Genomic DNA, 53,591 nt, shown 5'->3' with positions numbered 1-53,591 from the left:
ATCCTCGTCGGCGACGTTGTCGGCCTGCATCAGGATCACCTGATCGAGGGTCAGCGGCGCCCCGGGGAGTCGGTGGGCGAGGGCAGCGATGAGCCGCCACGCCAGGAAGGGCAGCGGTACCAGGGGGCGCGAACGCTCGAGGTGGGCGAGCAGCGTCTCGAGGATCTCGCGGTAGCTCATCACCTCGGGGCCGCCGAGCTCGAAGAGGCATCGCGGGCTCGCGTGCCGACCGGTGAGCTGGGCGATGGCCCGGGCGACGTCATGGACGTGCACCGGCTGCAGCCGGGTCATGCCGCGGCCGAACAGCGGAATCACCGGCAGCCGGGTAAGGCCCTCGAGGCCCGAGAGGAAGGCATCGTGCGGTCCGAACAGCACGCTGGGGCGCACGATGATCGCCTTGGGCATGGCGTCGAGCACCGCCGTCTCTCCCCGGGCCCGGGCCCGCACATAGGCCGAGGGCGAGTCGGGGGAGACGCCGATGCCCGAGACCTGCACCAGCCTGGCGATGTCCGCCGCCCGGGCCAGGCGGGCCAGCCGGCCGGCTCCCGCGACGTGGATCGCCTCGAAGCTTAGTTCTCGCGTCTCCACGTAGAGGCTGACGGCGTTGATCGCGGCGCTGGCACCCGCCAGCGCCGCGTTCACGCTCGCCTCGTCACGCAGGTCGGCGGTGGCGAGCTCGATGAGGTCGCCCTCTTCGGCCCAGGCGGGCAGCGCCGGATGGCGGGCGGCGATGCGCACCGCCCGGCCGGTCTCCACCAGTTCCCGAACGATGGCGTCACCGAGAAAGCCGGTGCCGCCGAAGACCGCGATCGGTTTGTCGGGCATGCAGAGTCTCCCGCCGGAGTAGCCATGTCATCGCCTGGTGCCCAGCAACGGCCCGGGCTGTCACAAGATCAGGCGTCCACGAGGATACCCTGAAGCGGTGGCCCTGCCCACCGGGCCCCGGCCGTGGAGGGCCTATCAGCGGGGCCCCGCGAAGGCGTCATGGTGGAGGTGGCTGACACGCGCCAGGCCGGACCCTCCCGGGGAGACCAAAGTCTAAAGGCATTAAGTCCGAATTTGCTCGACCCTATGTCCGACATAAACAACATAGGGTCCGACAAGGACCGCGATCTGCGAAGGCTCTCCATGTCCCAAGCACCTGATAGCTCCCGTCGCGTGACGCGACCCGACATCGCCGACTTCCTTGCCGAGGCCATCTTTGGCGGGGAATACGCGCCGGGCGAGTTCGTGCCCAAGGAGCTGGATCTCTGCGAGCGCTTCGGCGTCAGCCGCAGCACGGTGCGCAGCGCCCTCCAGACCCTGGTGGCGGCGGGGCTGCTGACCCGGATCTCGGGGCAGGGCACCCGGGTGCGCCCCCTGGAGGAGTGGCACCTGCTCGATCCGCGGGTCAGTGGCTGGATGGCGCGCTTCGCCGAGCCCAACCCGCGCATCCAGCGCGAGATCTTCGCCTTCCGGGTCGCCGTGGAGCCCTTCGTCGCCCGCCTGGCCGCCGAGAACGCCACCGCGGCGGACCTGCTGGCCATCGAGTCCGCCTATGACGGCATGATCCGGGCCCTGGAGCAGGATGACCTGCGCTGGCAGGGGCTGTCCCACGACGAGCACGACGTGGCTTTCCACGAGGCCATCTTCGCGGCGTCGCATAACCTGGTCTGGGCGCAGATCAGCCATGTGCTCAAGCCCGCCATCGCGCTGCTGGTGGAGCGCTCCAATCACAGCGCCGACGAGCTGAACGACAGCATGGAACGCCATCGCCGGGTGATGGAGGCGATTCGCCTGCGTCAGCCGGAGCAGGCCGCCGCGGCGGCGCTCACGGTGCTGGAACGCACCGGCCGGGATCTGGGCCTGGAAGGCCTGATGCCCTCCCTTTCCACCCTCGATGTCCCAACAACAAGCGATAAGGAAGCTTCATGATATTCGATACGCCTCTCAAGACCTTGACCGTCGCCGTCCTCGGCGCCATGGCCTTCAATGCCCAGGCCGCCGAGTACGAGTGGACCTTCCAGACCTCCGAGACCGCGGGGGAGCCGCAGTTCGAGATGAAGAAGGCCTGGGCGGACAACGTCGAGCAGATGTCCGACGGCAGCATCGCCATCGAGATCCTGCCGGTGGGCGCCGTGGTCCAGGCCAACCAGACCCTGCAGGCCGTCGAGTCCGGCATCCTGCAGGGCCACATGACCGACCCCAGCTACTTCACTGGGCGCGATCCGGCCTTCGGCATGATCGGCAACCTGGTCGGCGCCTGGAGCGATCCTTATGATTTCCTCGACTACATGAACAACGCCGGGGGCGAGGAGCTCTACAACAAGCTGGTCGAGCCCTATGGCCTGCACCTGATCGGTGCCGCCGCCACCGGCCTGGAGTCGCTGCCGTCCACCAAGCCGATCCGCTCGGTCGAGGACATGCAGGGCCTCAAGCTGCGTGCCCCGGAAGGCATGGTTTACAACATCTTCGAGGCGGCCGGCGCCACCCCGGTCAACCTGCCGGGCTCCGAGGTCTACACCGGCCTGGAGAAGGGCGTGATCGACGCCGCCGACTACACGGTGTTCGCCACCAACCAGGCCCAGGGGCTGCACGAGTTCGCGCCCTATCCGCTGTATCCCGGCTTCCACTCCCTGCCGATGGTCTCGGTCTCCCTGAACAAGGAGATCTGGGACGGCCTGCCGGCGGATCTTCAGGCGATCCTCGAGACCTCCGTGGACGACCTGGCCTACGAGATGGTCGCCGAGCTCAAGACTCGCGACCTGGAGGCCGTGCGTGAAGCGCGCCAGGACCCGGACATCGAGATCATCGACCTGCCGGCGGAGGAGCGCACCAAGTTCCGCAACATCGCCAAGAAAGAGTGGGAGACCTGGTCCGAGAAGAACGAGATCACCGCCGAGTTCTACGAGTCGGTGGTGGCCTACCTGGAAAACCACAACCTGCTGTAAGCCTCCCGGCCGGCGGACTCCGCCGGCCGGCTGTCACGCCCCGGGCCATCCGCGCGGATGGCCCACCCCTTTCGTTGAGGAAGTCTCATGACTCGAGAGTCTCGTCGCCCGGAGGGCGGCTCGGCCTCTGACGAGGTTGCCCCCGCCGACCCGGTGCGTAATGCCTTCGATCGCGGCGTCATGGCCTGTGGCCGCCTGGCGGCCTGGCTGGTGTTCGTCGCCATGGTCATCAGTGTCTTCGAGGTCATCATGCGCTACGCCTTCGGCTCGCCGACCTCCTGGGTCCACGAGAGCGTGGTCATGCTGGTGGCGGTGAGCTTCGCCCTGGGTGGCCCCGCGGCCCTGGCCTGCAACAGGCATATCCGGGTGCGGGTGCTCTACGACAGCGTCGGGCCCAAGGCCAAGCTGTGGCTCGACCGCTTCAATGACCTGGTGACCTTCCTGTTCTGCCTGGGGATGACCTACGCGGCCACGGTGATGTTCTGGGACGCCTCCCACAATCCGCTGGGCGAGTGGCAGCTGGAGCGCTCCGGCACCGCCTGGAACCCGCCCATCCCGGCCCTGGTGAAGGGCATGATCCTGGTGGCCCTGGCGATCATGTGCGTGCAGGCGCTGCTGCACCTGGGGCAGTCGCTGCGCGGCAAGCCGGCCCCCGACCCCGATGACATGGAGGGCACCGCCTGATGGATATCGCCAACGGAACCCTGCTGCTGGTGGGGCTGATCTTCGCGCTGCTGGTCACCGGCCTGCCGCTGGCCTTCATCACCGGCCTGGTGGCGCTCGCCTTCACTTTCGGCTGGTTCGGCCCCGACGCCCTGCCGCTGGTCACCAGCCGGGTCTACGGCTTCGTCACCGAGTACTCGCTGGTGGCGGTGCCGATGTTCGTGCTGATGGCCTCGCTGCTCGACCGCTCGGGGATCGCCAAGGACCTGTTCAACGCCATGCGCGTGTTCGCCGGCCGGCTGCCCGGCGGCGTGGCGGTGCAGACCATCGTGGTGGCCTTCTTCCTGGCTGCGCTGTCGGGAATCATCGGCGGCGAGATCGTGCTGCTGGGCATCCTGGCGCTGCCGCAGATGCTGCGCCTGGGCTACGACAAGCACCTGTCGATCGGCGTGGTCTGCGCCGGCGGGGCGCTCGGCACCATGATGCCGCCGTCCATCGTGCTGATCATCTACGGCCTGATCGCCTCAGAGTCGATTGCCGACCTGTTCACCGCAGCGATCACCCCGGCGGTGATCCTGATGCTCTCCTACATCGGCTACGTGCTGGTGCGCTGCCTGAAGAACCCCGAGATGGGCCCGCCGATGACCGACGCCGACCGCGAGGAAGGCTTCGCCAACCGCGGCCAGGCCCTCAAGGCGATCATCGTCCCGGGGCTGATCGCGGTACTGGTGCTGGGCTCGATCTACGGCGGCGTGGCCTCGGTCACCGAGGCGGCGGCGATGGGCGTGTTCGGCGTGCTGCTGGCGGTGGTCGCGCGTGGCGAGTTCTCGCTGAAGACCATGCACGAGAGCCTCGGCCAGACGCTGGTCACCTGCGGCATGATCATCTGGATCGGCATCGGCGCGGCGGCGCTGGTCGGGGTCTACAACCTGATGGGCGGCAACCGCTTCATCTCGGGCATGATCATGGGCCTCGACGTGGCGCCCATCGTGATCATCCTGGTGATGATGGCGATCCTGCTGGTGCTGGGCATGTTCCTCGACTGGATCGGCGTGGCGATGCTGACCCTACCGATCTTCGTGCCGATCGTCGAGCAGCTGGGCTACAGCCCGATCTGGTTCGGCATCCTGTTCGCCGTGAACATGCAGGTGTCCTTCCTGTCGCCGCCCTTCGGCCCGGCGGCCTTCTACCTCAAGGGGGTGGCCCCGCCGAGCGTCAGCCTCAAGGACATCTTCGTTGCCGTGCTGCCGTTCATTGCCCTGCAGCTCTGCGTGCTCTTCACGCTGCTGTTCTGGCCCGACCTGGCCATGTGGCTGGTGTGATCTCGCGCCGGCTGCGCCCGGCGCGTCTCCCTAGATTCCCGAGAGGTTCACCGTGAAGATTACCCGATTGAAGACCTGGCAGGTGCCTCCCCGGTGGCTGTTCCTCAAGATCGAGACCGACGAGGGCGCCTACGGCTGGGGCGAGCCTGTCATCGAGGGTCGAGCGGCTACCGTCGAGGCGGCGGTTCATGAGTTCGCCGATTACCTGGTTGGCCAGGACCCGCACCGCATCGAGCACCTGTGGAATACCCTCTACCGGGCCGGCTTCTACCGCGGGGGGCCCATCCTGATGAGCGCCATCGCCGGCATCGATCAGGCGCTGTGGGACCTCAAGGGGCGCGACCTGGGGGTGCCCGTCCACCAGCTGCTGGGGGGGAGGGTCCGCGACCGGATGCGCATGTATGCCTGGACCGGCGGTGACCGTCCTCAGGATGTAGGGGCTGGCGCCAGGGCGCTGGTCGACAAGGGATTTACGGCCTTCAAGATGAACGGCACCCCGGAGCTGGCGATCGTCGACTCCCATCGCAAGGTCGACGAGGCCGTGGCCCGGGTGGCCGAGGCTCGTGACGCCGTGGGGCCGGACGTGGGTATCGGCATCGACTTTCACGGCCGGGTCCATCGGCCCATGGCCAAGGCGTTGCTTCGCGAGCTGGAGTCCTTCCATCCGATGTTCGTCGAGGAGCCGGTAGCACCGGAACACCTGCCCAGCCTCAAGCACATCGCCGGCGGCCTGGGCTATCCGCTCGCCACCGGCGAGCGCCTGCATACCCGGTTCGAATTCCGGGACCTGCTGGCCGACGGCATGGTAGATATCGTCCAGCCTGACCTGTCGCACTGCGGCGGCATCAGTGAGGGGCTGAAGATCGCATCGCTGGCCTCCTGTCATGACGTCGCGCTGGCGCCGCACTGTCCGCTGGGCCCCCTGACCCTGGCCGCTTCCCTGCACCTGGATGCGGTGAGCCACAATGCCTTCATCCAGGAGCAGAGCATGGGGATCCACTACAACCGCGACAACGACGTACTCGACTATCTGGTGGACACGTCGGCACTGGCCATCGAGGACGGCTTCTGCGGGATTCCCGAGGGGCCGGGGCTGGGAGTCGAGATCGACGAGGCCTTCGTTGAGGAGCGCGCCAGGGTCGGCCACCGTTGGCGCAACCCGGTGTGGACCCACGAAGACGGCTCGATTGCCGAATGGTGACCCCATGAACGAACATCAACGCGAGGTCCTCGACGAGGCCCTGGCCACCCGGCCGCTGGTGGCCATCCTGCGCGGTATCACCCCCGGTGAGGTGGAGTCCGTGGTCGACGCCCTGGTGGCGGCGGGCTTCAGGCTGATCGAGATTCCACTCAACTCCCCCGATCCCTGGACGAGCATCGCACGGTCGGTGGCGCGCTGCCCGGCGGATGTTCTGGTGGGAGCCGGCACGGTGCTCGAGTCTACGGATGCCGGTCGCCTGGCCGCCTTGGGCGCGCCGCTGATGGTCACTCCCAACAGCGACCCGGAGGTGGTCGCCGCCGGGGTGGCGCAGGACCTCGCCCCGCTGATCGGCTGCATGACGCCCAGCGAGGCACTGAGCGCGGCCCGTGCCGGGGCGCGTGCCCTCAAGCTGTTCCCGGCGGCTCGGCTAGGCACCGGCTACTGGCAGGACATTCGCACCATCCTGCCGCCAGGGCTGCCGGTGCTCGCCGTGGGCGGCATCGAACGTGCCAACATGGCCGAGTGGCATGCCGCAGGCATCGGCGGTTTCGGCTTCGGCGGCAACCTCTACAAGCCGGGGCGTTCAGCGGACGAGGTAGGACGCATCGCTCGGGATCTCGTGGCCGAGTGGCAGTGCCTGCAGGAAGGAGACATATCATGAGTGCCCACCCCCTGATTGCCGTGGACTGGGGGACCAGCAACTTCCGCGCCTTCTTGGTGGACCGCGTCAGCGGCGAGTGTCTGGACAGCCGCCGTTCGGAGGTCGGCCTGCGAGCCCTGAGTGCGGGGGAATTTCCCCACTACTGCGCCTCCCAGGTGAAGGACTGGCGGGATGGTGGCCGGGTGCCGGTCTACCTCTCGGGGATGGTCGGCTCGGGCCGCGGGTGGTGTGAGGCGCCCCAGCTTCAGGTACCAGCCGGGCTCGATGACCTCGTGACCCGGCTGATGCCGGCGCCGGGGCTGGCTTCGGCGTGGATCGTGCCGGGGCTCAAGACGGTGAGCGAGGCCCATGTCGACGTGATGCGCGGCGAGGAGATCCAGGCCCTCGGTGCCATGGCGCACCAGGGCCTCGCTGATGGCATCTGCTGCCTGCCGGGCACTCACAGCAAGTGGGCGCGCCTCTCGGCCGGTCGCCTGGTCGACTTCACTACCGCCATGACCGGCGAGCTCTATCATGCGGTGCGTTTCCACACGCTCGTCGGCGAGCCCGCGCGTGACAGCGGGGAAATCGACGAGGCTGGCTTTCGCCAGGGGCTGGAGGCTGCCCGCCATCCTGCCGGTGTGCTGCATGCCCTTTTCGAGGCCCGCAGTCGCCATCTATATGGCGGACTCGAGGGTGCGTCGGTCGCCGGTTTCATCTCCGGGGTACTGATCGGCAGCGAGATCCTCGCCCAGGCCTCCCTGTGGCGCCGCCAGGAGGTGACACTGGTCGGTTCGGCGACCATGAATGCCTGGTATCGGATCGCTCTCGAAGAGCAGGGTGTCACGGTCGTCGAGGTGAAAAGTGATGCAGCGACCTTGTCGGGAATCAAGGCGCTTGCCGATCGGCATGAGGCGATGAATCCCGCCTAGAATTTAGGTGCCTTTTTCACGATAAGTGACGAGCCTTGCGAGTATGAAGAAAGCGGCGCTAAGGCGCCGCTTTCTTCATGCTCATGGTCGGATGTTCCGGTCATGACGATCGTAGGTTAGTCGCGAAAGTCTCGACGATTTCCCTCGGTGTCGAACGGATGTTGCAGTGAAAGGCCTCCGTCTCGTCGGGGACCTCGAGGGTCGCCAGCTGATTGTCGAGCATGTGCGCACCGGCGAAGAAGTGATCATCCCGCGCATCGAGTCGCTCGAGCAAGAGTCTGCGGCTGCCATGGAGATAGAGGATGTCCAGGTCGGGCGCCCCCTGGCGGAGGAGGTCTCGGTAATGCCGCTTGAGGGCCGAGCAGCCGATGACCAGCGATCGACCCTCGCTCCGATAGCGACGATAGAGGTGGCTGAGGGTTTGCAGCCAGGCGGCACGGTCGTCATCATTGAGCGGCTCGCCGCGGGCCATCTTGGCGATATTGTCGGCGCTATGATGATCGTCGGCATCGATGAAGGTGGCGTCGATGGCCGCGGCAACTTGGCGTCCTATGTGAGACTTTCCCGAGCCGGAGACCCCCATGACGAGGATGCTTTTCGTGGAAATGTTCATGAGAGGATCTTCTTTATTTTAACGTCCATTGGATGGACATGATTCTAGCATTTTCTTGCCGAGGGAAAGAGGTTGTTTGGAAAAATTTACGCCTGTTGGGCCTGGCCGGGAGGCAGAATGGCGCCCGCCGGTCGGGTCCCGTAAAGGTGGCGGGGATGCTCAGTAGCGGGGTGAGTCATCGTCGGGCGGATTATCCGCCGACGAGCGGCCGATCGCGCGCTTTACCAAGTGAAACACCAGCCAGTGCAGGGCGGCCAGTACCGCCAGCGCCGCGCCGATCAGCAGCATGAAGGACGTCGTCATCGTGTCGGCCTCGAGGGGGATCAACGACATGCTACCGAGGCGGGGCGTCGCTGGAAAGATCGGTCATGGATCAAATGAGAATGATTGGCATTATTGTGCGAATGGCGGCGAACGTGCCGCGATCCTGTCGGTTCTGGCGCATCCCTGGCGGCGGGGCTTCACATCAAATTCATACAGGACTAAACTGGTCCCCAATCGAACATGAGGGGGTCGAACCCCGGGGAGTCAGGCCTTGCTGAAGCTTTCCAGACTGACCGACTACGCGGCGGTGGTGATGGCGCAGATCGCCCGGCACCCCGAGCAGCCCCATGCCGCGGCAGAGCTCGCCGAGGCGGTCCAGCTGCCGCATCCCACGGTCAGCAAGACGCTGAAGATGCTGGTGCGCGCCGGGCTGCTGGAGTCGCGACGCGGCGCCCAGGGCGGCTACTCGCTGGCGCGTCCGGCCTCCCGGATCACCGCCAGCGACATCATCTCGGCCATCGAGGGGCCCGTGGCCATGACCGAGTGCAGCCAGGCCGGCGGCGACTGTGACCTGGCCGCCACCTGCGGGGTCGCCGACAACTGGCAGCGCGTCTCGCTGGCCATTCGCACCCTGCTCGACAGCGTCACCCTGGCCCACCTGGCCGACACCAATCCGATCAAGCTGCCGGTGCAGCTGCCCATTCAGAGCGTGAGTCTGGCCGCCGAGGCCTGACGCACTCGAGTATTTCACTACCCGAGGCGAGCCAGCGCTCGCCGACCCAACCGCCCGGGAGGGGAGACATCATGGCAAGTCAGGAAATGGAACAGCTTGTCCGTCGCGAATACAAGGAAGGTTTCGTGACCGACATCGAGAGCGACACGGTACCGCCCGGCCTGGATGAGAGCACCATCGCCTTCATCTCGAACAAGAAGGGCGAGCCGGAGTGGATGCTGGAGTGGCGGCTCAAGGCCTACCACCAGTGGCTCAAGATGACGCCGCCCTCCTGGGCCCACCTCGACTACCCGCCCATCGACTACCAGGCGATCTCCTACTACAGCGCGCCCAAGCGCGAGGAGGACAAGCCCCAGAGCCTCGACGAGGTCGACCCCAAGCTGCTCGAGACCTACGAGAAGCTCGGCATCCCGCTGCACGAGCGGGCGGCCCTGGCAGGCGTCGCGGTGGACGCGGTCTTCGACTCCGTGTCGGTGACCACCACCTTCAAGGAGAAGCTCCACGAGGCGGGCGTCATCTTCTGCTCCATCTCCGAGGCGATCCGCGACTACCCGGAGCTGATTCGTCAGTACCTCGGCAGCGTGGTGCCCCAGGGCGACAACTACTTCGCGGCGCTCAACTCGGCGGTCTTCACCGACGGCTCCTTCGTCTTCGTGCCGGAAGGCGTGACCTGCCCGATGGAGCTCTCCACCTACTTCCGCATCAACGCCGCCAACACCGGCCAGTTCGAGCGCACCCTGATCGTCTGCGAGAGCCGCGCCCAGGTCTCCTACCTGGAGGGCTGTACCGCGCCCCAGCGCGACGAGAACCAGCTGCACGCTGCGGTGGTCGAGCTGGTGGCCCTGGAAGACGCCTACATCAAGTACTCCACGGTGCAGAACTGGTACCCGGGCGACGAGGATGGCAAGGGCGGCATCTACAACTTCGTCACCAAGCGCGGCGACTGCCGCGGCGACCGTTCGAGGATCAGCTGGACCCAGGTCGAGACCGGCTCGGCCATCACCTGGAAGTACCCCTCCTGCGTGCTGCGCGGTAAGGACAGCATCGGCGAGTTCTACTCCGTGGCGGTGACCAACGGCCGCCAGCAGGCCGACACCGGCACCAAGATGATCCACATCGGCGAGGGCACCCGCTCGAGCATCATCTCCAAGGGCATCTCGGCCGGGCGCAGCAACCAGTCCTATCGCGGCCTGGTGAAGGTGGGCCCGCGGGCCAAGGGCGCGCGCAACTTCACCCAGTGTGACTCGCTGCTGATCGGCGATCAGTGCGGCGCCCACACGTTCCCCTACCAGGAGATCGGCAACAGCACCGCCACGGTGGAGCACGAGGCCACCACCTCCAAGATCGGCGAGGACCAGCTCTTCTACTGCCAGAGCCGCGGCATCTCCGAGGAGGACGCGGTCAGCATGATCGTCAACGGCTTCTGCAAGGACGTCTTCCAGGAGCTGCCGATGGAGTTCGCCGTGGAGGCCGAGGCGCTGCTGAACGTTACCCTGGAAGGCGCCGTCGGCTGAGGAAGCGGCGGCACATCGCCTGCACGTTTCTCCGGATTCGCGAAAAGGTCAATACATTCAAGGAGTCGCGCCGGCGGCTCACCACGAATCAAAGGTAGTCAACATGCTCGAAGTCAAGGATCTGCACGTCACGGTCGAGGGTTCCGAGATCCTCAAGGGCCTCAGCCTGACCATCAACGCCGGTGAAGTCCACGCCATCATGGGCCCCAACGGGGCCGGCAAGTCGACCCTCTCGGCGGTGATCGCCGGCAAGGACGGCTACGAGGTGACGAAAGGCTCGATCACCTTCGAGGGCCAGGACGTGCTGGAGATGGAGATCGAGGAGCGCGCCCGTGCCGGCCTGCTGCTGGGCTTCCAATACCCGGTCGAGATCCCGGGGGTGAAGAACATCTACCTGCTCAAGGCGGCGCTCAACGCCAAGCGCGAGGCCGAGGGGCTGGGCGAGATCCCGGCGCCGGAGTTCATGAAGCTGATCAAGGAGAAGGTGGCCTCCATGAAGATGGACACCAGCTTCCTGCAGCGGGCCGTCAACGAGGGCTTCTCCGGCGGCGAGAAGAAGCGTAACGAGATCCTGCAGATGCTGGTCCTCGAGCCGCGCCTTGCCATGCTCGACGAGATCGACTCCGGCCTCGACATCGATGCCATGAAGGTGGTGGCCGAGGGCGTCAACTCCCTGCGCGCCGAGGACCGGGCCATCCTGCTGGTGACCCACTACCAGCGCCTGCTCGACTACATCGTGCCGGATCGGGTCCACGTGCTGGTCGACGGCCGCATCGTCAAGAGCGGCGATGCCGCGCTCGCCCTCGAGCTCGAGAGCCGTGGCTATGACTGGGTGCAGGAGGAGTCCGCCGCATGAGTGAAGACGTGAAGACCTTCCTCGACCGCCTGGCCGAGCGCAATGCCGAGCGCGGGTCGGAACCCACCTGGATCGCCGCGCGGCGCCAGGCGGGCGCCGCGCGCTTCGAGGCCATGGGCTTTCCCCATCGCCGGGTCGAGGCGTGGAAGTACACCGACGTGCGCGCCATCGCCCGGGGCGACTTCGCCCTGGCCGCCGATGCCGAATTCTCGCCCGCCAGCGCGGCGGCGCTGACGCTGCCGATCGAGGCGCACCGCCTGACCTTCGTCGACGGCGTCTTCGCCCCGGCCCTGTCGCGGCTCGACGAGCTGCCCGGCGGCGTGCAGCTGCTGCCGCTGTCGGCGGCCCTCGAGGAGAACCACGAGGCCGTGGGCGGGCCGCTGGGCCGGCTGACCGGCGTCGAGTTCTCTGCCTTCGCCGCCCTCAATACCGCCTTCATGGAGGAGGGTGCGGTGCTGCGGCTCGCGCCGGGTACCGTGGTCGATAAGCCCATCGTGCTGCAGTTCCTCTCCCGCTCCGGCGAGCAGGCGGTGATGAGCCATCCGCGCATCCTGATCCAGATGGCCGGGCGCAGCGAGGCCACGGTGATCGAGCACCACGTGGGTGAGGAGGGTGCCGCCAACTTCACCAACCTGGTCGAGGAGATCATCCTCGAGCGCGGCGCGATCCTCACCCACTACAAGCTGCAGGAGGCCTCGCTCAAGGACCTGCACGTGGCCAGCCTCCACGTCGAGCAGGCCCGCGACAGCCGCTACACCTCTTTCAACCTGAACCTGGGGGGTGGACTGGTGCGCAACGACCTGGTGGCCGAGCTCAACGGCCAGGGGGCCGAGGCCAACCTCTACGGCCTCTTCTACGGCCAGGGACGCCAGCACGTCGACAACCACACCCTGGTCAATCACAACGCGCCGCGCACCTTCTCCAACGAGAACTACAAGGGCATCCTCGACGACCGCGCCCATGGCGTGTTCAACGGCAAGGTGATGGTCAAGCGCGACAGCCAGCAGATCGAGGGCTACCAGAGCAACGCCAACCTGCTGCTCTCCGACCGCGCCGAGATCGACACCAAGCCCGAGCTCGAGATCTACGCCGACGACGTCAAGTGCTCCCATGGCAGCACCACCGGCCAGCTCGACGAGGAGGCGGTGTTCGCCCTGCGTACCCGCGGCATCGACGAGCAGACCGCCCGTGGCCTGCTGACCCTGGCCTTCGCCGGCGAGGTGATGGAGCAGGTGGATCTCGACGCCGTGGCCGAGCGGGTCGAGCTGGCCGTCGCCGGCAAGCTGCCCGAGCGTTTCCACCTGGCCGGCCTGGTGGAAGCCGCCGTGGCCCTGAACGAGGAATAAGCGATGGCCGATTTCAGCGACCTGACGCTGGACGTGGCGAAGCTGCGACGCGACTTCCCGATCCTCGATCGGGAGGTCCACGGCAAGCCGCTCGTCTATCTGGACAACGCCGCCACCAGCCAGACGCCGCGCCAGGTGATCGAGGTGTTCGACGACTACTACGGTCGTTACAACGCCAACATCCATCGTGGCCTGCATACCCTGGCCGACGAGGCCACCGCGGCCTTCGAGGGCACGCGAGAGACGGTACGCGCCTTCCTGAACGCCGCGGACCGCCGCGAGATCGTCTTCACCCGCGGCACCACCGAGGCGATCAACCTGGTGGTGAACAGCTGGGGGCGGGCCAACCTGAAGGCCGGCGACGAGGTGCTGATCTCGCGCCTGGAGCACCACTCCAACATCGTGCCCTGGCAGCTGCTGGCTGGCGAGCTCGGCATCACGATCAAGGTGATTCCGGTCGACGAGCGCGGCGCGCTGGACCTCGTGGCCTATCGCGATCTCTTCACCGAGCGCACCCGCCTGGTCGCGGTGAACCATATTTCCAACGCCTTCGGCACCGTCAACCCGGTGGCCGAGATGGCTCGCGTGGCCCATGAGCACGGCGCCCGCATCCTGATCGACGGCGCCCAGGCTGCCCCCCATCAGGCCATCGACGTCCAGGCCATCGACGCCGACTTCTACGCCTTCTCCGGCCACAAGGTCTATGGGCCGACCGGCGTCGGCGTGCTCTATGGCAAGGCCGAGCTGCTCGAGGCGATGCCGCCCTGGCAGGGCGGCGGCGAGATGATCAAGACGGTCTCCTTCGAGGCGCCGACCACCTTCGCCGACATTCCGCACAAGTTCGAGGCCGGCACGCCGGCCATCGCCGAGGTGATCGCCCTGGGGCGGGCCCTCAAGTGGGTCGGTGACATCGGCCTCGATCTGATCGGCGCCTGGGAGGCGCGGCTGCTCGAGCACGCCACCGAGGGCGTGGCCGGCATCGAGGGCCTGCGTATCCTGGGCACCGCGCCCGACAAGGCCGGCGTGCTCTCCTTCGTGGTCGACGGGGCCCACTCCCAGGACATCGGACTGTTGATCGATCAGCTCGGCGTGGCGATCCGCACTGGCCATCATTGCGCCCAGCCGCTGCTGTCGTGGTTCGGCGTGGACGCGACCTGCCGTGCCTCCTTCGCCGCCTACAACACGCCCGAGGAGATCGACGTCTTCGTCGAGGGGCTCGACCGCGTCGTCGGCATGCTGCGCTGAGGCCTATCAAGGAGCGACATGAGCGATATCGAGCAGATAGCCACCCTGCACAAGGGGCAGGAGTTGCCCCTGCAGCGTGACGTGGCGGCGATCTCCATTCCCTTCGGCAAGACCGTGACCCTGCCCGAGGACAGCATCGTCAGCGTGATGCAGGCCAAGGGCAGCACGGTCAGCGTGGGCCATGAGGGGCGCCTCTACCTGATCGAGGGCGCCAACCTGGACGCCCTGGGCCTCCCGGCGCTGCCGCGCCCGACGCTGTCCGAGGCGGCCAGCGAGGAGGAGATCGAGCAGTTCGTGTGGGACCAGCTGCGCACCTGCTTCGACCCCGAGATCCCGGTCAACATCGTCGACCTGGGCCTGGTCTACGGCTGTCGCATCGAGCGGCTGATCACCGGCGAGCGTATCGTCACCATCCGCATGACCCTGACCGCTCCGGGCTGCGGCATGGGCGACGTGATCGCCGCCGATGCGCGCAACAAGATCCTCGGCGCCCCGCAGATCAGCAAGGTGCACACCGAGATCGTGTTCGATCCCCCCTGGAGTCGTGAGATGATGAGCGACGAAGCGAAGCTGGAACTGGGCATGTTCTAGCGGTTGCGCCGGGGAGATCCATGCGCCTGCCATTCTGGACGGTCTGCAAGGGAGTACTGATGACGCTGGGCGCGCTCGCGCTCCTGGCGGTACTCCTCTTCGTGCTGGCCAACGTCTATGTGCTGGGCCGCACCGTGGGGCGCATCGAGCCGGTCTCCGCCCAGTGCGCCAGCGAGCCGGTCGGGATCGTCTTCGGTACCTCCCACTGGACGCGCAGCGGCAGCCGTAACCCGCACTTCGAGGGGCGCATGGAGGCCGCCGCCCGGTTGATCCACCAGGGGCGGGTCGATCACCTGCTGATCTCGGGCGACAACAGCACCCGCTACTACAACGAGCCCGTCACCATGTGGCGCGACCTGCGCGGTCGTGACGTGCGCGACGTGGACATGACCCTGGACTATGCCGGCTTCAGCACTTTCGACACCCTGGCGCGGGCGCGGGACGTGTTCGGGGTGAAGCGCGCGCTGCTGATCACCCAGGACTGGCATCTGCCGCGGGCACTGTTCATCGGTGAGGCGCTGGGCCTGGAGGTGCGCGGCTGTGCGGCGCCGGAGCGCGCGGTATCCGGCCTCTGGCGGCTCAAGCTGCGCGAGTGGGTGGCGCGAGTGGCCACCCTGGGGGATCTCTACGTGTGGGGGCGCGAGCCGCACTTCCTGGGGCCGCTCGAGCCGTTGGACATCATGCCGGACGAGCGCGAGCGCCTGCTGCTGCCGCCGGGGATGTTCAGCGTTTCTGGCGCTGCTTCTGCAGGCGATACAGTTCCCGAATCAGCGCCCGGCAGCCCTTCCAGCACTCCTCGATGACCGGCTCGAGCGGCTCGGGCAGGGGGTGGGTGAAGAGCGTGGAGAGGGCCTGCATCAGCACCCGCTCCTGTTCGAGCAGTTCACCGATCACCACCAGACTCTCGTTGCCGACGAAGCTCTTCAGGCGGCTCCACAGCCACATGTAGTCGTCGCGCTCGACATCGGCGTCGCGGGGCAGCAGGTTGAGGTGCTTGCGCGACAGCTCCTGCAGCTTCTGCATCGATCGGCTGCGCGCCTCGTAGTGGGGCTTCAGGCTATCGCGCAGCGCCGGATGCAGGCGCTCGAGATTGTCCTGGAAATAATCGATGCTGTCGGCCATCGCCTCGAGGGCACTGTCCATCGCCACCTGGCGATTGTCGAGAAACATGAGCGGTCACCTCCTCCGGTGACGCAGATTGTGGGGCTGTCGCCTTGTATTTGCCACCCCCGCGGATCAATAAATCGCGGGTTCGCCCTTAGCCTTTGGGCGCAGGCCATCTCCCACGCCCGTCATCCCCGAGTCCTCAGCCCTTGGGGCGCGGCGGCACCTTGCGGCGCGGGGCCGCGTTGCGCTCCAGGTGCTCGATGACCAGCGAGGCGATGTCCTTGCCGGTGGCCGTCTCGATGCCCTGCAGGCCCGGCGAGGAGTTGACCTCCATGATCACCGGGCCATGGTTGGAGCGCAGCAGATCGACGCCGGCCACCCTGAGCCCCATCGCCTTGGCCGCGCGGATGGCCGTGGAGCGCTCCTCGGGCGTGATACGGATGGTGCTGGCGCTGCCGCCGCGGTGCAGGTTGGAGCGGAACTCGCCCTCAGCGGCCTGGCGCTTCATCGAGGCCACCACCTTGTCGCCGATCACGAAGCAGCGAATGTCGGCGCCCTTCGCCTCCTTGATGTACTCCTGCACCATGATGTTGGCCTTCATGCCCATGAAGGCCTGGATCACGCTCTCGGCGGCCTGGTTGGTCTCGGCCAGCACCACGCCGATGCCCTGGGTGCCCTCCAGCAGCTTGATGACCAGCGGTGCGCCCCTGACCATGGTGATCAGGTCGGGGATGTCGTCCGGGGAGTGGGCGAAGCCGGTGATCGGCAGCCCCAGCCCCTTGCGCGAGAGCAGCTGGAGCGAACGCAGCTTGTCCCGGGAGCGCGTGATCGAGACGTTGTCGTTGAGCACGTAGGTGCCCATCATCTCGAACTGTCGCAGCACCGCGCAGCCATAGAAGGTGATCGAGGAGCCGATGCGCGGGATCACCGCGTCGAACGGCTCGAGCTCCTCGCCCTTGTAGTGGATCGAGGGATGGTGCGAGGCGATGCTCATGTAGCAGCGCAGGGTGTCGACCACGCGCGCGCTGTGGCCGCGCTGCTCGGCGGCCTCGATCAGGCGCCGCGTGGAGTAGAGGTTACGATTGCGGGACAGCAGCGCGATATGCATTCAGCGGGACTCCGGGTCGGGACGGGGCGGTGTAGGACGGGGGCTCAGGGCTCGCCGTGAAGGAAGGCGACGCCGGGTGCCACCAGCAGGCGACGCAGCGCGCGTCGGCCCAGCAGCATGGGGTGGCGCATGTCGCGGCGGTCGGTCAGGCTGAGCTCCACCGGAAAGGAGAGGGTGCCCAGCTGCATGGTGGTCCGGATCACGTAGCGCCATTCGGCCTGGCCGTTGGAGCTGGTCACCCGGCGACGATCGTGCAGGTGCATGCGATGCACGTGGGCTGGCGTGCCGGGACCGCCGCTACGCGTGGTGAAGCCGACCCAAAGATGACCATCCTCTTCGTAGGACTCGATATCCTCGGCGTGCAGCGCCGACGTCCGGGCGCCGGTGTCGGCCTTGGCGCACAGCGTCAGGTGCAGCTCCGGCAGCATCACCATCTCGCGGCGACCGATCACCGCCTTGGGCGTATAGGGCAGTTCTTTCATCGTCTCGCTCCCAAGTCTCTACGCTCAGCGTGACAGGTCTGCCAGGCGTCGGCCAATGGCGGATTCCGCCTCGGCCTCGCGCAGCGTCATCAGCAGTGGCAGGCGCAGCCGCGGGATCAGGGCCAGGTCGCGGGCCACGGCCATGAAGTCGGTGCCGGGGGCCTCGGCCAGGCGGGTGAGAAAGCGCGGCAGACGCTCGGCGTCCTCCAGGTGGTGCCAGCCGCGTCCGGCCATGGCGGCCAGCAGGTCGGGGCCGCAGGCATCCGGATCGTCGAGCAGGGCATCGAACCAGGCGCCGGCCTGTTCCGTCGAGGCGCCGCCCATGGCGCGTACGCAGGCGCAGAAGGTCTCGATGTCGCCGCTGGCGCCGGCGACCTCGCCTCGCCGACGCAGCGCCCGGGCGAGAGCCTCGTCGATGGCCACGTGTTCCAGGCAGTAGCAGAGCGAGGTCAGCACCTCGCCGGGCAGGGCATCGAGGTGGTCGGCGACGGCCTGGCTCGTGGTGGCGTCCAGGCGCACCGCGACATCGGCCAGGCCCTGCAGCCCCAGGCCGCGCCAGTCGATCGCCTGCTGCCCGGTCAGGTAGGCCTCGGCGGGCTCCAGATGCTCGCTGGCCGGCCGTCCGGCATCGAGGCTGGCCCGCGCGTGCAGCACGGCCCGGAAGGGCAGCGAGGGCGTGAAGGCCAGGGGATTGTCCTTCATCAGGTTGTCGATCCGCTCGCCTTCCTCGCGGCCCAGGCCCTGCACGCTGCGGCCCAGGGTCTCCAGCAGGCGCTGCACGAAGGCGTCGCGCGGGGCCGGATTCAGGTGCCCCTGCTCGTCCAGCGGCAGGGCCAGGAACCAGATCAGCGGGTCGTCCATCTCGCCCAGGCGGAAGACCATGGCCAGGCGCGCGGCGCCCTGCCATGGCGCCGGCCAGGCCAGCTCGCCGGCCTCGAAGGCAGCCAGGGTGTCGAGCGGGCAGGGCTCGATACGCCGCCCCAGGTGATAGAGCCGCACCTCGGCACCGCTGCGCTGGAAGAAGTCGTGAAGGCTGTTGATCGCTTGCATGCTGTCTCCGGGTCACGAACCGTGCACTCTACCGCGGCGCCGTGGTGCTGTCAGCCATCCGGGGCGTTGCATCGCCTGCGTCGCGCTGGTCATTTACTGATCAGTCGACGCCAAGGCGCATGAGGCCTGGCCAGGGGACACCTTTCCAGTGTTTATCCACAGGGCCGTTCAGGATATCTGTGCATTGTGCACAAGACTCTCGTGGGTCGCCTCGTGCACGGTGGACAACCCGCCGGGGTGGCCAGCGACGGGGGCGAACGGGGATAATGGCGGCAAACGTACCGGAGGGAGTGACCATGACCGTTCACGACGAACTCGCTGCCGCCCTGCGCGAGCTCGAGGCCACCATGAAGGCCGCCAGCCTGTGGCGCATGGAGCGTCCCGACACGCACGCCTTCGACAGCGTGCAGCCGTTCTGCATCGATACCATGACGCTACCCCAGTGGCTGCGCTTCGTCTTCATCGTGCGCCTGGAGGTGCTGGTCGAGACGCGCTCGCCGATGCCGGCGCAGTGCGACGTGGCCCCGGCGGTGGAGGCCTGGCTGAAACAGGAGGGCGCGCGCCCGAGCGATCGGCTGCTGATGTGCCGCGTGGTCGAGGAGATCGATCGCCTGGTCACCGAGAACTGAGGCCGCTCGATGCCGTTCTATTTCGCCTATGGCAGCAACATGAATGCCGCCCGGGTCGCCGCCCGGATCGGGCGTACCCGCCGGGCCCTGGCCGGGGTGCTGCATGATCATGCCCTGCGTTTCGACAAGGCCTCGAGGGTGGCGGGCATCGCCCATGCCAACGTGGCGGCGTCGGCCGGCGAGCGGGTGGAGGGCGCGCTGTTCGAACTCGCGCACCCCGAGCAGATCCGCGACATGGACCCCTTCGAGGGCTACCCCCACGAGTATGGCCGTCAGCGCCTGCCGATCGCGACCCACGAAGGCACGATCGAGGCCTGGGTCTACATCGCCGCGCCGGGCACCACCGCCGCGGCCCTGCGCCCCGCCTGGGAGTACCTCGAGCATCTGCTGGCCGGCGAGCCCTTCCTGACGCCCGACTACCATGCCCGCCTCGCCGCGGTGGAGGCGGTGGCCGGCCTTGATGCGTCGACCCTGGCCGCCCTCGGGCTCTCGCGCGACACCCCGCGCTAGCGCCTTGCCACGGCCAGGCGCACCGAGCCCAGACGCAACAAGGCCCGCCAGTTGGCGGGCCTTGTCGTGTCAAGCGGGGCGATCAGAAGCGGTAGCTGACGCCGGCCATCACCACGACCGGGTCGATCTCGACTTCGCCGATGTCGTTGCCATCGAGGCTGGCGTCGGTGTCGATGTCCAGGTACCAGGCGGCGGCGTTGAGGGCCCAGTTGTCGTCGATCAGCAGGTCGACGCCCACCTGGCCGGCCGCGCCCCAGGAGTCATCCAGCTCCAGGTCGGCGCCGCCATCAATCTCTTCATCGGAGAACATGGTGTAGTTGATGCCGATGCCGGCGTAGGGCTGTACGCGGGCGTCGGTGCCACCCAGCGGGTAGTACTGCACGGTCAGGGTCGGCGGCAGGTGATCGGTGGAGCCGGTAAGAGCCCCGTCGGCGATGCTGAAGTCATGGTCGAAGGGCTCGGCGGCCAGCAGCTCGACGCCCAGCTTGTCGGTGAAACGGTAGCCCAGGGTAAAGGCGAAGGCGCTGTCGTCTTCGACGTCGATTTTCAGGTCGGCGTCGGTGAGCTCACCATTATCGCTCTTGGGCTCGACCTTGGCGACGCCCACGCGGGTGAAGAAGTCCCCGGCGCCATAGGCGAAGGCCTGGGTGCTGGTGGTGAAGGCGGCGGCGGCAATGCCGGCCACGAGCAGGGAGGGAAGGGCGTTCTTGCGCATGGGTCATCTCCTGATGGACGAGAGGGCGGCGGCCTTGCCGCGTCGGATCCTGACAACAGTTTATCGGCGTCGTTTCCCAAGAATATTGATCCAGCGCAAGGGTAGGGCGTCACGGCGCTGAAGGTAAAGACGTGGCGATATCGTGCCTGGGCCCAACGCTGCCTGATAAGGTGCGATATGTCGCGCCTGGTGTGGGTCAGAAGCGGAAGGTGGCGCCACCGCCGAGGGTCATCGGGTCGATATCGGCCTCTCCGATCGCCGTGCCCCCGACGCTGACGTCGGCATCGACCTTAGCGAACCGAGCGAAGGCGCCGATCAGCAGGTAGCGCGTGATCGTCATGTCGATACCGTCCTGGCCGGCCAGTCCATAGGAGGCGTCGACGTCCAGCCCTTCGAGCTCTTCCTCGGAGATGTGGGTGTAGTTGAGGCCGGCGCCCATGAAGGGCTGCAGCCGTGAACCCCTGCCGCCCATCGGATAGTAGTTGACCATCAGGTTGACGGGCAGGCGCTCCACGCCGCCGGTGGCGCTACCGAGGATCGCGGTGCTGAGCCGATGCTCGATGGGCTCGGTGCCGTTGAGTTCGACGCCCAGCCTGTCGCTGAACAGGTACCCTTCGCCGTAGGCCATGCCGCGTTCATCGGCGACCTCCAGTTCCCCGACCACGTCGAGCGAGCCGTTATCGCCCCTGACCTCGGCCTTGGCGATCCCGCCACGCACGAAGAGGTCGACGGACTGGTAGGCCATGGCCCCCTGAGCGGTGGTCAGGCCGGCCGTGGCGAGGGCGGCCATGACGATCAGATGCTTGGGTTTCATGGAAGGGGTCCCTCGTGTCATCAATCGATCGGAGAGCGATAGGTGTGATTCATGAGCGTAGCGAAAGCATGTTGTTCAAGGCTTGTAGCATTTTTCTATGGTGTAGATAGCCAGGCTGGCGATTTCTTGGCGACATGGTGTGCCCGTTATAGTGCCTGGCTATATTTCTTGTACAACTTTTTGACTTTTCCCTTCACGGCGCCTCGAAAGCATGCCGAAATTCGGCTTCACTCAAGGTGGACGTTGCCACCGGAGCCGCTCATGGCTGGCCGAATTCGCTTTACCACCGATGTTACCGGGCGCCACTTCGGTCGCCTCGACCGTCCGCTGCTGGCGCTCCTGCTGGCGGCGGGCGTGGCGGTCTGGCTGTTGCTGCGCCCCGAACTCTTCCTTGCGGTACCGATGGCGTGGCGCCTGCCGCTGCTCCTGCTTGGCGCCTGGGGGCTGGGGACGGCCTTCGTGCGGCCGCTGGCCCTCGAGATGGGGGAGGGCCTGCTCTGGCGCCTGTCGGGGATGGCGTTCAGTCGCTGGGCCCTGTGGGGGTTCGCGGGCGTGGTCGTGTGGCTCGAGGTGGGAGGCTGATCCCGAGACGCAAAAAAGCCGCCCGAAGGCGGCTTTTTGTCCCTTGGCCTGTCTTACCAACGAAAAGGGCTCCCACAGGAGCCCTTTCACTGTCTCAAGCGACAGGCCTTGCTGGTTAACGCGTGATTTCCCGATATTCACCGGCGTCGGCGGTCACACTGCTCACCACCATGATGGCGATGAAGGCCGCGATGAAGCCGGGAATGATCTCGTACACGCCGGGACCGCCCATGAACGAGGCATTCCAGCCCAGGTTGATCCAGAGCATCACGGTGAGGGCCCCGACGATCATGCCGGCCAGGGCGCCGGCACCGTTGGTGCGCGGCCACATCAGCGAGAGGATGATCAGCGGGCCGAACGCCGAGCCGAACCCTGCCCAGGCGTTACTGACCAGCCCCAGCACCTTGGAGTTGGGATCCGAGGCGATGACGGCGGCCACCAGGCCGACCAGCACGACACACAGCCGGCCGATGGCGACGACCTCCTTCTCTTTCGCTTCCTTGCGCAGGAAGAGGCGGTAGAAGTCCTCGGTCAGGGAGGAGGACGACACCAGCAGCTGGCTGGAGATGGTGCTCATGATCGCGGCCAGCAGCGCCGCATAGAGGAAGCCGGTGACCAGCGGGTGGAACAGCAGGTCCGCGAGGATGATGAAGATCGTTTCCGGATCTTCCACGTTCATGCCATTGCGCACGGCATAGGCCCGGCCGAAGATGCCCAGCGAGACCGCGCCGATCAGGGAGATGAGCATCCAGCTCATGCCGATGTTGCGGGCAATGGGGACGTCCTTCTGGGAGCGGATGGCCATGAAGCGCACGATGATGTGCGGTTGGCCGAAGTAGCCAAGCCCCCAGGTCACCGCCGACAGCCAGCCGATGATGGTCAGCCCTTCCGTCCAGGAGAGCAGCGTGGGATCGACCTCGTTCAGGGTCTGGGACGCCTGGCCGAAGCCGCCTCCGCCCTCACCGAAGAGCACCACCGCCGGCATGATCACCAGCGCCAGCATCATGATGCAGCCCTGCACGAAGTCCGTCATGCTCACGGCCAGGAAACCACCGACCACCGTATAGGCCAGCACCACGACCAGGGTGATGGCCACGCCGGCGGCGTAGTCGCTCATGCCGCCGATGTTGATGACGCCGGCAAACGCGCTTTCGAACAGCTTGCCGCCTGCCACCAGGCCCGAGGCGGTATACACCGCGAAGAAGACCACGATCACGATGGCGGACACCGTTCTCAGCGGAATGGCCTGAGTCGGGAAGCGATTCCCCAGGAATTCCGGGATGGTGATCGCATCGTTATAGTGAAGCGTCTGCTCGCGAAGACGAGGTGCCACGAGCGTCCAGTTGAAGAACGCCCCCACCAGCAGGCCGATGCCGATCCAGGCCGATCCCAAGCCGGATACGAACATGGCGCCGGGCAGGCCCAGCAGCAACCAGCCGCTCATGTCCGAGGCGCCGGCCGACAGGGCGGCGACCTGGGGACTGAGGGCTCGGCCGCCCAGCATGTAATCCTCGGACGTGGACGTGGACTTGCGCATGGCATAAAAGCCGATGGCGATCATGAGCGCAAAGTAGGCAAATAGACTGATCCACACGCCAATAGCCATAAGAACTTCTCCAAATTATTGGGTCGGATGTAGCGCCGACAAGTTGTTAGTGCGCCTTCAGGCCGTCGCGTCGATAGCGAGCATCGCGATCGGACAGGGCGCGGAGATGAAGCCAGTAGCGGCATTGCTTTCGATCATCAGGGGTTCCTTCCGTCTTGTTGTGATGACGAGCGGGGATCACTCGTCGCCTAGCGCCAGCAGTGACGCGTTGCCACCCAGGGCGGCCGTGTTTTCCGTCACGGTCTTCTCGGTGGCGAAACGCAGCAGGTAGTGCGGCCCGCCGGCCTTGGGACCGGTACCCGAGAGCCCTTGTCCGCCGAAGGGCTGAACGCCCACGACCGCACCGATGATATTACGGTTGATGTAGACGTTGCCGGCACGGATCTTCTGCGCGATCTCGTCGGCGAAGGTCTGGTTGCGGCTGTGCACGCCGAAGGTCAGACCATACCCCCGGCCATTGATGGAGTCGATCACCCGATCGATCTCGCTGGCACGGTAGCGCACGATGTGCAGGATGGGCCCGAACTGCTCGCGCTCCAGGGCCTCGATGCCATCGATCTCGAACGCCACCGGCGCGACGAAGGTGCCGTTGGCAGTATGGGTCGGGTCGAGTCGGGTTTCGGCGACCAGGCGGCCCTCGCCCTTGAGCGTCTCGATGTGCTTCATCAGGCCCCGACGCGCGTCCTCGTCGATCACCGGGCCCACATCGGTGCCCAGGTGGCGCGGGTCGCCCACGTGCAGCTCGTCCATGGCGCCCTTGAGGATCTCGATGACGCGGTCGGCCACGTCGTCCTGGACGTAGAGCACGCGCAGGGCGGAGCAGCGCTGGCCGGCGCTCTGGAAGGCCGACTGGATGACGTCGGCCACGACCTGCTCGGGCAGGGCGGTGGAGTCGACGATCATGGCGTTCATGCCGCCGGTCTCGGCGATCAGCGTCGGCAGGGGGGCGCCTTCGCGGGCCGCCAGGGCGCGGTTGATGATCTGGGCGGTATCGGTGCCGCCGGTGAAGACCACGCCGGTGATGCGCGAATCGCCGCTCAGCACGCTGCCCACGGTGGGGCCGTCGCCGGGCAGCAGCTGCACGACGTCGCGGGGCATGCCGGCTTCGTAGAGCAGTTCGATGATGCGGTTGGCGGCCAGCGAGGTCTGCTCGGCGGGCTTGGCCAGCACCGGGTTGCCGGCGACGGCAGCAGCCACCACCTGTCCGCAGAAGATCGCGATCGGGAAGTTCCAGGGGCTGATCGCCGCGAATACGCCCTTGCCGCCCATCATCAGCTCGTTGGACTCACCGGTGGGCCCCGGCAGGCGGGTCACGCTGCCGAAGAGCTCCTCGGCGCGCACCGCATAGTAGCGGCAGAAGTCCACCGCCTCGCGGATCTCGTCGACCCCGTCGGTCAGCAGCTTGCCGCCCTCGCGGGAGCAGAGCGTCATCAGCTCGGCGAGGTTCTCCTCCATCAGGTCGCCCAGGCGGCTGATGATGGCGGCGCGTTCGGCCACCGGCGTGGCATCCCAGCGCGGGAAGGCCGCCCAGGCGGCGTCGACGGCCTTGGCGGCCTGATCCCTGGAGGTCCACTGCACGGTGCCGACCCGGACTCGACGGTCGAAGGGGCAGAGCACGTCGTGGCGAGCGCCTTCGTCCTCGGCGACCTCGAAGGCCAGCAGCGGCCGGGCGTGATATTCCCGCTCCATGAAGGTGGCCATCTCGTCCATCAGCGGCCGGTACTGGCTGTTGATGTTCAGGTTGACGCCCCGGGAGTTTCGCCGCGCCGGGCCATAGATGTCCTTGGGCAGCGGGATCCGGTTATTGGCATAGGTCGGGTACTGCTTGAGCGTCTCGACCGGATGCACGCACAGTGACTCGACCGGCACGCGCGGGTCGACCAGCTGGTGCACGAAGGAGGAGTTGGCGCCGTTCTCGAGCAGGCGGCGCACCAGGTAGGGCAGCAGGTCCTTGTGGGCACCCACCGGCGCATAGATGCGGCAGTAGGTGCCCTTCGGCGCGCGCTTGAGGGCGGCGTCATAGAGGGCCTCGCCCATGCCGTGCAGGCGCTGGAACTCGAAGGGACGCCTGGCTGCGTTGGCGAGCTCGAGGATGGTGCTGATGGTGTGCGCGTTATGCGTCGCGAACTGCGGGAAGATGCGCCCGCGGGTGTTGTCCGAGAGCAGGAAGGTCACGCACGCCAGGTAGGCGACGTCGGTATTGGCCTTGCGGGTGAAGACCGGGTAGCCGTCGGCGCCGATCTGCTGGGACTCCTTGATCTCGGTGTCCCAGTAGGCGCCCTTGACCAGGCGCATGGGGATCTCGTCGCCCTGGCGATCGGCCAGGCGGTTGAGGTAGTGCAGCACCGGCAGGGCGCGCTTGGCGTAGGCCTGCACGACCAGGCCGAAGTGCCCCCAGCCGCGGCAGGTATCGCTCTCGTAGACCGCGCGGAAGACCTCCAGCGACAGCTCCAGGCGATCGACCTCCTCGGCATCGATGGTCATGGCGACGTCGCGCTCGCGGGCCATGGCGGCCAGCTCGCGGACGGTGCCGACCAGCTCCTCGAGGACCTGCTCGCGGCGGCCGAACTCGTAGCGCGGATGCAGGGCCGAGAGCTTGATGGAGATCGACGGCGAAGGCGTGTTGGTCGAGAGGGCCTTGCTGGTCTTGCCGACGCTCTCGATGGCCGCGGCATAGGACTCGAAATAGCGCTTGGCATCCGCGCGGGTGCGGGCGGCTTCGCCGAGCATGTCGTAGGAGTAGGTGTAGCCCTTGTCGAACAGCGGCTTGGAGCGCTTGAGGGCCTCCTCGATATCGCGACCCAGCACGAACTGCTTGCCCATGATCTTCATCGCCTCGTACATGGCACGACGGATCACCGGCTCTCCCATGCGGTTAACGAGCTTGTTGATGAAGTGGGCGGGCTTGCCTTCCTTGGGCTTGTCCAGGTTGATGACGCGGCCGGTCATCAGCAGGCCCCAGGTCGAGGCGTTGACGAACCATGACTCGCTCTGGCCCAGGTGGGACTTCCAGTCCGACGGGCCCAGCTTGTCCTCGATCAGGGCATCGGCGGTGGCCTTGTCGGGGATGCGCAGCATGGCCTCGGCCAGGCACATCAGCATCAGGCCCTCGTGGGTGTCCAGGCTGTATTGCTGCAGCAGCTCGTCGATGGAGTCCACGGCGGTATCCATCTCGCGGACTTCCCGCACCAGCTCGGCCGCCTGGTGGGCGGTGCGCTTGAAATCGGCCTCGTCGGCGGACAGCAGGTCGACCAGCTCGCGAACGAACGCTTCCTCGTCGATCGCATAGTGATCACTGATGCGCGCGAAGAGGGTGTCGAGGTCCTGCTGCCAGGTCTCACCTGCCAGCATGTTGTTGGCGTTTAGCATCTAACTCCCCAGAGTGTAAGCCGTCGTCAGAGGGCGATGCCCGGCCGCCGCAGAGCTGTCGCGGGCGGCGCGGGAGATGCGTTGAGGGTAGGAGCGCGCGTGCCGTCCTGCTTGGCGAATTCTCGGAAGTATTTAACGGTTTCACGGTTTATCGCCGTGAAACGGTTGAAATTTCTACTTTCGTCTAAGGCTCTTGGCCGCGGCGCCGCGCACCGATGAGGTGGCTGGGGAGCCCAGCTGGCCGCGAGGGTCGCGACGCAACTGGCTGGGCGGCCGTCCGAAGGCCTGCCGGCAGGCCCGTGACAGGGCGCTCTGGCTGGTGAAGCCGGTGCGTGCGGCGATCTCCGACAGCGGCAGCCGGCTTTGCTGCACCAGCTGGCGGGCGCTTTCCAGTCGACGGCGCATCACGTACTGCCAGGGCGAGACCCCGGTGCTCTGGCGGAAGCGCTCGCTGAAGTGCGCCTCACTGAGGCAGGCCTGGGCGGCCAGGTCGGCTACGCGCAGCCGCTCGCCCAGGTGATGATCGATGAAGCGATCGAGGGCCACCAGGTCGAGTCGGCGCGCGGGCGTGGCCGGCTCGTTGGCCAGCCGTGCATGCAGGGAGCCCAGCAGGGTGCCGGCCAGTCGCTCGCCGTGCAGGGGGTCCAGGCGGCCCTCGGGTGCCAGCAGGTTCAACTCCTGAAGCAGGAAATCCAGGTAGTGGCGCAGGGCGGCATCGAGGGAGAAGAAGCGCGGCGCGTCGAACAGCTGGATCAGGTCGCGCTGGTGGCCCGTCACGGCGAAGGCGTCGTGGGGCAGGTCGAGAATCAGCTGGCGGTTGTCGCCGTTGCCGGCGTAGAAGTGCAGGTGGTTGGCCGGCACGATGCAGCCGGAAAAGGCCGAGATGGAACCGCCCAGCCCCTCGATCTCGAATTCCGCCTCGCCACGCAGGCCGATCACGATCTGATGGAAGTCGTGGGCATGGTGGTGGATCGCGGTGTCGAGGGGGATCTGACGGATGGCACTGGTCATGAAAGGCCTCCGGCTGGGCATGTCAGCGGCATGACAGCACAGTATACCAGCTGAGGCTTCAACGCTTGGCGTCAATCCTCGCGGCGGCGCAGGGCGGTGTGGGCCGCCAGGTGGTCACGCAGTGCCGCCAGTTCCTCCTGCCCCTCGTCGTCGAGCAGCGGCTTGCCGCGCGCCATGCGCGAAGGCCGCCCATGTTCGTCCATCAGTCGCTGGGCCCGGCGGCGAATCCCCTCCAGATAGTCGTCGTGGCGGATCGGGTAGCCGATGATGGTGTTCCACTCGGTCTCGCTGACGGTGCTCTCGAGGGCCTTGTCGAACAGCGTCATCAGCTGTTCGGGTTCCGTGCGATAGCGGGGAGTGCCGGAGAGCATCATCAGCGCGATCATGGCGCCGAAGATGACCAGGCAGACGGTGAGGACCAGCAGGAAAATGGTCATGGTGCGCGGCTCCGTGCAATCGAGCTGGTACCGATCGCTCAGCGACGGGTGCGGCGGATCCGGGAAACGGATGAAATCGAAAGCTGAGGCGGCACGCCGGGGCGTGGAGCGGGTGAAGGGAATCGAACCCTCGTCTTAAGCTTGGGAAGCTTCTGCTCTACCATTGAGCTACACCCGCGAAGGGATTTGGATAGTAAAACCAAGTGGTTAGCCTTTGCAAGCGAGCCGCGGGCTTTTTTGTCCGATCCGCGCTAAGTGGCTGTTCCGCGGTGCCTTGCGGGGGGCGGCACGAAGGGGCGGGGCGGCCGAGGGGATATTTTTTTGCGCGGTGACGAACTTTTCTCTTCACCGCTGTCAGAAGGTGCATAGGCAACAACGCGATAGCAGTCGCTAACACTGTTGCCTTGGCTTGCACTATCGATCTTTGCCGCCCCATGTCTCATGGGGCGGCTTTTCTTTGTGGGCGTTGCCTGGGTAGGAGAGCCGCGGGCCCTGTCGGGATTTGGCGTCGGGATTCGGCATGGCCCGTCGCGTGGCGGTGCGCGCCAACAGCCTCGCCACCCGGCGCGGGGGCCGAGTGGCGAGGGCGGGTCTTGCGTCCTGTCGTCGAGGGTCAGGAGTGGCGCATGCGGATCAGCGCGCTCAGCACGTCGCGGCGGGTGACGATCCCCACCAGCCGACCCTGCTCGACCACCGGATAGACCTTGGGCTTGGCGCCCAGCATCTCCTGGGCCAGGTCGGTGATGCTCTTGGTGGGCGACACCGACAGCACCTCGTTGCGCATCATCTCACGCACCAGCGGCGGCTCGTCGCCGAGGTAGGAGCTCTCCAGCACCTTGCCCATCACGTCCTGCTCGGAGATGAAGCCGATCAGGTGGTCCCGCTCGTCGACCACGGGCACGCCGGGCAGGCGGTGCAGCGCGAGGCCCTCGGCCAGGGTGGCTACCGAGGCCTGGCCGGTGACCCGGTAGCAGTCGCGGGACATGATCTCACGCACGATGGTGGGGGCCTTGTTGGGCATGGCATAGCTCCTTGTGCCGGGCAATGATGACCGGGGCGACGCCGCGACTTTCAAAGTGACGGCCAAGGCGGCTCGCGGCGCGTCCTCGTCTCGCCTCCAGCATAGTCGACACCCCCCACGCGCGGCGAAGGGGGCCTGTTAACGCTGGCGGCGTGCGTCGCCGCGTCCGGCGCTCGATCAGGAACCCGACAACGCTTGCCGGCTCCAATATGGCACACTCACGCACACCAGCCGTCGGTGTCGCCGGCGGTGACCGACCGAGGGAGTCGCATCATGGATGCTCGGGAGTACATGGCCCGCAAGGGGCTGGATGCGGGGCGTGACCAGGAGCGCCCCAACACCCTGGAGGAGAAGGCCTGGTCGCGTGCCATCGAGGCGGGGGAGCAACCTCCTCGCGCCGGCACGCCCTTCGACTGGGAAGACTGGGAGCGCTATCACGACACCCTGGCCGAGGGCGCGGAGTCGCTGGAGCAGAAGATCGATCACGAGGCCCACCGTCGCGCCCTCGAGCATGAGGCGAGTTCGAGCGTCGGGCACTTCACGCCGGCCGCCGGGGAGCGCGTCAAGGTCGACGAGGGGCGAGCGACCGCGTCGCCGGGCGAGGATCAGGCGTCGGGCGAGGCTCTTGACCAGGCGGCGCCCGAGGCGCAGTCCCTGCCGCCCACCGCCGGATCCAGGGTGGCCCTCTACGCCCTGGCCGTGCTGCTGCCGCCGCTGGCCGTGGGGCTCGCGGGAGGCGGGGCGATGCGGGTGGTGCTCAGCCTGGCGCTGACCCTGCTCGGCTGGTTGCCCGGGGTGGTCTACGCGCTCTGGTGGCTGCGTCGACCGTCGCCCTGACGGGGCGGGGCGACGGGGCCTTGGTTCTGCGGCCGGGCTGGGTATAATCGCCGTCAACCATTCATCCTCCGGGAGTTTACCTTGGGCCTTCTCGTCGGCGTCACCGTCCTCTGGGCATTCTCGTTCTCGCTGATCGGCGTCTACCTGGCCGGTCAGGTGGACAGCTACTTCTCCGTGCTGATGCGCATCGGCCTGGCGACGCTGGTCTTCCTGCCGTTCCTGCGCCCCGCGCGGCTGCGTGGCGGGCAACGCCTGGCCCTCATGGGGCTGGGGGCGGTGCAGCTCGGCGTGATGTACATCTTCTTCTATCAGTCCTTCCTGCTGCTCTCCGTGCCGGAGGTGCTGCTCTTCACCATCTTCACGCCTCTCTATATCGCGCTGCTCGACGACGCCCTGTTCGGCCGCTTCACCCCCTTCTATCTGCTGACCGCGTCGCTGGCGGTGCTGGGGGCGGCGGTGATCCGCTACCAGGGGCTCGACAGCGGCTTCTGGTCCGGCTTCTTGGTCGTCCAGGGGGCCAACCTCTGCTTCGCCCTGGGTCAGGTGGGCTATCGCCGGCTGTCGGCGGGCCTGCCGGACTCGCTGCCCCGCCACAGCGTCTTCGCCTGGTTCTACCTCGGCGCCCTGGCGGTGGCCGTGCCGGCCTTCGCGCTGCTGGGCAACGCCGCGGGCCTGCCCACCACCGCGATGCAGTGGGGCGTGCTGCTGTGGCTGGGCCTGGCGGCCTCGGGGCTCGGCTATTTCCTGTGGAACCTCGGAGCCACCCGCGTCGATGCCGGGGCGCTCGCGGTCATGAACAACCTGCTGATCCCGGCGGGGCTGCTGGTCAACCTGCTGATCTGGAATCGCGATGCCGACCTCATACGCCTGGGCGTGGGCGGGGCGATCATCGTCGGCTCGCTGTGGCTCAACGAGTGGTGGCTGAAGCGCCGGCGCCTGAGCGCCGCCTGAGGGCGTTTGCTCGCCTCACGGCCAATCGCCATAATGGCCGGCCGCGAAGCGAGAGGCCCGTGCATGACAACCTTTAAGAACATCGGTCTGATCGGTCGTCTGGGCAGCGCCAAGGTGGTCGATACCCTCAAGCGGCTGATCCGCTTTCTCGAAGACGGCGGCTATCACGTCATCATCGAGGACCGGACCGCCACGGTGCTGCTCGACCATGGCCATCCCGAGGCCAGCCGTCGGCTGCTGGGGGAGCTCTGCGACCTGGTGATCGTGGTCGGCGGCGACGGCAGCTTGCTGGGCGCCGCGCGTACTCTCTGCCACAGCGGCACCCTGGTGCTGGGCGTCAATCGCGGTCGACTGGGCTTTCTCACCGATATCTCCCCGGACGAGCTGGAGGCGCGGGTCGGCGAGGTCCTCGCGGGCCGCTTTGAACTCGAGGAGCGCTTCCTGCTGGATGCCGAGCTCTACCGCGACGGGGTGCAGGTCGGCAACGGCGATGCCCTGAACGAGGTAGTGCTGCACCCGGGCAAGGCGGTGCGCATGATCGAGTTCGAGCTGTTCATCGACGGCCAGTTCGTCTACAGCCAGCGCAGCGATGGCCTGATCATCGCCACGCCCACCGGCTCCACGGCCTACGCGCTCTCCGGTGGCGGGCCGATCATGCACCCCAAGCTCGACGTCATCACGCTGGTGCCGATGTTCCCGCATACCCTGTCGAGTCGCCCCATCGTCATCGATGCCGCCAGCGAGATCCGCATCCATATCGGCGAGACCAACCAGACCTATCCACACATCAGCTGCGACGGCCAGACGCGGGCGGTGGCCAAGCCCGACGACGTGCTGGTGATCCGCCGCAAGCCGCGTCGGGTCCAGCTGGTCCATCCGCTGGGCCACAACTTCTTCGAGGTCCTGCGCAGCAAGCTGGGCTGGAGCAATCGCCTGGGCGACTGAGGTGAGCATGCAAGGCACTCTCGAACCGACTCCCTCGAGCCACCGGACTCACCCGGGCGCCCTCGAAGGCTACGACCTGATCGGTGACGTTCACGGCTGCGGGGCGACCCTCGGCGCGCTGCTCGAGCGCCTGGGCTACCATCAGCGCGGCGGGGTCTATCGTCATCCTCGCCGCAAGGTGATCTTCCTTGGCGACCTGATCGACCGCGGCCCGCGGATCCGCCTGGCCGTCACCATCGCCCGGCGCATGGTCGAGGCGGGAGAGGCGCATATCGTCATGGGCAACCATGAGCTCAACGCCCTGGCCTACTGCCACCGCGCGCCGCCTGGCATGGGGCGGGACTGGCTCCGCGAGCACACGCCGCGTCACAACCGCATCATCAAGGAGACCCTGGAGCAGTATCGCGACCATCCCCAGGAGTGGGAGGAGGCGCTGGCCTGGTTCATGGACATTCCGCTGTTCCTCGAGCTCGACGGCCTGCGGGTGGTGCACGCCTGCTGGGACCCGGCGCTGATCGACGACCTGCGCCGCGACCATCCGGACGGGCGCATCGACGAGGAGTTCCTGGCCGCCTCGGTGGTGCCCGGGACCCGGGAGTTCCGGATCCTCGATCGCCTGACCCGCGGCACCCACGTGCCGCTGCCCGAGGGCGTGGCGATCCACTCGGGGGACGGCTTCACCCGGCGCAGCTTCCGCGCCCACTTCTGGGCGCACCATCCGCGCACCTGGGGCGACGTGGTGTTCCAGCCCGACAACCTGCCGGGCGACCTGGAGCGGCGTGCCCTCACCGAGGAGGAGTGCGCGCGGCTCAGCTACTATGGTCCCGAGCAGCCGCCGCTGTTCATCGGCCACTACTGGTGCGAGGGGATCCCGGCCCTGCCGGCGGGCAATATCGCCTGCCTGGACTACAGCGCCGTCAAGTTCGGTCGCCTGGTGGCCTACCGCTGGAGCGGCGAGGCGCGGCTCGATGCCAACCACTTCGTGTGGATCCGCGTGCCCCGGGAGGAGGAGGCCCGGCCGCAGCCCTGGGAGATCGATTTCGATTGATACAATTTGTTACGCGAAAAGCGCGTCATCGGGATGAACTCTTGTTGACCGACGCCATCAGAGTAAGTGTTCCCTTGAATGATCCCTTGCTCTTGTCCGGCGGCCCCCTCCGCCGGACTTTTTCTTTGCATGGCCGGCCGGCGCCGTCACGGCCGACATGGACACGGCTCAAGCGACCCATGCGTGAGAGAGCCGCGCTTGCAACAGCCCCACTGGAGAGACCATGCACCGGGTAATCCTGCTGCCCCACGATGTCGATACCCGCGCGCTGCGACAGGCGCTGTGGGCCCACCGTATCGGGCATCGGATCACCGAGGAGGGCGAGGGGCAGGTGCTGTGGCTGGTCGACCCCGCGCAGCACGAGGCGATGCTCTCCCTGCTTGAGCGCTGGCGGCGGGGCGAGCCGCTGATGCCCGACGCGCCGAGGGCCGGGGCTATTCCGGCGAGTCAGTGGCTGGCGCCGTTCCGGCGGGTGCCGGTGACCTCGCTTACCCTGGCGCTCTGCCTCGCGGTCTTCGCCCTGATGAGCCTGCTCGATGATCGCGTGGTCGCGGCGTTGACCATCGTGCCGGTGATCGTGGTCAAGGGCGGGCTGGCCTTCGGCGGGCTCGGCGAGGCCCTCGCGTCGGGGCAGGTCTGGCGGCTGCTGTCGCCGGCCTTCCTGCACTTCGGCTGGATGCACCTGATCTTCAACATGCTCTGGCTCTGGTACTTCGGCCGCCAGGTGGAGGCGCTGCAGGGCAGCCGGCGCATGCTGATGCTGCTGCTGGTCGCCGGCATCGGCGCCAACCTGGCCCAGTACGCCGCCGGCACCGTGCTGTTCGGCGGCATGTCCGGCGTCGACTTCGCGCTGCTGGGCTACGTCTGGCTGATGTCGCGCCGCGCGCCGCGCAGCGGCTTCTTCGTGCCCCAGATGCTGGTGGTCTTCATGCTCGGCTGGCTGGTCTTCGCCATGACCGACATGGCGGCCATGGTGGGGTTCGGCAACGTGGCCAACGAGGCGCACCTCGGCGGGCTGGTCGTGGGGCTGGCGCTGGGCTGGTATCATTCCGGCCGTGCCCGCCGCCCATCCTGAGGTCCCATCCCTGAGAGAACCCGTCATGAGCGAAATGTCCTTCGATCGCATGATCCAGCAGATGACCCCGTCCATCTACGAGAGCCTCAAGCAGGCCGTCTCGCTGCGCAAGTGGCCCGATGGCCGGATGCTGACCGCCGAGCAGACCGAGCTCTGCCTGGAGGCGGTGATGCGCTACGAGGTGGAGAACCGGGTGCCCGAGGAGCAGCGGGTCGGCTACCTGCAGCGCCGCACCTGCGGCAGCGCCAGCAGCGGCGCCGACGTGCCCCCCGAACTGGCCGGCCTGGCCCGGGACGTCGGCAGTGACTGAGTCGATCGACGCAACTCAGGTGCACCAAGGCTGCCTGACCAAGATGGCCATCGAGCCCGGCTCGCCGGCGCGCTACGTGCTGCGCGCCGGCGAGGCCCGCCTCGACCTCAACGCCTGCCTCGGCAAGCCGCTGAGCCTGGAGTGGACCGGCGCCATCGCCTGTACACACTGCGGCCGAGCCACCAGGAAGAGCTTCGCCCAGGGGCACTGCTACCCCTGCTTCAAGAAGCTCGCCCAGTGCGACACCTGCATCATGAAGCCGGAGCTCTGCCACTTTTTCGAGGGCACCTGCCGCGAGCCGGACTGGGCCGAGCGCCACTGCTTCCAGCCCCACGTGGTCTACCTGGCCAACGCCTCGGGGCTCAAGGTCGGCATCACCCGGGCCAGCCAGATGCCGACGCGCTGGCTCGACCAGGGCGCGGTGCAGGCCCTGCCGATCCTCGAGGTCGATACCCGTCAGCAGTCGGGCTTCGTCGAGGTGCTGTTCAAGGAGCAGGTCTCGGATCGCACCAACTGGCGGGCCATGCTCAAGGGCACCACCGAGCCGCTCGATCTCGCCGCCGAGCGCGATCGCCTGCTGGAGCGCCTGGGCAGCGGCCTCGATAACCTGCGCGAACGCTTCGGCGCCGACGCCATTCGCGTCCTCGACGAGGCGCCGTTGAGCTTCGACTATCCGGTGCTCGAGTTCCCCACCAAGGTGGTCTCCCACAACCTCGACAAGCACCCGCGCGTCGACGGCACCCTGCTGGGGATCAAGGGGCAATACCTGATACTGGACAGCGGCGTGATCAACCTGCGCAAGTTCACCGGCTATGAGGTGCGGGTCTCCGCCTGAGCCCTGGGCTATCCTGCGGGCAGCGAATCACTGCGCCACAGGAGGAGAGCCCGATGAGCGAGATGCGCGCCATGCGGCTGCACGCCGCCGGCCAGCCGCTTCGACTGGAGCGCCTGCCGCTGCCCGAGCCGGGCCCCGGCGAGGTGCGGGTCAGGGTGCTGGCCTGCGGAGTCTGTCGCACCGACCTCCACGTGCTCGACGGCGAACTCAGCGAGCCTCGTCTGCCGCTGATCCCCGGGCACGAGATCGTCGGCGAGGTGGCGGCGCGCGGGGAGGGCGTGACCGACCTGGCCATCGGGCAGCGGGTCGGCGTGCCCTGGCTGGGCTGGACCTGCGGCGAGTGCGATCCCTGCCGCGCCGGTCGCGAGAACCTCTGCGAACGGGCCGAATTCACCGGCTACACCCGCGACGGCGGCTATGCGGAGTACTGCGTGGCCGACGCCCGCTACTGCTTTCCCCTGCCGGCCGAGGATGCCCAGGCCGCCGCGCCGCTGCTCTGCGCCGGGCTGATCGGCTATCGCACCTGGCGGCTGGCCGGGGGCGAGACGAACCGACGCCTCGGCCTCTACGGCTTCGGCGCCGCGGCGCATATCCTCGCCCAGCTCGCCGTGGCCCGGGGGCAGGCGGTCTATGCCTTCACCCGGCCCGGCGATACCCAGGCCCAGGCGTTTGCGCGCAGGCTCGGCGCCGTCTGGGCCGGCGGCAGCGACGAGGCGCCGCCCAAGCCCCTGGACGCCGCGCTGCTCTTCGCCCCGGTGGGCGCGCTGATCCCCACGGCGCTGGCCGCGGTGCGCCCCGGCGGGGCGGTGGTCTCCGGGGGCATCCACATGTCCGACATTCCCGCCTTTCCCTACCGCCTGCTCTGGGAGGAGCGCAGCCTGAGCTCGGTGGCCAATCTCACCCGTCGCGACGGCGAGGAGTTCCTGGCCCTCGCGCCCGGGGTGCCGATTCGCACCGAGACGCGCGCCTATCCGCTGGAGGAGGCCAATCAAGCGCTCGAGGACCTGCGCGAGGGACGGCTCTCCGGGGCGGCGGTGCTGATGCCCTGAGGCCAGGATGGGCCGAACCGGTCCCTGGACGCCTTCGCCCGAAAAGAGAACGGGCCCCTCGTGAGGGGCCCGTCGCGGTGGAGCAGGCGTCGGTTCAGCCCGACTCGGCCATCGTCGAGTAGGGATTGTCCGGCATCAGCGCGCGCGGGATGGGCGGCCGTCGCGCACCCTCCTTGGGCCCGTAGTGCTCCGCCAGGTAGTCGAGGATGGTCGACTCCGTTTCGGCATCGAACTCCCAGAGCCCCTGGGTCTCCTGCATCCAGCGGATCAGGTACTGCCAGTGGTTGCGCGAGCCGCTGTTCTGGGTGACCAGCTTGGCCGAGTGGCAGGCGGTACAGTTGCTGCGCACCGTCTCCCATCCCTCCGCCTTGATCAGGCCGGTCTCCGGGTCCTTGGGCGGGGCCTCCCCCTCCTGGGCGCCTGCCGCCAGCGGCAGGCAGATCAAGGCGACGCCCAGGGCGGTCATGGCCAGCACTTGCAAGCGTTTCATGACGACCTCCTAGGCCACCTGGACCGCGATGCGATGGCAGGCGTTGTTCAGATAGCCCTTGGGGTTCCAGCCCGGCACCACCATGGGCTGTGAGCGACCGTTCTCGTCGGTGGCCTTGGCCCAGACCTCGAAGTAGCCGGGCTCGGGGAACTCCACCTGGGTCGTCCAGCGCTGCCAGGCCAGCCGGTTGGGCGGATCCTTCAGCTCGGCCTTCTGCCAGGTCGCCCCGAAGTCGATCGAGACATGCACCTCCTTGACGGACAAATCGCCGGCCCAGGCGTGGCCGCGTACCGTCATGGCCTCGCCGAGGGCGTGATCGATCCCGGAGCGGGGATGGGTCACCAGCGACTTGACCGGCATCGACTGGATGGTGACGAAATCCTCCTTGGGCACGTTGCTGCCCGGCGCGACCGGGTGCCTGGGCACGCTGTAGGAGGGCGCGCCCATCTTGGTGCCGTCGTGCTTCTGGTTGCGAATCACGATGCGCTGCAGCCACTTGCCGGAGACCGACCCCGGCCAGCCGCCGCAGACCACACGCAGGGGATAGCCGTTGAGGTAGGGAATGTCCTCGCCGTTCATCGCCCAGGCGATCAGCGATTCGTCCTCCAGCGCCTTCTCCATGGGCACGCCGCGGGAGATCGGATCCTTGTTGGGATCGCCGCTGGCATGGGCATCGGCGCCGTAGTAGCCGGTATAGACGGCGTCGTCCTTGATGCCGCAGGCCTCGAGCACGTCGCGCAGGCGTACCCCGGTGAAGGTCGGGCAGGCCACCGCCCCGGTGGTCCACTGGTTGCCGCTCGCCGAGGGCACGTATTCGCTGCGGCCGTTGCCGCCGCACTCCACCTGCAATTGGTAGGTGTGGTGCTCGAAGCGCTCTTTCAGCTCGGCGATCGAGAAGCTCTGGGGGTTCTCGCAGGACTCCCCGCCGATCTCGAGCTGCCAGGTATCGGCGTCGATGTTCTCCAGGGCCGGCGGGATGCCGTTGTTGCGCACGAACATGACGCGGCCGGGGGTGATGTCGTCGTCGAGCAGGTGCGGCGGCGTCTCGGCGTTGATGGGGCGATCGTTGAGGACGGTCAGGCCCTCCTTGCCCTTGAGGGTGAAGGGCTCGTCGCTCTGGGCGAGGGCGGCGGGAATCAGGCCGCCGGGCATGCGATCGGCGAAGGGGATCGAGCCCCCCACCGCGGCGGCCATGGCGAGCAGGCTCGAGCGTTTCAGGAAACCGCGGCGGGTGACGGGGTCGACCTCGCGGTCCCAGAGCTTCTTGTCCGCGGCCTCTGGGTCCTCGGCGTAGAGCTCATGAATGCCGCGCGTCCTGTGATCGGGGGGCTGTCGGGTCATGACGAGTCTCCTGGCATACCCGGCGAGCGGCTGACGGGCGCTCGGCCGGGCCTTGTTGTGATTGTGCTGCCATCCTCAAGCGTAGCACTCCCGTCATGAGGTAGACGGCGGTGCGAAGACCGCGGCTCTGGTAGCATGTGCGGCCTCATCAAGATGCCGGAGAGCGACCCGTGAATGATCCCGCGCCGTCGATCGCCGTGCCCGACGCGGCCTGTGCCGAACGGGTCGGCCGCTACCTCGATACCCTCACCAAGCCGCCCGGGAGCCTCGGGCGTCTCGAGGCGCTGGCGGTGACCCTGGCCGGCCTGACCGGCGAGGACTTCCCGGTCGTGACGCCGCCCGCGGTGGTGGTGTTCGCCGCCGATCACGGCGTGGCCGAGGAGGGGGTCTCGGCCTTTCCCCAGGCCGTCACGGCGCAGATGGTGGCCAACTTCGTCGCCGGCGGCGCGGCGATCAACGTCTTCTCGCGGCGCATCGGTGCGCGCCTCGAGGTGGTCGACGTGGGCGTGGCCAGCGAGCTGCCGGCGGGCGGCATCGTGCGCGATCGGGTCCGTCCCGGCACCGCCAACCTGGCCCGGGAGGACGCCATGAGCCGCGACGAGGCACTGGCCGCCATCGCGGTGGGCCGCCGCGCCGCCCGCCGCGCCGCCGAGGCCGGCTGCCGCTGCCTGATCGCCGGCGAGATGGGCATCGCCAATACCACGGCCAGCAGCGCCATGCTCTCGGCCCTGACCGGTGCCCCGGTGAGCGAGCTGGTCGGGGCCGGCACCGGCGTGGCGGGCGAGGCCCTGCTCCACAAGCGAGCGGTGATCGAGGCGGCCCTCGCTGATCGTGCCCCCGATCCCGACGATCCTCTGGCGATCCTCGCCGCGCTCGGCGGGCTGGAGCTCGCCGCCATGGTCGGGGCCTACCTGGAGGCCGCGGAGCGGCGTCTGCCGCTGCTGGTGGATGGCTTCATCGCCACGGTGGCCGCGCTGACCGCCTGCCGGCTCGAGCCCGCCCTGCGCCCCTACCTGATCTTCGGCCACCGCTCCCACGAGCCCGGCCACCGCCTGGCCCTGGAGGCGCTCGACGCCGAGCCGCTGCTCGACCTCGCGCTGCGCCTGGGCGAGGGCAGCGGGGCCGTGCTGGCCTTCCCGCTGCTCGAGGCGGCCACGGCGATGCTCGCCGAGATGGCGACCTTCGCCGATGCCGGCATCGACGACCGCGAGGCGCCCTGAGCCGTGGCGATCCCGCTCTCTCCCGCCGCGCGTTCCCCCGTGGGCCCCCGGGGCCGCGAGCTGGCCTTCGGCGCCGGCCTGACGCTGAGGGTGGACGAGCACGCCGTGCACCTCGCCCATGCCACCCCGCTGCGCACCCTGAGTAGCGCCCTGGTGGGCGCGGGGCTCGGCCGGGCGCGACACTTCTGCAACTTCCACGTCGACAAGGGCTATGCCGGCCGTGAGCCCCGGGCCGACCTGCTCGACTGGCTCGCCCGGCGCGGCCTCGAGGGTGAGCAGAGCGTGGCGATGATGACCGCGGTCTCGCCGGCCCACCTGGCGCTGGAGGCGGCCGACGCCGGCGAGCGTGCGGTGCTGGCCGCGGTCACCGCCGGGGTCGGCAATGCCGTGGACATCACCGCGCCGGTTCGGGGCGATCCGCGCCCGGTGGTCGGCACGATCAATATCCTGGTCTTCATCGACGGCCATCTCGACGACGGCGCGATGGTCAACGCCGCCCAGTCGATCACCGAGGCCAAGGTGCAGGCCCTTCGCGCCCGGGGCGTGCGCGACCCGCACACCGGTACTCCGGCCAGCGGCACCTCCACCGACTGCCTGGCGGTCGCCGCCACCCAGCGCGGTGCCACCACCCCCTATGCGGGCTCCGGCACGCGGCTCGGGCGCGCCATCGCCGACGCCGTATATCGGGGCGTCCTGGCCTCCCTGGCGATGACGGAGGGCGCGTGATGAACCCGCTCGTCGAGCCCTTCTCTCTGGCGCTGCTGGGCCTGGTCATCGCGGCCCTGCTGCTCGACCTTTTGCTTGGCGACCCGCCCTGGCTGCCGCACCCGGTGGTGGGCATGGGGCGGGTGATCGCCCGGCTCGAGCGGGCCTGGAACTACGGGCCCGCCGCCGTGCGCCGGCGTCGCGGCCGCTGGCTGGTGCTGGTCGTGGTGGGCGGCAGCTGGGCGCTCGCCTGGGGTGTGCTGGCGATGCTCGCCTGGCTCAGCCCCTGGCTGGCGCTCGCCGCCGAGCTCGGCCTGCTCGCCACCACCCTGGCCGCCCGGGGGCTCGCCGAGGCCGCCCGGGCGGTGGCCGCACCGCTGGCTCGCGGCGATCGCGTCGAGGCGCGGCGGGCGCTTGCGATGATCGTCGGGCGCGACACCGAGGCGCTCGACGAGGGCGAGCTTGCCCGGGGCGCGGTGGAGACCGTGGCCGAGAACACCGTGGACGGCATCACCGCGCCGCTCTTCTGGGCGCTGGTCGGCGGCGCGCCCCTGGCCCTGGCCTACAAGGCGGCCAACACCCTGGACTCCATGGTCGGCTACCGAAGCCCCCGCCACCTCGACTTCGGGCGCGCTGCGGCGAGGTTCGACGATGCCGTCAACTGGCTGCCGGCGCGGCTCACCGCGCTGGCGCTGTGGCTGGCCGCCTGGGCGATCCCCGGCAGCCGCCGGGCCGGGGTGCTCGCCGCCACGCGCCGCGAGGCGCCCCGCCACCCCAGCCCCAACGCCGGCTGGCCGGAGGCCATGGTGGCGAACCTGCTGGGGGTGCGCCTCGGCGGCCTCAACCACTACGCCGGGCGCCCCTCGCACCGCGCCACCCTGGGCACGGCCCTCGAGCCCCTGGCCGTGGGCCACATCGGCCGCGCCATCCGGCACATGCACGGCGGCTGGCTGGCCTTCCTGCTGCTGATGAGCCTGCCAACCCTGGCGTGGGAGCTCCTGTCATGAGCCTGGGGACCGCTTCGTCCTGGCCCGGTCACGGCGGGCGCGCCGCGCCGCTGCTCGCGCGCTACGGCCTGCCGGCGGAGCACCCGCTGATCGACTTCAGTGCCAACCTCAATCCCCTGGGGCCGCCGCCCTGGCTCGGTGACTGGCTGGCCGGCGCCGCCGACTGCCTGAGCCGCTACCCGGACCCCGACGACGACCGCGCCCGCCGCGCCATCGCCGAGCACGAGGGCGTCGACCCCGAGCGGGTGCTGGTGACGGCCGGCGGGGCCGAGGCGATCCATCTCGCCGCGGGCCTGCATGCCGGCGGCCGTGCGTTGATCGTGCAGCCCACCTTCAGCGAATATGCCCGCGCCTGCGCCCACTATGGCCTCGGTGTCACGTCTCTGGCGCTTGGCGGCGAGGCCTTCACCCTCGACGTCGACGCCGCCGAGCGGGCCATGGGGGAGGCCGAAGTGCTGTTCCTCTGCCGTCCCAACAATCCCACCGGCACCCTGACCCCCCGCTTGGCCATCGAGCGCCTGCTGGCCCGGGGGCGCGAGACCGGCACCACCCTGGTGGTGGACGAGGCCTTCGTCGACTTCACCGCGCAGGACGAGCGGCTGACGCCCCTGCTTCGTGAGGCGCCGAACCTGCTGCTGCTGCGCTCACTGACCAAGCTCTATGACCTGCCGGGGCTGCGGCTTGGGTATCTGCTGGGCACGCCCGAGACGGTGGCGCGGCTCGCCGCGCGCCAGCTGCCCTGGAGCGTCAACGCCCTGGCGCTCGCGCTGGTGGAACCCCTGCTCGCCGATGCCGACTACCTCTCGCGCACCCGGTCCTGGCTGGCCGAGCAGCGTGACCTGCCCGAGCGGGTGCGCGCGCTGGGTTATGCGGTGGCGCCCAGCGCGGCCAACTTCCTGCTGCTGCGCGGCGGCCGCGACGCCGTGGAGGCCGAGGCGCTGTTCGCCTTCCTGCTGCGCCGCGGCCTGCTGGCGCGCCATACCCACAACTTCCCCGGCCTCGACGGCCGCTGGCTGCGCCTGGCCCTGCGTGAGGGGCCCGACAACGCCCGCCTGCTCGCGGCACTCGCGGCCGGGAGGCGCCCATGATCGCCTTCGTCGCCGGCGGGGCGCGTTCGGGCAAGAGCGCGGTGGCCGAGGCCCTGGCCCTCGAGTGCCTGCAGGGGCGGGAGGGAGCCAGGCTCGTCTATCTCGCCACGGCGCGGGTCGGCGACGAGGAGATGGCGTCTCGGGTCGCCCGGCATCGCCGCGAGCGCGGCGAGGGCTGGCTGACCCGGGAGGCACCACTGGAGATCGTCGGCGCCCTGGATGGCCTTGAGGCGGGCAGCAGCGTGCTGCTCGACTGCCTGACCCTGTGGGCCGGCCAGTGGCTGTTCGAGGCCGGGCGCGACGAGGCCGCGGGCCGGGCGATGCTCGGGCGGCTGATCGCGATGGTTCGACGCCGAAAGATCGCCCTGGTGGTGGTCTCCAACGACCTCAACGAGGACCTGCCGCCCCGGGATGAGATGGTGTGGCGCTACCTGGCCTTCCTGCAGCGGCTGCATCGCGACCTGGCCGCCGAGGCGGACCGGGTGGTCGAGGTGGTGGCCGGCCAGGTCATCGATTGGAAAGACATCGAGGGGAAGGGCGAGAGTGTGAGAGGAGCGACCCCATGAAGAGCGCGGCCTTCGGCGTGCTGCTGGCGATCCAGTTCCTGACCCGGCTGCCGGTGCCGCTGGCGTGCCCCTGGACGCCGGCCACCCGGCGCTGGGCGGCCCGGGCCTATCCGCTGGTCGGCGCGCTGCTCGGGGCCCTGGTAGCCGCGGCGGGCACGCTGCTCGAGCCGCTGCTGCCCTCTCCGCTGCTGGCCCTGGCGCTGCTCAGCCTGTGGGTGGCGCTGACCGGCGGCCTGCACCTCGACGGCCTGATGGACCTGGCCGACGCCCTGGGCAGCAACGCCCCGCGGGAGAAGCGCTTCGCGATCATGAAGGACCCCCAGGTGGGCAGCTTCGCCGTGCTGGCACTCGTCTTCCTGCTGGCCTGGAAGCTCGCCCTGCTGTGGGCGCTGCTCGATGCCGGCGCGCCTTCTTGGGGGCTGGTGGCGCTGCTCGCCCTGGGGCGGCTCGGCGGCGTCGGCCTGCTGATCCTGGTGCCGGCGGCCCGCCCCGAGGGGATGGCCCACGCCTGGCAGCAGAGCCTGACCCGCGGCGACCTGGCGCTGGCCGCCGTGGCGCCGCTGGCGCTCTCGCTCTGGTGGCCCGGCGGCGCCTGGATGGCGGCCGGGCTCGGCGTCTTTATCATCGGCTACGGCCTGGCGACGCGCCGGGCCTTCGGCGGCATCAACGGCGATATCGTCGGGGCCGCCATCGAAGGAGGAGAACTATGGCTGCTGCTGATCGCCTGGAGCTGGTGGTCGTTCGTCACGGCCTGACGAGCTGGAACCGCGAGCGACGCTACCAGGGCCAGCGCGACATTCCGCTGCTGCTGCCCGAGGCGCTGCCCGATCTGGAACGCCTGCGCGAGGCGCTGGCCGAGACCGGCTTCGATGCCGTGCACGCGAGCGACCTGACCCGCTGTCGCCAGACTCTCGACCATATCCGGGAGGGCAGCGCCTGGGCGAATCATCCCGAGGCGCCGCGCTTCGACCGCCGCCTGCGCGAGCTGGACTTCGGCGACTACGAAGGGCGTACCTGGGAGGCGCTCAAGGACGACCCGGGCTATCGAGCCTGGGTCGACAGCCGCGGCATGCGGGCCACGCCCGGCGGCGAATCCGCCGACGACCTCTGGGCGCGGCTCGCCGCCTGGCTCGACGAGGTGCTGGCCGAGGCCCGTATCCACGGCCATCGGCGGGTGCTGGCGGTCAGCCACAGCGGCGCCATCCGTGAGCTCTCCCGGCGCCTGGAGGGCGCCGACTTCTGGGCCGGCGTGGTGGGTCAGGCCCAGGGCCGGCGATTCGTCTTCACCCACGGCGAGGAGGGGTGGCAATGCGGCTGTTCATCGGCGGTGCCTGCGCCGGCAAGCGCGACCTCGTAGCGCACCGCTACCCCGCGGCGACCTGGTGGCGGGCGGGTGAGGGCGCCTTCCCCGATGGCTGGCGGGGAAGGCTCGCCCCGGGGCAGTGCCTGGTGATCAGCGGCTGGCTCGACGGGCTCGCCGCGGCCCTGGTCGATGAGCCCGACGACGATCGGCTCCGCGCCCGGCTCGCCGCCGAGCTCGAGGCGATGGTCGAGGCCGAGCGCCGAGGGCAGGGCGAGATCGTGCTGATCCTGCCGGAGGTGGGACGCGGCATCGTGCCTGTCGACCCGGCGGATCGGCGCCTGCGCGACCTCGCCGGCTGGCTGGGCCAGGACGCGGCGGCGCGTGCCGACGAGATCTGGTACGTGCGCCATGGGTTGGCTCGTTGCCTGACCATTGTCTGAAATTTGCCTGATCTTGGCATGAGCCGCGTCAACGGCGTCGGTGATTCGCGTTGACGCCCTTGGGGCCGGTTGCTAGCTTACCCGCACTCTCAGGTGCCGGTGGAGCGAGCTCCACCGGGTAAACGGGAAGTCGGTGCCCCCCAGGGCGAGTCCGACGCTGCCCCCGCAACGGTGATCGAATCGAGGTCCGCCACTACCGTCACTGGTAGGCCACTGTGCCCCCGCGGCATGGGAAGGCGGCGGTCCGGAAGGTGTCTCCCTGGCTCGGCCAGGCCCTTCGTTCGTCAGCCCGGAGACCGGCCTGAGAGCACATGCCGGATCGCGGAGGGCGATCACGAGGCGGGTCTCCCGGCACCAGGCCGCGGGCGCCCGTGTTCTCGCTCCCTTCCGCCGGCCCACCAGAAAAAACGCAAGGCGCCGTGCGGGTGAGCACGGCGGCAAGGGACCCACATGAACACCATTCACGCCTCCCGTGGCCTGGCGGCCTTCGCCCTGGCCGCGCTGCCGCTGGCCGTCCAGGCCCAGGGCACGTCGTCGACCTCTGACTCCAACGGGGTCGTCGCCGAGACCCTCAACCCGCTGACGGTCACCGCCACCCGCGCACCGCGCACCGCCGACGAGACGCTGGCCTCGGTCACCGTGATCGACGAGGCCACGCTGCGTCGCCAGAATCCCACCGACATCACCGACCTGCTGCGCGGCCAGCCTGGTGTCGACGTCTCGTCCAATGGCGGCTTCGGCAAGACCAGCAGCGTCTACGTGCGGGGGACCAGCAGCAAGTCCACGCTGCTGATGATCGACGGCATTCGCCTGCGCTCCGCCACCGATGGGGCGCCCGCCTGGCAGTTCCTCGATCCGCGCCAGTTCGAGCGGGTCGAGGTCGTGCGCGGACCGCGGGGCAGCCTCTACGGCGCCGACGCCGTGGGTGGCGTGGTGCAGCTGTTCACCCCGGAAGGGGAAGGGGCGCCGACGCCGCGCATCTCGGTGGGGGGCGGCAGCTTCGACACCCGGCGCGCCAGCGCCTCGCTCTCCGGAGCCGAGGGCGGCACCCGCTACCATGTCGCCGCCAGCCGCCTGGAGACCGACGGCTATGAGATCGTCGAGGGCGAGGGCGACAAGGGCTACGACAACACCTCCGGCCTGGTGCGGCTCGCCCACGGCTTCGATAACGGCGCCGAGGTGGGCGTGCTGGCCCTGCGCGCCCGGGGCAACACCGAGTTCGTCGGCGGGAATACCGATTTCGTCCAGCAGGTCGCCGGCCTGTACGGCGAGCTGCCGGTGACCGATGCCTGGAAGAGCCGCCTGACGCTCAGCGAGGCCCGGGACAAGACGGAGACCGCGGCCTTCGACAGCCTCTTCGACACCACGACCCAGACCCTGCGCTGGGAGAACACCGCCTGGTTCGGGCCCCACGAGCTGGTGGCCGGCGCCGAATACCAGGAGGACGATATCGCCGGCAGCGACACCGGCTCCGGCACCTATGCCGAGGAGAGCCGCGACAACGTGGCCGTCTTCGCCCAGGCGCTGATGGACTTTGCTCCCTTCACCCTGCAGGCCGGGCTGCGCCACGATGACAACGAGGCCTTCGGCGAGGAGCTCACCGGCCACCTGGCGCTGGGCTATGCGCTCGACGATCACCACACCCTGCGTACCAGCTACGGCACCGCCTATCGCGCCCCGACCTTCAACGAGCTCTACTATCCGGATCTCGGCTACTTCGCCGGCAATCCCGACCTCGAGGCCGAGACCTCGGCGACGGTCGAGCTGGGTGTGAGAGGCCAGTACGCGCGGTTCTTCTGGGACCTGGCGGCCTACGAGACGCGGGTCGATGACTTCATCGCTTCGACGGGCAGCCAGAACGAGAACATCGATGAGGCGCGCATCCGCGGCCTGGAACTGGCCTCGGGCCTCGACCTGGACCAGTGGACGCTGCAGGCGGCCCTGACCCTGACCGACACCGAGGATCGCGAGACCGGCCATCGACTGCCGCGCCGGGCCAGCCAGAGCCTGCGCCTGGACCTCGATCGCGAGCTGGGTGACTGGTCGCTGGGCGGCTCGTTCATCGCCCAGAACGATCGCTTCGACGATGCGGCCAACGAGGAGCGCCTCGGCGGCTTCGGCCAGCTGGACCTGCGCGCGGGCTGGCAGTTCGCCCCGCTGTGGTCGGCGCGGCTGAGCGTCGATAACGTCTTCGACAAGGCGTATGCCACGACCCGCTACTTCGACGGCCGTGACTACCTCAATGCCGGCCGCACGGCCTTCCTCAGCGTGAACTTCGGCCAGTGATCTTGCGTCGGCTCTCTCGCTCGCTGCTGACCGGCCTGATGCTGCCGCCGATGGTGGCCGCCCAGGCCGGGGAGGAGGTCTGCGTGGCCGACGACGCCGGGCGCGAGGTCTGCCTGGACGCCCCGGCGCGGCGCATCGTCGCGCTCTCGCCGGGCGTCACCGAGCTGCTCTATGCCGCCGGGGCCGGCGACTCAGTCGTCGGGGCGGTCAGCTTCAGCGACTACCCGCCCGAGGCGGCGCGGCTGCCCCGGGTGGGCAGCTACGACCGCCTCGATCTGGAGGCGCTGCTGGCCCTCGCGCCCGACCTGGTGGTGGCCTGGGCCGGCGGCAATCCCCGCGAGCAGGTCGACCGGCTGCCCCGTCTCGGCCTTCCCGTCTTCTACTCCGACGTCAACGACTTCGCCGGCATCGCGAGAAGCCTCGAGCGCTTCGGCGCGCTGGCCGGCAGCGCGGCGGTGGCGGAGGAGGCGGCCCGCACGCTGCGCGAGGAGGTGGCCGCGCTGCGTGCAGAGCATGCCGCCGCCGCGCCGGTCCCGGTCTTCTACCAGGTCTGGGAGCAGCCGCTGATGACCGTCAACGGCGAACACTGGATCAGCCAGGCCCTGGCGCTCTGCGGGGGCGAGAACCTCTTCGCCGAGGAGGGACCGCTGGTGCCGCGCATCGGCGTCGAGGCGGTGCTCGCCCGCGACCCGGAGGTGATCCTCACCGGCGGCATGGGCGAGCCCGATTCCTCCTGGCTCGAGGCCTGGCGCGACTACCCGGAGATGACCGCGGTTCGCCGTGACAACCTCTTCTTCATCGACCCGGACCTGGTGCAGCGCGCCACGCCGCGGCTGCTCGAGGGAACAAGGGCGCTCTGCGCCCGGCTGGAGACCGCCCGTGAGCGGCGCTAGGGGCGTGCTCGACCGCCTCGGGCGGCGTCCCACGCCGCTGGCCTGGCTGGCGCTGGCGGCGCTGCTCTCTCAGGGCGTCGCGCTGGCGCTGGGCAGCGTGTCGCTCGGCCCGGATGAGCTGTTTCGGGTACTGACCGGTGGGGGCGAGACGCTGCATCGCACCCTGGTGCTCGAGCTGCGCCTGCCTCGCGCGCTCGCCGCCTTCGGCACCGGCGCGCTGCTGGCGCTCGCCGGGGCGCTGATGCAGGTGCTGCTGCGCAATCCGCTGGCCGACCCCTACGTGCTGGGGCTCTCCGGCGGCGCCTCGGTGGCGGCGCTTGCCGCCATGCTGGCGGGCCTCGGCGCCGCCCTGGTGGGCGGGGCGGCCTTCGCCGGGGCGCTGGCCTCGACGCTGATCGTCTTCGGCCTGGCCCACGGGACCGGCAGCTGGACGCCGACTCGCCTGCTGCTCACCGGGGTGGTGATGGCCGCCGGCTGGGGGGCGGTGATCACCTTCCTGCTGGCGGTGAGCCCGGTGGAGCGGCTGCCTGGCATGCTCTACTGGCTGATGGGCGATCTCGCCTATGCGGGCACGCCCTGGCCGGTGCTGGTGGTGGCCGCGCTGGCCCTGGTCGTTATTCTGCCGCTGGGTCGTACCCTCAACGTGCTGGCCCGGGGCGGGCTGCAGGCCGCGGCGCTCGGCGTCGCGGTGCGCCCGCTGGAGTGGACCCTCTACCTGCTGGCGAGCCTGCTCACCGCCGTGGCGGTCACCACCGCCGGCAGCATCGGCTTCGTGGGGCTGATGGTGCCGCATATGCTGCGCCTGCGGCTGGGCAACGACCAGCGGCGCATCCTGCCGGCGAGCCTGCTGGCCGGCGGCATCCTGCTGACCCTCGCCGACACCCTGGCGCGCACCCTGATCGCCCCCCAGCAGCTGCCGGTGGGGGTGATCACGGCGCTGATCGGGGTGCCGAGCTTTCTCTACCTGCTCTACCGGAGTCGCTGATGAAGGCCCTGTCGACGCATCGGCTGCTCATCGACGTCCCCGGTCGCGCGGACGGCCGGCCGCTCGATCTCGTCGTCGCACCCGGCCAGCGCTGGGGGGTGCTGGGGCCCAACGGCGCCGGCAAGACCACCCTGCTGCATACCCTGGCCGGGCTGCGGCCGCCGCGCTCGGGGGAGGTGCGACTCGAGGGTCGGCCGCTTTCCGATTGGCGGCGGCGGGCCCTGGCGCGCCGGGTGGGCCTGGTGTTCCAGGAGCGCCACGACGACTTCCCGGCCACGGTGCGGGAGACCGCGCTGATCGGCCGCCACCCCTTCCTGTCGCCCTGGCAGCAGGAGGGTCCCGAGGATCATGCTCGCGCCGAGGCGGCGCTTTCGCGCCTGGACCTGTCGCACCTGGCCGAGCGTGAGCTCGCGACCCTCTCCGGTGGCGAGCGCCAGCGCGTCAGCCTGGCCACGGTGCTGACCCAGGCGCCGGGGGTGTGGCTCGCCGACGAGCCCACCAACCACCTGGACCTCCACCATCAGGTGGCGGTGATGGGCCTGCTCGCCGAACAGGCCGAGGGCGGCGGCGCGGTGATGATGTGCCTGCACGACCTCAATCTGGCGGCGCGCTGGTGCAGCCACCTGCTGCTGCTCTATCCCGACGGCGAGGCCTGCTGGGGCCCTGCGGAGGCGATGCTGGTGCCCGCGGCCCTGGAGCGCCTCTATGACCAGGCGCTGACCCGCGTCGAGGTCGACGGGGCACCGGTTTTCGTGCCCAGGCGTTGATCGAGCGACGCCGAGGCGCTCCATCCTTTTCCCTTCATCTACAGGAGTCTCGACATGAGCCGACCCTCGATCGACCCCCAGCGGCATGCCGAGCGCATGGCCGCCAAGCAGAAGATCATGAACGAGCGGATTGCCGCCGCCGACAAGGAGCAGGGCGTGCTGCTGGTGCTCACCGGCCCCGGAAAAGGCAAGAGCAGCTCCGGCTTCGGCATGGTCGCCCGCGCCCTGGGTCACGGCATGAAGGTGGGCGTGGTGCAGTTCATCAAGGGGGCCTTCAGCACCGGCGAGGAGGCCTTCTTCCGCGACCTGCCGGGAGTGGACTACCACGTCATGGGCGAGGGCTACACCTGGGACACCCAGGATCGCGAGCGCGACGTGCGCGCCGCCGAGGCGGCCTGGGCCGAGGCGCGGCGCATGCTCGCCGACCCGGACTACGCGTTGGTGCTGCTCGACGAGCTCAACATCGCCCTGCGCCACGGCTACCTGGAGCTCGACGCCGTGCTCGACGACCTGCAGGCGCGTCCGCCCATGCAGCACGCGGTGGTCACCGGCCGCCACGCGCCGGAGGCGCTGATCGAGCTGGCCGACACCGTCACCGAGATGAAGGTGGTCAAGCATGCCTTCAAGGATCAGGGCATCAAGGCCCAGAAGGGCGTAGAACTTTAGGGCATCTCTGGGAACTCGACGAAAGCGATGAGCGTTGCCGGCGACAAGCTTTCGCGAGGGCACTGTGAACCCCCTCCCTGGGCGCTACCGACGCCATCCCTGGCGTAGGACCCTCGCTTCACCTTGTCCCCGGCGCTCATCGGCCGGTCCCGATCCTTGCAAGGCCTTATCACACCCCCCAGCTTTCCAGGAGACCGCCGCATGGCAGATCCCAGCGGACGACCCGATCACGCCTTCCCCGAGGCGCAGCGCGAGGGCCTCTACCGGGCCATCTTCGAGCGCCGCGACGTGCGCAGCCAGTTCCGCCCGGACCCGATCCCGCCGGAGGTGCTGGCGCGGCTGCTCGAGGCCGCGCACCATGCCCCCTCGGTGGGCTTCATGCAGCCCTGGGACTTCCTGCTGATCGATAGCCGTGAGGTGCGTGGTCGGGTGCACGCCATCTTCGAGCGCGAGAACGCCAAGGCGGCCGAGGCCCACGCCGGTGAGCGCGGCGCGCTCTATCGCCGCCTCAAGCTCGAGGGCATCCTCGAGAGCCCGCTCAACCTCTGCATCACCTGCGACCGGGAGCGCGGCGGCGAGCACGTGCTGGGCCGCCAGAGCATCGTCGAGATGGATCTCTTCAGCACCTGCCTGGCGGTCCAGAACCTGTGGCTGGCGGCCCGCGCCGAGGGCATCGGCGTGGGCTGGGTCAGCATCCTCGACCAGCAGGAGCTCGCCGAGGTGCTGGGCCTGCCGGATCACGTCACTCCGCTCGCCTACCTGTGTCTCGGCTACGTCGACGACTTCCTCGACGGCCCGGAACTGGCCCGGGCCGGCTGGCGACAGCGCCTGCCGCTGGCCGATCGCGTGCACGGTAACGGCTGGCAGACCGCCCCGGCGGATGCGGCGCTGACGCGCGCCGTCGATGCCCTGGCCCCCCGACAGTGAGGTCGCTTGCATGCCGACGCTGATGATCCAGGGCACCACCTCCGATGCCGGCAAGAGCACCCTGGTCGCGGGGCTCTGCCGGGCGCTCACCCGGCGGGGCATCTCGGTGGCGCCCTTCAAGCCCCAGAACATGGCGCTCAACAGCGCCGTGACGCCGGAGGGCGGCGAGATCGGCCGCTCCACGGCGCTGCAGGCCGCGGCCGCCGGCATCGCGCCCCACGCCGACATGAACCCGGTGCTGCTCAAGCCCGAAAGCGACCGGGGCGCCCAGGTGATCCTCGACGGCCAGGTCTACGGCCACATGGACGCGATCGACTATCACGCCTTCAAGCGCCGGGCGCGGGAGAGCGTGCTGGCGGCCTGGCGGCGACTGTCGAGCCGCTTCGATGTGATCATCGCCGAGGGCGCGGGCAGCCCCGCCGAGGTCAACCTGCGCGAGGGCGACATCGCCAACATGGGCTTCGCCGAGGCCGTCGACTGCCCGGTGCTGCTGGTCGGCGACATCGACCGCGGCGGCGTCTTCGCCCAGCTGGTGGGTACCCTGGCGCTGCTCTCCGAGAGCGAGCGGGCACGTACCCGGGGCTTCGTCATCAACCGCTTCCGCGGCGATATCGCCCTGCTCGAGCCCGGCCTCGACTGGCTCACCGCCCACACCGGCAAGCCGGTGCACGGCGTGCTGCCCTACCTCCAGGGCCTGCTCCTCGATGCCGAGGATGGCGTGGGCCTCGCCGGTCACGAAGCGGGCACGCCCGACCTGCGCGTAGTGGTGCCGGCGCTGCCGCGGATCAGCAATCACACCGACCTGGATCCGCTGCGCCTGCACCCGCGCGTGTCGCTGACCATCGTCGGACCGGACCGGGCGATCCCGCCCGCCGACGTCATCCTGCTGCCCGGCAGCAAGGCGACGGCCAGCGACCTCGCCTGGCTGCGCGCCCAGGGCTGGGAAGCGGCGATCCACCGCCATCTGCGCTACGGCGGCCGGGTGCTCGGCATCTGCGGCGGCTTCCAGATGCTCGGCGAGGCGATCGACGACCCGGACGGTCTCGAGGGCCCGGCCGGCAGCGTGCCGGGACTGGGGGTGCTGGCGATGCGCACCCGGATGGTGGCGGGCAAGCAGCTGCGCAACGTCGCCGGCACCCTCCTGGGCACCCCGGCCGGGGAGGGCGTGCCGGTGAGCGGCTACGAGATCCATAACGGCGTGAGCGACGGCCCGGCCCTGGCCCGGCCGCTGATGCTCCTCGACGGGCGGCCGGACGGCGCGGTGAGCGAGGACGACCAGGTGCTGGGCAGCTACCTGCACGGCCTCTTCGACGAGGCGGGCGCCTGCGCGTCGCTGCTCGCCCGGCTCGGCCTGGCGGGGGAGGAAGGGGAGGCCGCCGTCGACTTCGCCGCCCACCGCGAGCGGGAGCTCGATCGCCTGGCCGACGGCCTGGAGGCGAGCCTGGACATGGCCGCCATCGAGGCGCTGGTGGGCGGCAGCGGGCCTGTATCCAATTATCTTTAGTTTTATATACAATAGCTTCCTCACAATGTGACCACGCGAGGCGGCAATGACGGCACGGAGCGGCACTTCCCGGCAGGATTCCACGACCTGGCAGTTCATCGGCGGACTCGCGCTGCTGGTGGCCCTGGGCCTGAACCTGCGCCCGCTGCTGGCCGCCGCCAGTCCGCTGATGGAGGAGATCCGCCTGGCGACCGGGCTCAGCTACACGGTGCTCGCCTGGCTGACCACCTTGCCCTTCCTCTGCATGGGCGGTGTGGCACTCGCCAGCGGGCGCCTGCAGGCCTGGCTGGGCGAGCAGCGCGGCATTGCCCTGTCCCTCGTCGCCATCGCGGTCGCCTGCGCCCTGCGCCAGGTCGACGGCAGCGGCACGACCCTGCTGGCCACGGCGCTGCTGGGCGGCGCCGGCATCGCGCTGATCCAGGCGCTGGTGCCGGGGCTCGCCAAGCGCCGCTTCGGGCGACGCATGCCGCTCGCCATGGGCGTCTACGCCGCGGCGCTGATGTCCGGCGGCGGCCTGGCCGCCTGGGCGAGCCCCTGGCTGGCGCGACTCGGCGGCTGGCAGCTGGGCGTGGGCCTGTGGTGGGTGCCGGCGCTGATCACGCTGCTGTTCTGGATGTGGCTCGCTCGCCGCCCCCGTGCACCGGAGCCCGCCTGGGTGGCGCTGGCCGGTCCGCGGCCGTGGCGGCTGCCCCGCGCCTGGCTGCTGGCCCTCTACTTCGGGGTGATCAACGCCGGCTACTCCAGCGTGGTCACCTGGCTGCCGGTCTACTACCGCGAGCTCGGCTGGAGCGCGTCGTCAAGCGGCCTGCTGCTGGCCTGGATGACGATCTTCCAGGTGATCGCCGCCCTGGCGATGCCGGCCCTGGCCCAGCGCCAGTCCCACGCGGATCGCCGCTGGCTGCTGGGCGCGAGCCTGCTGGCCCAGCTCACTGGCTACTTGGGGCTGATCCTGCTGCCCGGCCAGGGCGCGCTCGCCTGGGTGGCCATCGCCGGCTTCGGCCTCGGCGCCTGTTTCTCCCTGGGCCTGATCCTGGCCCTGGATCACCTGCCCGATCCCCGCGC

At 68.9% G+C, this 53,591-nt stretch carries 57 protein-coding genes, 1 tRNA gene and 1 riboswitch (2 of these 59 only partly in view); of the genes, 41 read left to right on the top strand and 17 right to left on the bottom strand.

What is annotated here, in order from left to right:
• Positions 1-825, bottom strand: partial view of a complex I NDUFA9 subunit family protein gene (locus ACGTNG_RS14125; protein ID WP_394797156.1) — the 5' portion only. 90 nt of this gene lie to the left of the window's left edge; only the first 825 of its 915 coding nucleotides appear in the window; it begins with the start codon at positions 823-825; the stop codon falls past the left edge of the window.
• A gap of 303 nt (positions 826-1,128) precedes the next feature.
• On the opposite strand from ACGTNG_RS14125, the gene ACGTNG_RS14120 reads away from it, so the two are divergent.
• The 7 genes from ACGTNG_RS14120 to ACGTNG_RS14090 all read left to right on the top strand — a co-directional run bounded on the left by ACGTNG_RS14120 (position 1,129) and on the right by ACGTNG_RS14090 (position 7,688).
• The gene (locus ACGTNG_RS14120; protein ID WP_394797155.1) at positions 1,129-1,914 is read left to right on the top strand and encodes a FadR/GntR family transcriptional regulator; all 786 of its coding nucleotides are present in this window, start codon (positions 1,129-1,131) and stop codon (positions 1,912-1,914) included.
• Complete coding sequence (locus ACGTNG_RS14115; protein WP_394797154.1) at positions 1,911-2,930, top strand: TRAP transporter substrate-binding protein; 1,020 nt, start codon at positions 1,911-1,913, stop codon at positions 2,928-2,930. The genes ACGTNG_RS14120 and ACGTNG_RS14115 overlap by 4 nt, the downstream gene beginning before the upstream one ends.
• A gap of 87 nt (positions 2,931-3,017) precedes the next feature.
• Positions 3,018-3,614: a TRAP transporter small permease subunit gene (locus ACGTNG_RS14110; protein WP_394797153.1), complete on the top strand. Its 597-nt coding sequence runs from the start codon at positions 3,018-3,020 to the stop codon at positions 3,612-3,614.
• A complete protein-coding gene (locus tag ACGTNG_RS14105) occupies positions 3,614-4,915 on the top strand; it encodes a TRAP transporter large permease (protein ID WP_394797152.1) in 1,302 nt (433 codons plus the stop codon). The genes ACGTNG_RS14110 and ACGTNG_RS14105 overlap by 1 nt, the downstream gene beginning before the upstream one ends.
• A gap of 52 nt (positions 4,916-4,967) precedes the next feature.
• Entirely contained in the window at positions 4,968-6,116 is a 1,149-nt protein-coding gene (dgoD, locus tag ACGTNG_RS14100; RefSeq protein ID WP_394797151.1) for a galactonate dehydratase, read from the top strand.
• A 4-nt stretch (positions 6,117-6,120) separates the two neighbouring features.
• Positions 6,121-6,777, top strand: coding sequence for a 2-dehydro-3-deoxy-6-phosphogalactonate aldolase (locus tag ACGTNG_RS14095; RefSeq protein WP_394797150.1), 657 nt, complete (start codon positions 6,121-6,123; stop codon positions 6,775-6,777).
• Positions 6,774-7,688: a 2-dehydro-3-deoxygalactonokinase gene (locus tag ACGTNG_RS14090; protein WP_394797149.1), complete on the top strand. Its 915-nt coding sequence runs from the start codon at positions 6,774-6,776 to the stop codon at positions 7,686-7,688. The genes ACGTNG_RS14095 and ACGTNG_RS14090 overlap by 4 nt, the downstream gene beginning before the upstream one ends.
• 100 nt (positions 7,689-7,788) lie before the next feature.
• On the opposite strand, the gene ACGTNG_RS14085 is transcribed toward ACGTNG_RS14090, so the two are convergent.
• Together ACGTNG_RS14085 and ACGTNG_RS14080 are read right to left on the bottom strand one after the other, a co-directional pair.
• A complete protein-coding gene (locus tag ACGTNG_RS14085; protein WP_394797148.1) occupies positions 7,789-8,271 on the bottom strand; it encodes a gluconokinase in 483 nt (160 codons plus the stop codon).
• 189 nt (positions 8,272-8,460) lie between these two features.
• Positions 8,461-8,604: a hypothetical protein gene (locus ACGTNG_RS14080; RefSeq protein WP_394797147.1), complete on the bottom strand. Its 144-nt coding sequence runs from the start codon at positions 8,602-8,604 to the stop codon at positions 8,461-8,463.
• A gap of 232 nt (positions 8,605-8,836) precedes the next feature.
• Here ACGTNG_RS14080 and ACGTNG_RS14075 point away from each other — a divergent pair, with 232 nt between their 5' ends.
• The 7 genes from ACGTNG_RS14075 to ACGTNG_RS14045 all read left to right on the top strand — a co-directional run bounded on the left by ACGTNG_RS14075 (position 8,837) and on the right by ACGTNG_RS14045 (position 15,653).
• Positions 8,837-9,298 (top strand): SUF system Fe-S cluster assembly regulator, encoded by a 462-nt coding sequence (locus tag ACGTNG_RS14075; RefSeq protein WP_394797146.1) that lies wholly within the window; start codon positions 8,837-8,839, stop codon positions 9,296-9,298.
• Positions 9,299-9,369: 71 nt separating this feature from the next.
• A complete protein-coding gene (gene sufB, locus ACGTNG_RS14070; RefSeq protein WP_394797145.1) occupies positions 9,370-10,812 on the top strand; it encodes a Fe-S cluster assembly protein SufB in 1,443 nt (480 codons plus the stop codon).
• A 103-nt stretch (positions 10,813-10,915) separates the two neighbouring features.
• Positions 10,916-11,668, top strand: coding sequence for a Fe-S cluster assembly ATPase SufC (gene sufC / locus ACGTNG_RS14065; protein WP_394797144.1), 753 nt, complete (start codon positions 10,916-10,918; stop codon positions 11,666-11,668).
• Complete coding sequence (gene sufD, locus ACGTNG_RS14060; protein ID WP_394797143.1) at positions 11,665-13,014, top strand: Fe-S cluster assembly protein SufD; 1,350 nt, start codon at positions 11,665-11,667, stop codon at positions 13,012-13,014. Before sufC ends, sufD begins: the two co-directional genes overlap by 4 nt.
• A 3-nt stretch (positions 13,015-13,017) precedes the next feature.
• Positions 13,018-14,259, top strand: a complete 1,242-nt coding sequence (locus ACGTNG_RS14055; protein WP_394797142.1) for an aminotransferase class V-fold PLP-dependent enzyme — start codon at positions 13,018-13,020, stop codon at positions 14,257-14,259.
• Positions 14,260-14,277: 18 nt separating this feature from the next.
• Positions 14,278-14,850 carry a putative Fe-S cluster assembly protein SufT gene (sufT, locus tag ACGTNG_RS14050; RefSeq protein ID WP_394797141.1) on the top strand — a complete coding sequence of 191 codons (573 nt, stop codon included), beginning with the start codon at positions 14,278-14,280 and terminating at the stop codon, positions 14,848-14,850.
• A 20-nt stretch (positions 14,851-14,870) separates the two neighbouring features.
• Positions 14,871-15,653: a SanA/YdcF family protein gene (locus tag ACGTNG_RS14045; RefSeq protein WP_394797140.1), complete on the top strand. Its 783-nt coding sequence runs from the start codon at positions 14,871-14,873 to the stop codon at positions 15,651-15,653.
• Here the strand turns inward: ACGTNG_RS14045 and ACGTNG_RS14040 are convergent.
• From ACGTNG_RS14040 to ACGTNG_RS14025, 4 genes are all read right to left on the bottom strand, one after another.
• The gene (locus ACGTNG_RS14040) at positions 15,574-16,020 is read right to left on the bottom strand and encodes a hypothetical protein (RefSeq protein WP_315587164.1); all 447 of its coding nucleotides are present in this window, start codon (positions 16,018-16,020) and stop codon (positions 15,574-15,576) included. The genes ACGTNG_RS14045 and ACGTNG_RS14040 overlap by 80 nt on opposite strands.
• Before the next feature lie 136 nt (positions 16,021-16,156).
• A complete protein-coding gene (gene rimK / locus ACGTNG_RS14035; RefSeq protein WP_394797139.1) occupies positions 16,157-17,065 on the bottom strand; it encodes a 30S ribosomal protein S6--L-glutamate ligase in 909 nt (302 codons plus the stop codon).
• A 44-nt stretch (positions 17,066-17,109) separates the two neighbouring features.
• Positions 17,110-17,547 (bottom strand): ATP-dependent zinc protease family protein, encoded by a 438-nt coding sequence (locus tag ACGTNG_RS14030; protein ID WP_394797138.1) that lies wholly within the window; start codon positions 17,545-17,547, stop codon positions 17,110-17,112.
• A gap of 24 nt (positions 17,548-17,571) precedes the next feature.
• Entirely contained in the window at positions 17,572-18,597 is a 1,026-nt protein-coding gene (locus ACGTNG_RS14025; protein WP_394797137.1) for a DUF3549 family protein, read from the bottom strand.
• Between the two features lie 296 nt (positions 18,598-18,893).
• Between ACGTNG_RS14025 and ACGTNG_RS14020 the strand changes: the two genes are divergently transcribed.
• The gene (locus ACGTNG_RS14020; RefSeq protein ID WP_394797136.1) at positions 18,894-19,226 is read left to right on the top strand and encodes a YqcC family protein; all 333 of its coding nucleotides are present in this window, start codon (positions 18,894-18,896) and stop codon (positions 19,224-19,226) included.
• 9 nt (positions 19,227-19,235) lie between these two features.
• Positions 19,236-19,736, top strand: coding sequence for a gamma-glutamylcyclotransferase family protein (locus ACGTNG_RS14015; protein ID WP_394797135.1), 501 nt, complete (start codon positions 19,236-19,238; stop codon positions 19,734-19,736).
• An 82-nt stretch (positions 19,737-19,818) separates the two neighbouring features.
• On the opposite strand, the gene ACGTNG_RS14010 is transcribed toward ACGTNG_RS14015, so the two are convergent.
• Entirely contained in the window at positions 19,819-20,451 is a 633-nt protein-coding gene (locus tag ACGTNG_RS14010) for an OmpW/AlkL family protein (RefSeq protein WP_394797134.1), read from the bottom strand.
• A 196-nt stretch (positions 20,452-20,647) separates the two neighbouring features.
• Positions 20,648-21,265 (bottom strand): OmpW/AlkL family protein, encoded by a 618-nt coding sequence (locus ACGTNG_RS14005; RefSeq protein ID WP_394797133.1) that lies wholly within the window; start codon positions 21,263-21,265, stop codon positions 20,648-20,650.
• A 261-nt stretch (positions 21,266-21,526) separates the two neighbouring features.
• On the opposite strand from ACGTNG_RS14005, the gene ACGTNG_RS14000 reads away from it, so the two are divergent.
• Positions 21,527-21,847, top strand: a complete 321-nt coding sequence (locus tag ACGTNG_RS14000; RefSeq protein ID WP_394797132.1) for a hypothetical protein — start codon at positions 21,527-21,529, stop codon at positions 21,845-21,847.
• Positions 21,848-21,962: 115 nt separating this feature from the next.
• Here ACGTNG_RS14000 and putP read toward each other — a convergent pair whose 3' ends face one another.
• From putP to ACGTNG_RS13970, 6 genes are all read right to left on the bottom strand, one after another.
• Positions 21,963-23,453, bottom strand: a complete 1,491-nt coding sequence (gene putP, locus ACGTNG_RS13995; RefSeq protein WP_394797131.1) for a sodium/proline symporter PutP — start codon at positions 23,451-23,453, stop codon at positions 21,963-21,965.
• A 177-nt stretch (positions 23,454-23,630) separates the two neighbouring features.
• Positions 23,631-26,822 carry a bifunctional proline dehydrogenase/L-glutamate gamma-semialdehyde dehydrogenase PutA gene (gene putA / locus ACGTNG_RS13990; RefSeq protein ID WP_394797130.1) on the bottom strand — a complete coding sequence of 1,064 codons (3,192 nt, stop codon included), beginning with the start codon at positions 26,820-26,822 and terminating at the stop codon, positions 23,631-23,633.
• A 174-nt stretch (positions 26,823-26,996) separates the two neighbouring features.
• On the bottom strand, positions 26,997-27,833 hold the full coding sequence (locus tag ACGTNG_RS13985; RefSeq protein ID WP_394797129.1) for an AraC family transcriptional regulator: 837 nt from the start codon (positions 27,831-27,833) through the stop codon (positions 26,997-26,999).
• 71 nt (positions 27,834-27,904) lie between these two features.
• Complete coding sequence (locus tag ACGTNG_RS13980) at positions 27,905-28,270, bottom strand: hypothetical protein (RefSeq protein WP_394797128.1); 366 nt, start codon at positions 28,268-28,270, stop codon at positions 27,905-27,907.
• A gap of 104 nt (positions 28,271-28,374) precedes the next feature.
• Positions 28,375-28,448, bottom strand: a tRNA-Gly gene (locus ACGTNG_RS13975).
• A gap of 435 nt (positions 28,449-28,883) precedes the next feature.
• The gene (locus ACGTNG_RS13970; RefSeq protein ID WP_394797127.1) at positions 28,884-29,291 is read right to left on the bottom strand and encodes a CBS domain-containing protein; all 408 of its coding nucleotides are present in this window, start codon (positions 29,289-29,291) and stop codon (positions 28,884-28,886) included.
• 273 nt (positions 29,292-29,564) lie between these two features.
• On the opposite strand from ACGTNG_RS13970, the gene ACGTNG_RS13965 reads away from it, so the two are divergent.
• From ACGTNG_RS13965 to ACGTNG_RS13930, 8 genes are all read left to right on the top strand, one after another.
• Positions 29,565-30,128, top strand: a complete 564-nt coding sequence (locus tag ACGTNG_RS13965; RefSeq protein WP_394797126.1) for a YqaE/Pmp3 family membrane protein — start codon at positions 29,565-29,567, stop codon at positions 30,126-30,128.
• 81 nt (positions 30,129-30,209) lie between these two features.
• The gene (locus tag ACGTNG_RS13960; RefSeq protein WP_394797125.1) at positions 30,210-31,079 is read left to right on the top strand and encodes an EamA family transporter; all 870 of its coding nucleotides are present in this window, start codon (positions 30,210-30,212) and stop codon (positions 31,077-31,079) included.
• A 63-nt stretch (positions 31,080-31,142) separates the two neighbouring features.
• Positions 31,143-32,024, top strand: coding sequence for an NAD(+) kinase (locus ACGTNG_RS13955; protein ID WP_394797124.1), 882 nt, complete (start codon positions 31,143-31,145; stop codon positions 32,022-32,024).
• Between the two features lie 7 nt (positions 32,025-32,031).
• A complete protein-coding gene (locus ACGTNG_RS13950) occupies positions 32,032-33,072 on the top strand; it encodes a metallophosphoesterase (RefSeq protein ID WP_394797123.1) in 1,041 nt (346 codons plus the stop codon).
• 223 nt (positions 33,073-33,295) lie between these two features.
• Positions 33,296-34,147 (top strand): rhomboid family intramembrane serine protease, encoded by an 852-nt coding sequence (locus tag ACGTNG_RS13945; protein ID WP_394797122.1) that lies wholly within the window; start codon positions 33,296-33,298, stop codon positions 34,145-34,147.
• A 25-nt stretch (positions 34,148-34,172) separates the two neighbouring features.
• Positions 34,173-34,457 (top strand): YeaC family protein, encoded by a 285-nt coding sequence (locus ACGTNG_RS13940; protein WP_394797121.1) that lies wholly within the window; start codon positions 34,173-34,175, stop codon positions 34,455-34,457.
• A gap of 43 nt (positions 34,458-34,500) precedes the next feature.
• A complete protein-coding gene (locus tag ACGTNG_RS13935) occupies positions 34,501-35,292 on the top strand; it encodes a DUF2797 domain-containing protein (protein ID WP_394797206.1) in 792 nt (263 codons plus the stop codon).
• Between the two features lie 53 nt (positions 35,293-35,345).
• Entirely contained in the window at positions 35,346-36,341 is a 996-nt protein-coding gene (locus tag ACGTNG_RS13930) for a zinc-dependent alcohol dehydrogenase family protein (protein ID WP_394797120.1), read from the top strand.
• A 94-nt stretch (positions 36,342-36,435) separates the two neighbouring features.
• Here the strand turns inward: ACGTNG_RS13930 and ACGTNG_RS13925 are convergent, their stop codons facing one another.
• Positions 36,436-36,831 carry a hypothetical protein gene (locus ACGTNG_RS13925; RefSeq protein WP_394797119.1) on the bottom strand — a complete coding sequence of 132 codons (396 nt, stop codon included), beginning with the start codon at positions 36,829-36,831 and terminating at the stop codon, positions 36,436-36,438.
• 9 nt (positions 36,832-36,840) lie between these two features.
• Positions 36,841-38,172, bottom strand: coding sequence for a sulfite oxidase (locus ACGTNG_RS13920; protein ID WP_394797118.1), 1,332 nt, complete (start codon positions 38,170-38,172; stop codon positions 36,841-36,843).
• A gap of 170 nt (positions 38,173-38,342) precedes the next feature.
• Between ACGTNG_RS13920 and cobT the strand changes: the two genes are divergently transcribed.
• The 16 genes from cobT to ACGTNG_RS13840 form a co-directional block, all read left to right on the top strand.
• The gene (cobT, locus tag ACGTNG_RS13915; protein ID WP_394797117.1) at positions 38,343-39,392 is read left to right on the top strand and encodes a nicotinate-nucleotide--dimethylbenzimidazole phosphoribosyltransferase; all 1,050 of its coding nucleotides are present in this window, start codon (positions 38,343-38,345) and stop codon (positions 39,390-39,392) included.
• Between the two features lie 3 nt (positions 39,393-39,395).
• A complete protein-coding gene (locus ACGTNG_RS13910) occupies positions 39,396-40,118 on the top strand; it encodes an adenosylcobinamide amidohydrolase (protein ID WP_394797116.1) in 723 nt (240 codons plus the stop codon).
• A complete protein-coding gene (gene cbiB, locus ACGTNG_RS13905; RefSeq protein WP_394797115.1) occupies positions 40,118-41,104 on the top strand; it encodes an adenosylcobinamide-phosphate synthase CbiB in 987 nt (328 codons plus the stop codon). The genes ACGTNG_RS13910 and cbiB overlap by 1 nt, the downstream gene beginning before the upstream one ends.
• Entirely contained in the window at positions 41,101-42,192 is a 1,092-nt protein-coding gene (gene cobD, locus ACGTNG_RS13900) for a threonine-phosphate decarboxylase CobD (RefSeq protein ID WP_394797114.1), read from the top strand. The genes cbiB and cobD overlap by 4 nt, the downstream gene beginning before the upstream one ends.
• Positions 42,189-42,758 carry a bifunctional adenosylcobinamide kinase/adenosylcobinamide-phosphate guanylyltransferase gene (locus ACGTNG_RS13895; RefSeq protein ID WP_394797113.1) on the top strand — a complete coding sequence of 190 codons (570 nt, stop codon included), beginning with the start codon at positions 42,189-42,191 and terminating at the stop codon, positions 42,756-42,758. The genes cobD and ACGTNG_RS13895 overlap by 4 nt, the downstream gene beginning before the upstream one ends.
• Positions 42,755-43,513 carry an adenosylcobinamide-GDP ribazoletransferase gene (gene cobS, locus ACGTNG_RS13890; RefSeq protein WP_394797112.1) on the top strand — a complete coding sequence of 253 codons (759 nt, stop codon included), beginning with the start codon at positions 42,755-42,757 and terminating at the stop codon, positions 43,511-43,513. The genes ACGTNG_RS13895 and cobS overlap by 4 nt, the downstream gene beginning before the upstream one ends.
• Positions 43,465-44,115: a histidine phosphatase family protein gene (locus ACGTNG_RS13885; RefSeq protein WP_394797111.1), complete on the top strand. Its 651-nt coding sequence runs from the start codon at positions 43,465-43,467 to the stop codon at positions 44,113-44,115. Before cobS ends, ACGTNG_RS13885 begins: the two co-directional genes overlap by 49 nt.
• On the top strand, positions 44,067-44,501 hold the full coding sequence (locus ACGTNG_RS13880) for a bifunctional adenosylcobinamide kinase/adenosylcobinamide-phosphate guanylyltransferase (RefSeq protein WP_394797110.1): 435 nt from the start codon (positions 44,067-44,069) through the stop codon (positions 44,499-44,501). Before ACGTNG_RS13885 ends, ACGTNG_RS13880 begins: the two co-directional genes overlap by 49 nt.
• 74 nt (positions 44,502-44,575) lie before the next feature.
• A riboswitch (cobalamin riboswitch) is annotated at positions 44,576-44,820 on the top strand.
• Positions 44,821-44,951: 131 nt separating this feature from the next.
• Positions 44,952-46,787, top strand: a complete 1,836-nt coding sequence (locus ACGTNG_RS13875; RefSeq protein ID WP_394797109.1) for a TonB-dependent receptor domain-containing protein — start codon at positions 44,952-44,954, stop codon at positions 46,785-46,787.
• Positions 46,784-47,680 carry a cobalamin-binding protein gene (locus tag ACGTNG_RS13870; protein ID WP_507161322.1) on the top strand — a complete coding sequence of 299 codons (897 nt, stop codon included), beginning with the start codon at positions 46,784-46,786 and terminating at the stop codon, positions 47,678-47,680. Before ACGTNG_RS13875 ends, ACGTNG_RS13870 begins: the two co-directional genes overlap by 4 nt.
• Positions 47,667-48,665: a FecCD family ABC transporter permease gene (locus ACGTNG_RS13865; RefSeq protein WP_394797108.1), complete on the top strand. Its 999-nt coding sequence runs from the start codon at positions 47,667-47,669 to the stop codon at positions 48,663-48,665. The genes ACGTNG_RS13870 and ACGTNG_RS13865 overlap by 14 nt, the downstream gene beginning before the upstream one ends.
• Positions 48,665-49,432, top strand: coding sequence for an ABC transporter ATP-binding protein (locus tag ACGTNG_RS13860; RefSeq protein ID WP_394797107.1), 768 nt, complete (start codon positions 48,665-48,667; stop codon positions 49,430-49,432). Before ACGTNG_RS13865 ends, ACGTNG_RS13860 begins: the two co-directional genes overlap by 1 nt.
• 54 nt (positions 49,433-49,486) lie before the next feature.
• Complete coding sequence (gene cobO / locus ACGTNG_RS13855) at positions 49,487-50,098, top strand: cob(I)yrinic acid a,c-diamide adenosyltransferase (protein ID WP_394797106.1); 612 nt, start codon at positions 49,487-49,489, stop codon at positions 50,096-50,098.
• Positions 50,099-50,299: 201 nt separating this feature from the next.
• Positions 50,300-51,025 (top strand): 5,6-dimethylbenzimidazole synthase, encoded by a 726-nt coding sequence (gene bluB / locus ACGTNG_RS13850; RefSeq protein ID WP_394797105.1) that lies wholly within the window; start codon positions 50,300-50,302, stop codon positions 51,023-51,025.
• A 10-nt stretch (positions 51,026-51,035) separates the two neighbouring features.
• Entirely contained in the window at positions 51,036-52,529 is a 1,494-nt protein-coding gene (locus tag ACGTNG_RS13845) for a cobyric acid synthase (protein ID WP_394797104.1), read from the top strand.
• A gap of 46 nt (positions 52,530-52,575) precedes the next feature.
• On the top strand, positions 52,576-53,591 hold the 5' portion of the coding sequence (locus ACGTNG_RS13840) for a CynX/NimT family MFS transporter (RefSeq protein WP_394797103.1). The gene runs 214 nt beyond the window's last position; 1,016 of the gene's 1,230 nt are visible here — the first part of the coding sequence; it begins with the start codon at positions 52,576-52,578; its stop codon lies beyond the right edge, outside the window.

Origin of the sequence: Halomonas sp. B23F22_3 (assembly GCF_043496965.1) — a bacterium.
In the GTDB taxonomy this organism is placed as follows: domain Bacteria; phylum Pseudomonadota; class Gammaproteobacteria; order Pseudomonadales; family Halomonadaceae; genus Halomonas.
Note: the sequence above shows the minus strand (reverse complement) of the source record. Positions and strands in the feature narration are given on the sequence as shown.

Coding starts and splice junctions, on each gene's coding strand:
- ACGTNG_RS13880 (WP_394797110.1), top strand. CDS start 44,067: ATGCGGCTGTTCATCGGCGGTGCCTGCGCCGGCAAGCGCGACCTCGTA.
- ACGTNG_RS13885 (WP_394797111.1), top strand. CDS start 43,465: ATGGCTGCTGCTGATCGCCTGGAGCTGGTGGTCGTTCGTCACGGCCTG.
- ACGTNG_RS13860 (WP_394797107.1), top strand. CDS start 48,665: ATGAAGGCCCTGTCGACGCATCGGCTGCTCATCGACGTCCCCGGTCGC.
- cobO (WP_394797106.1), top strand. CDS start 49,487: ATGAGCCGACCCTCGATCGACCCCCAGCGGCATGCCGAGCGCATGGCC.
- ACGTNG_RS14045 (WP_394797140.1), top strand. CDS start 14,871: ATGCGCCTGCCATTCTGGACGGTCTGCAAGGGAGTACTGATGACGCTG.
- ACGTNG_RS14055 (WP_394797142.1), top strand. CDS start 13,018: ATGGCCGATTTCAGCGACCTGACGCTGGACGTGGCGAAGCTGCGACGC.
- sufD (WP_394797143.1), top strand. CDS start 11,665: ATGAGTGAAGACGTGAAGACCTTCCTCGACCGCCTGGCCGAGCGCAAT.
- ACGTNG_RS14120 (WP_394797155.1), top strand. CDS start 1,129: ATGTCCCAAGCACCTGATAGCTCCCGTCGCGTGACGCGACCCGACATC.
- ACGTNG_RS14025 (WP_394797137.1), bottom strand. CDS start 18,597: ATGCAAGCGATCAACAGCCTTCACGACTTCTTCCAGCGCAGCGGTGCC.
- ACGTNG_RS13945 (WP_394797122.1), top strand. CDS start 33,296: ATGCACCGGGTAATCCTGCTGCCCCACGATGTCGATACCCGCGCGCTG.
- ACGTNG_RS13930 (WP_394797120.1), top strand. CDS start 35,346: ATGAGCGAGATGCGCGCCATGCGGCTGCACGCCGCCGGCCAGCCGCTT.
- ACGTNG_RS13895 (WP_394797113.1), top strand. CDS start 42,189: ATGATCGCCTTCGTCGCCGGCGGGGCGCGTTCGGGCAAGAGCGCGGTG.
- ACGTNG_RS14085 (WP_394797148.1), bottom strand. CDS start 8,271: ATGGGGGTCTCCGGCTCGGGAAAGTCTCACATAGGACGCCAAGTTGCC.
- putA (WP_394797130.1), bottom strand. CDS start 26,822: ATGCTAAACGCCAACAACATGCTGGCAGGTGAGACCTGGCAGCAGGAC.
- ACGTNG_RS14095 (WP_394797150.1), top strand. CDS start 6,121: ATGAACGAACATCAACGCGAGGTCCTCGACGAGGCCCTGGCCACCCGG.
- cobS (WP_394797112.1), top strand. CDS start 42,755: ATGAAGAGCGCGGCCTTCGGCGTGCTGCTGGCGATCCAGTTCCTGACC.
- ACGTNG_RS13925 (WP_394797119.1), bottom strand. CDS start 36,831: ATGAAACGCTTGCAAGTGCTGGCCATGACCGCCCTGGGCGTCGCCTTG.
- putP (WP_394797131.1), bottom strand. CDS start 23,453: ATGGCTATTGGCGTGTGGATCAGTCTATTTGCCTACTTTGCGCTCATG.
- ACGTNG_RS13875 (WP_394797109.1), top strand. CDS start 44,952: ATGAACACCATTCACGCCTCCCGTGGCCTGGCGGCCTTCGCCCTGGCC.
- ACGTNG_RS13935 (WP_394797206.1), top strand. CDS start 34,501: ATGGCCATCGAGCCCGGCTCGCCGGCGCGCTACGTGCTGCGCGCCGGC.
- cbiB (WP_394797115.1), top strand. CDS start 40,118: ATGAACCCGCTCGTCGAGCCCTTCTCTCTGGCGCTGCTGGGCCTGGTC.
- ACGTNG_RS13950 (WP_394797123.1), top strand. CDS start 32,032: ATGCAAGGCACTCTCGAACCGACTCCCTCGAGCCACCGGACTCACCCG.
- ACGTNG_RS14040 (WP_315587164.1), bottom strand. CDS start 16,020: ATGTTTCTCGACAATCGCCAGGTGGCGATGGACAGTGCCCTCGAGGCG.
- ACGTNG_RS13955 (WP_394797124.1), top strand. CDS start 31,143: ATGACAACCTTTAAGAACATCGGTCTGATCGGTCGTCTGGGCAGCGCC.
- bluB (WP_394797105.1), top strand. CDS start 50,300: ATGGCAGATCCCAGCGGACGACCCGATCACGCCTTCCCCGAGGCGCAG.
- sufC (WP_394797144.1), top strand. CDS start 10,916: ATGCTCGAAGTCAAGGATCTGCACGTCACGGTCGAGGGTTCCGAGATC.
- ACGTNG_RS13845 (WP_394797104.1), top strand. CDS start 51,036: ATGCCGACGCTGATGATCCAGGGCACCACCTCCGATGCCGGCAAGAGC.
- ACGTNG_RS14020 (WP_394797136.1), top strand. CDS start 18,894: ATGACCGTTCACGACGAACTCGCTGCCGCCCTGCGCGAGCTCGAGGCC.
- ACGTNG_RS13965 (WP_394797126.1), top strand. CDS start 29,565: ATGGATGCTCGGGAGTACATGGCCCGCAAGGGGCTGGATGCGGGGCGT.
- cobD (WP_394797114.1), top strand. CDS start 41,101: ATGAGCCTGGGGACCGCTTCGTCCTGGCCCGGTCACGGCGGGCGCGCC.
- rimK (WP_394797139.1), bottom strand. CDS start 17,065: ATGCATATCGCGCTGCTGTCCCGCAATCGTAACCTCTACTCCACGCGG.
- ACGTNG_RS14005 (WP_394797133.1), bottom strand. CDS start 21,265: ATGAAACCCAAGCATCTGATCGTCATGGCCGCCCTCGCCACGGCCGGC.
- ACGTNG_RS13940 (WP_394797121.1), top strand. CDS start 34,173: ATGAGCGAAATGTCCTTCGATCGCATGATCCAGCAGATGACCCCGTCC.
- ACGTNG_RS13970 (WP_394797127.1), bottom strand. CDS start 29,291: ATGCCCAACAAGGCCCCCACCATCGTGCGTGAGATCATGTCCCGCGAC.
- ACGTNG_RS14030 (WP_394797138.1), bottom strand. CDS start 17,547: ATGAAAGAACTGCCCTATACGCCCAAGGCGGTGATCGGTCGCCGCGAG.
- sufT (WP_394797141.1), top strand. CDS start 14,278: ATGAGCGATATCGAGCAGATAGCCACCCTGCACAAGGGGCAGGAGTTG.
- ACGTNG_RS13920 (WP_394797118.1), bottom strand. CDS start 38,172: ATGACCCGACAGCCCCCCGATCACAGGACGCGCGGCATTCATGAGCTC.
- sufB (WP_394797145.1), top strand. CDS start 9,370: ATGGCAAGTCAGGAAATGGAACAGCTTGTCCGTCGCGAATACAAGGAA.
- ACGTNG_RS14000 (WP_394797132.1), top strand. CDS start 21,527: ATGGCTGGCCGAATTCGCTTTACCACCGATGTTACCGGGCGCCACTTC.
- ACGTNG_RS14015 (WP_394797135.1), top strand. CDS start 19,236: ATGCCGTTCTATTTCGCCTATGGCAGCAACATGAATGCCGCCCGGGTC.
- ACGTNG_RS14110 (WP_394797153.1), top strand. CDS start 3,018: ATGACTCGAGAGTCTCGTCGCCCGGAGGGCGGCTCGGCCTCTGACGAG.
- ACGTNG_RS14090 (WP_394797149.1), top strand. CDS start 6,774: ATGAGTGCCCACCCCCTGATTGCCGTGGACTGGGGGACCAGCAACTTC.
- ACGTNG_RS14080 (WP_394797147.1), bottom strand. CDS start 8,604: ATGACGACGTCCTTCATGCTGCTGATCGGCGCGGCGCTGGCGGTACTG.
- ACGTNG_RS13980 (WP_394797128.1), bottom strand. CDS start 28,270: ATGACCATTTTCCTGCTGGTCCTCACCGTCTGCCTGGTCATCTTCGGC.
- ACGTNG_RS13985 (WP_394797129.1), bottom strand. CDS start 27,833: ATGACCAGTGCCATCCGTCAGATCCCCCTCGACACCGCGATCCACCAC.
- ACGTNG_RS14115 (WP_394797154.1), top strand. CDS start 1,911: ATGATATTCGATACGCCTCTCAAGACCTTGACCGTCGCCGTCCTCGGC.
- ACGTNG_RS14105 (WP_394797152.1), top strand. CDS start 3,614: ATGGATATCGCCAACGGAACCCTGCTGCTGGTGGGGCTGATCTTCGCG.
- ACGTNG_RS14010 (WP_394797134.1), bottom strand. CDS start 20,451: ATGCGCAAGAACGCCCTTCCCTCCCTGCTCGTGGCCGGCATTGCCGCC.